The sequence below is a fragment of the Companilactobacillus metriopterae genome, from assembly GCF_004117915.1.
In the GTDB taxonomy this organism is placed as follows: Bacteria; Bacillota; Bacilli; order Lactobacillales; family Lactobacillaceae; genus Companilactobacillus; species Companilactobacillus metriopterae.
Genome location: NZ_RSTD01000001.1, coordinates 1 through 56,067 on the forward strand (window position 1 = coordinate 1; position 56,067 = coordinate 56,067).

The following is a 56,067-nucleotide window of genomic DNA, read 5'->3' on the forward strand; positions in this document are numbered from 1 at the left end:
AATTAATTATTGTGACTGTGTAAATCTTTCTGAAGAAGAGGATAGAGCAGATCTTGATAACTGTAATTGTTATGATTCATTAACAGACGATCAAGTATGTGGATACAAAGATAACAATGGAAACTTTGTAGAATGTATCTGCAATGCGGCACAAAGAGCTGTATGGAATCAAACGAGATTTAATAAGAACACTTATGCTTTCAATTAATTGTTGAAAAGAAAAGGGACTATCCATTTTGGATAGTCTCTTTTTTTGTTTTATTTAAGTTCAGAGAAAGGATATAAAAAAAAGACCACCCTAAACGGATAGTCTTTTTTATTTGGGTTAATTACTTTTGATCATCATCATTAATATCTTTATTAGAGAATCTATCTAAAGATGTTTCGTAGTTAGCTTTCATTATTTGAATAGTAGACTTAATATTTTCATTGTTAAAATCATTCTCAGATATCAAATCGATACTAAATTTCAAAGCGTTTAAGTAGTCACAGTATCATAGTAGGTCGATAGATATAGTTTGAATTTTATGTAATAGAAAGAGATAGACATTTATGCAAGTTCATAGTTTATTCATATAAATTTATTAATTACTTCTAATTGTCATAAAAATTTGGTCACAGGTCTAAGTTATTATAAATACATAGTCAAATAACAAAGAGGTGAAACGAATAAGCAATCGAAGCCGTATAGTAAATTTTTTTCAATAATATTCCCCCTATAAAACATTAATTCCCTTAATATATAAATATATTCTCCCCCCTAAAAGAATATACAAATAAAAAACTCCTATCATCAGTCGATAGGAGTTTTTTTATTTGATGTTAGCAGCTTCTTCTTCAGTACAGTAAAGGAAATGACCTGGTAATACTTCTCTGAATGAATGTTGATCTGTAAATGCTTGACTATGATCAAAATCAATTCTAGTACGTTTCTTTTCTGTTTCTGGATCTGGAATAGGTATAGCAGATAGAAGACTCTTTGTGTATGAGTGCAGAGGATTGTCATATATTTCATCAGCACTAGCTAGTTCGACGATCTTTCCATGGTACATAACAGCAATACGATCACTAATATATTTGACCATTGAAAGATCGTGAGCAATGAATAGGTAGGTAAGGCCACGTTCTTTTTGGATATCTTGAAGTAGATTTACTACTTGAGCTTGAATAGATACATCAAGGGCTGATATTGGTTCATCAGCAATAATAAATTGTGGGTCAACTGCTAAAGCACGAGCAATACCAATTCTTTGACGTTGTCCACCGGAAAACTCGTAGGGATAACGTGACATATGTTCAGGATTTAAGTTAACCATATCTAATAATTCAGCAATTTTTTCTTCACGTTCCTCTTTACCTGTGGCAATACCATGAATATCTAATCCTTCTGAAATAATATCTTTAACTTTCATTCTAGGGTTTAATGAAGCATACGGATCTTGAAAGATCATCTGCATTTCTTTACGAAATTTTTTCATATTTTTAGAATGATTTTTAATTTTAGATATATCTTGACCTTCAAACAAAATTTCACCGTCAGTTGGACTGTATAGACGGATTATAGATCTTCCTGTTGTACTTTTACCAGAACCTGATTCACCAACAAGACCTAAAGTTTCACCTTTATAAATGTAAAAAGAAACATCATCAATAGCTTTGACTTCATTCTTTTTGCCAATATTAAAATATTGTTTTAAATGTTTAACTTCAACAATTTTTTCTTTTTGATCAGCCATTATTTGTTTCTCCTAACTTTTTATATTCATCAAAACGTCTTTGGACAGAAGCAGGTGGGGTTACTTTTGGTGCATCAGGATGTAATAGCCAAGTTGCGGCATAATGATTTTTTGATACTTTAAAGAACGGTGGTTGTTCTTCAAGATCAATCTCTAGTGCATACTTGTTTCTAGGTGCAAAAGCGTCTCCTTTTGGAGGGTTGAGCAAGTTAGGTGGTGTACCAGGAATAGAATTTAGATGTTGATTTTCGTCAACATCTAAAGTAGGCATAGAGTCCAATAATCCCCATGTGTAAGGATGTTGAGGATTGTAGAAAATGTCATCTACATTTCCGTATTCGACTAATCTTCCTGCGTACATAACAGCAACACGATCAGCAATACCCGCAACTACACCTAAATCGTGAGTTATAAATATGATAGATGTACCAATTTTTTCTTGTAGTTCTTTAAGCAAATCAATGATTTGTGCTTGAACAGTTACATCAAGAGCCGTTGTAGGTTCATCAGCAATTAGAATTTCTGGATAATCTACGATAGCTATTGCAATAACAATTCTTTGACGTTGTCCACCAGAAAATTGGTGAGGGTAGTCATTCAATCTACCCTTAGCGTTAGGAATACCCACAAGATTTAGAACCTCTTCCGCACGCTTTAATGCAGCTTTTTTAGAAATGTTTTTATGAATACGTAGAGGCTCAGCGACTTGTTTACCAATTGTCATAGTAGGATCCAATGATGTCATAGGATCTTGGAAAATCATAGAAATTTTATTTCCACGAATCTTATCCATTTCCTTATCTGATTTTTTCAATAAATCATCGCCATGATATTTGATGCTACCATTAGTAATGTCAGAATTTGAGGCAAGTAATTGCATTATTGAACGAACAGTTATGGATTTACCAGAACCTGACTCACCAACTATAGCTAAAGTTTCACCTGCATTTAAATCAAAACTAACACCACGGATAGCATGGACAGTACCATTATAGGTATTAAAATTTACTTCTAAATCATTAACTTCTAAAATTTTATCCATTATTTTTCTCCTTAGTGGTCAGATTGAGGGTCAAATGCATCACGTAAACCATCACCTAGAAGGTTTGTACAAATCATGATGATACTCAAGATAATAGCAGGTGCCCACATTTGATATGGTAGGAATCTAAATGACAGTTGACCGTTTGATAGTAAAGTACCTAATGAAGCATTTGGAGCAGGAACACCGATACCGATATAACTTAAGAAGGCTTCAAAGAATATAGCGGTAGGAATTGTAAACATTGTTTGAATAATAATAGTTGAAGAAAGGTTAGGTATTAGATGTTTCATTGCAATTTTGAATGAAGATTCACCTAAAGTTCTGGCAGCTAATATATATTCTTGTTCTTTTAGTTGGAAAGTTTGGGCTCTGACAAGACGCGCCATAGTTACCCATTCTGTAACGGCAATGGCCAGGATAATTGAAGTGATGCCGGGTTGTAAAACAGAAATCATAAGTATAACAACAATTAAGTTAGGAACAGATGAAATTATTTCGATGAAACGTTGCATGAACGCATCCACACGTCCACCTCTCCATCCTGAGATAATTCCATAAGGTACACCGATAATTAAATCAACTAGTGTAGCAACGAAAGCAACAAATAATGAAAGTCTTGTACCATAGATAATTCTTGAAAGTAAATCTCTACCTAGGTAATCAGTACCTAAGATGTAATATTGACCTTTTGGTACATTTAATTGTTTATAAGCATCAACCATATGACCATTTTGATTTTGAAAACCATTAAATCCAGGTATATTTAGTTGGGCCAGTTTTGGTGGCAAATTAGCATATGTAACTTGCTGTGCATTTGGGTCGTGTGGAGCAATAAGGGGAGCTAAAATTGAGATTAAGATAATAATAACTAGAATAGTCAAGGTAACCATTGAAACTTTGTTAGAGAATAGTCGACGACGTACGTCTTGCATATAAGTTAGGGAAGGAGTATCAAGTTTTTCTTTATCTTGATCATTAGTTTTTGTAACTAATTTTAATTTATCTTTCGATATGTTAGGTAAATTTTCCATTACTCTTTTCCTCCGTTTCCTAATCTGATTCTTGGATCAACTATTCCGTAAAGAATATCCACTACTAAGTAAATTATGATTAATAAGAATGAGTAGAATATTGTAAGTCCCATGATTGTTGGATAATCATTAGTAATGATTGAAGAAACAAATTGATCACCAATACCTGGTATTGAGAATATATTCTCAACAACCATTGAACCGGTCATAATACCAACTGCCATAGGTCCAATAATAGTAATAATAGGAATTAATGAATTTCTTAAAGCGTGTTTAGCAACAACTTGCCAGCTACTGTTTCCTTTTGCTTTAGCTAGTTCAATGTAGTCACTACTTAAGACATCAACCATTTCAGTTCTCATAAATCTGGCAATATTACCAAGAGGTAAGGCTGCCAGAGCTAGTGTTGGCAAGATACTGGATTGGAAATTCTTCCATAGCGCAACAGGGAAAATACCCCATTTTAGTGCTAGATAGAACTGTAGAACAATAGCTAGAACGAATGAAGGTATTGAAAGTCCCAAAATTGAAAAGAATGTAGCTGTTGTATCAACCCATGTATCCTTCTTAAAGGCAGAAACAGCACCTAGTAGAATACCAAGGATAGTTCCTAAAATCATAGCTTGAGCACCAATTTGCATTGAAGGAGCTAGTCGGCTGGTGATTAATTCTGTAACAGGTTCATTATTGAACTGGAATGAAGTACCAAGATTACCATGTAGCAAACTATCTAAATATTTTAAATATTGAATCCAGATAGGTTGATCTAAACCGTATTGTTTCTTAACTAATGCAAGTTGTTCAGGTGCTAATCTATTTTGATTAGAGAAGGGTGTACCTGGAAGTAACTTCATTAGGAAGAAAGTAATAGTGGCAACGATGAACAAAGTAATGAATAAATATAGTATTCTTTTGAGAATATATTTTGTCATATTTTTTCCCCTAATTTTTATTTTTTGTAAGTAGTATCTAGGTTATAAAGACTAACTGGAGATATCTTATAATTCTTTAAGTTAGGACGAGTTAAGTTAGCTTGGACACTTTGGAACATTGGTATAACACCTTGTTCTTCAGTAATAATCTTAGTTGCTTTTATTAGATCGTTGTTTCTAGCAACTGGATCATTAGCATGTATTGTCTCACTATCGTTTATCAACTTGTCATATTCTTTATTACTATATTTACCATTATTTTGTGGATTTCCAGTAGTAAATAGGTTTAAGAATGTTATAGGATCAGGATAATCACCATTCCATAGCGATACAACCATATCAAAGTCACCAGAAGTTGAACGTTGTAATCTATTTTTAAATGGTACATTTTCAATTTTTACATTAATTCCAGGAAGATTTTTTTCCATCTGACTTTGTAAGAATTCACTTTGCTTAACAGAAATGTTGTCACCTAGAAGAGTGAATGTAAGATTCTTTTCACCTGTTTCTTTTAATCCTTCTTTCCACAATTTTGCAGCTTTTTTAGGATTATACTCAGAGTATTGCTTCAAACTATTAAGTTCAGGATTTTCTGTGAAGTCTTTACCAGTAGTAGGGTCTTTAGAAATTCCAGAAGGAACTACAGTAGAATCTAAGATGGCTGTTTTTCCTAAAACATTTTCAGTAAGTTCTTTTCTATCAAATGAAAGAGAAATAGCTTGTCTTATTTTTTGATTTCTTAAAACAGGATCTTTTGCTTGATTCAGTTCAATGTATGCAGTAGAAGGTTGTTTATCAATAGAAAAATCCTTGCTTGTGGCAACTTGTCTTGCGGTATCACCACCGATTTTCTCGAAACGATCTACCATGTGTGTATCATAGAGATTAATACCAGTGTTACTGTCTTTAATTACATCGTATGTAACTGTATCAAGTTTTACATTGTTTTTATTCCAATACTTATCATTCTTTACTTCGGTCCAAGTCATGTTACCAACCTTCCAATTGACTAGCTTAAATGGTCCGTTGAAAACCATTTTGCTACTATCTAGACCGTATTGTTTACCAGCTGCAACTACAGTTGGTTTATACAATGGATAGAACTGAGAACTAGTCATTAAAGCATTGAAGTAAGGAATGGGTTGATCCAAGTCTACTTGAAGTTTATATTTTCCTAATGCTTTTATACCCAATGAATCTACAGGCTTTTTACCTATCATAATGTCATCGGCGTTTTTTACACCACTATAGATATAGGCATATTGTGAAGCAGTTTGAGGATCAACGATTCTTCTCCATGCGTAAACAAAGTCGTCAGCTGTAACATACTTACCGTTTGACCACTTGGATTTACGTAATTCAAATGTATATGTTTTTCCCCCATTAGTTGGTTTGACAACTGATTTTGCCAAATCAGGTTCTAACTTATCACCATCGTATCTATACAAACCAGACATGGTGTTAGTTAAGTTTTGTGCACCATACATATCTGTATTTAGGGATGAGTCCATAGTATTAATTTGTGTAGATGAAGTAAGTTCAAGTGTTTTTTTATCGCTGGTTTCATTATTATTGCCACAACCGACTAATAATGTAGTGAGTAAAAAAACTGGTAATAAAGCCAGAAATATTTTCTTTTTATTCATTATTAAACCCCCTTAAGGCTTATCATATTATTAGATTACTATAAATATTATTAAATTCAAGAAATTAATATTAAAAAAACTCTAATTTAATAAAAACTAAGTATTTTCAAAATAAAAAGACCTAACTTCAATTAGTTAGGCCTTTTTTAGGTATTTATCATATTGTTTAATTTCATTTGGAGAAAATTTAACTTTAATATAAGTTCCTTCATTTTGGAATTCTTTTTCAACAACTTGCGATTTTCTAAGAATTTGTTCAGCAATTTTTTGATCAGTATAGGGAACAATTAACTCCACAGTTTCAAAGTTAGAAAAAATTCTTTCTTTGATCAAATTTAGTAGTTCCTTAATTGAGTTTTCATCTCTTGCAGAATAATAAAGGTTATCACCTTCAATAGTAGGGAATGTCATACCTTCTTTTAGATCCGCCTTGTTGTAAGCATAAATCATTGGTTTATCCGTTACACCAATTTCTTTAAGTGTTTGTTCAGTAACTTCAATCATTTTTTTAGAATTTTCATCACTAACATCGATCACTTGAACTAAAAGATCAGCGTTCTGTGCTTCTTTAAGTGTAGTTTTAAATGATTCAACTAATTTATGGGGTAACTTACTAACAAATCCCACTGTATCAGATAGTAAAAAAATAGTATTATCCTCTAATTCAATGTTACGTACACTGGTATCTAGTGTTGCAAACAACATATCTTTTTCGAAAACTTTTCGATCTTGTGAGTCTTCCTTATTAAAATTCAAAAGTCCATTCATAGTTGTAGACTTGCCGGCATTAGTATAACCCACTAGAGATACTAGTGGAGTTGAGTTACTAGTTCTTTTGCGACTCTGTATATCTAATGTTTTATCGACATCGGCTAATTGTGATTTTAAATATGTAATTCTTTTTCTAATAACACGACGATCTAATTCTAATTTTGTTTCACCAGCACCACGGTTAGCTACTGCTCCAGATCCACCGGCACTAGATTGTTGATCTAATGGATTACCTGACGGGTGAATGCGTGGCAATTGATATTCTAATTTTGCAATTTCAACTTGTAGCTTAGCCTGTTTTGTTTGAGCTCGATTTGAGAAAACTTGCAGTATTAGTTCAGTTCTATCCATGAAGCTTAACTTCGTAGCTTTTTCTAAATTTCTAATTTGAGATGGGGTTAATTCGTCATTTAAAACAATAGTTGTGACATCATTGTTTTCTGCAATCTGGGCAATCTCTTCTACTTTACCCTTACCAAAGTAGGTAGAACCACTAACATGGTCAAGATTTTGTTTTATAACTTCAGCTACTTCCATGTTATTTGCATTTACCAACGATTCTAATTCTTCCATAGTATAATCAAAATCTGATTGTAAATGACTAACTCCAGCAATAATTACTCTTTGTTTTTCAATATTTGTGTTGTCCATATAATCCTCCTGGATTAGTTAGAAATATCCTAGAGGTATTTCTAAAATTATTTTAACTTTTTAACTTTTAACATTTTATTTCTCATGATAATCAGTCCCTTCGATTCCTAATATCATAACATTTTTTAATTTAAAATAAAAAAGCTATCAAAATTAAGATAGCTTTTTTTAGTTTCTTCTTTCATATTTGGCAATTATTGGCAAAATAGCTCCGATGGCAACCATAATCAAAGGCTCAGAAATATTCAGTATAAGTGTATGGTACCAAGTTGTAGTGCCAAATTTGGCATCAGCAGGGATGATTCCAAGCGTTGCAGCGGAAAAGGTTAAAGTTAAGCACCATATACCAGCTATTATTGCTAAATTTCTGTTATTTATAAACCTGAATTCCGAGTTAAATTTATCATCTTTAAATCTCAGTATTATGAAAGAACTAAAAACAAAACATGAGGCATATGGTGAAATAATTCCATTTAGGCTAAGTAGTTGATTAAAAATGTCGTTCATATTTGGAAGGGTAGCACTTAAAACCATTATAAATGTGCAAATTCCTGCAGTCAGCCAATATCCATTAATGGGCAATCCTCTTTTATCTAGCTTAGTTAAGGCTTTTGGTAAATAATCTTTTGCAGTATCAGATAGAAACATTCGAGTTCCAGCATCTAGTAAGACAGCTAATTGTGCCATCATATAGATAGCTTGTGTAATCGAGAATGTATATAGAAATAGTTTTCCTAATCCAAAATGATTGCCCATAGCTTCAAAAGCGTAGTATGAACCATTCATTTTTAAATCATGCGGTAAGCTATGTGCATTGAAAAATACACCTAGAGAAAATGATCCTAAAACTGTAAGGAATCCTGTCATTATTGCCAAAAGCCACATTGCTTTAGGAAAATCTCTTTTGCCATCTTTCATTTGGCTAATGTAAGGACCGACATATTCTGAACCGCTCATTGCAAAGATAACCAAACTAAATGTAGAAATATAATGAAGATCTAATTTAGGAATAAATGATTTCAAGTTGAATGGTTGTGTACTAGGAGCATTGCCGGTTCCAAGATAAACGAACGTCAACATTACATAAAGAACTGTAATTATAAACATTGCACTTCCACCAATTATTGCCAACCACTTGATAGAGTTTTTCAATCGGTGCTGTATGAAAATAAAAGTAATAAATATGGCAGCGGTTAGCAAAGCAAAAGTGCTGTTACTCATTGATTTAGAAATTGAATTGTTACCAGTTAAAATCCAACCAAATGAAATTAAAGTAGAGTTTGCAACATCAACTATATATGGAAGACAAGAAATCCAGTATACCCAGGCGCAAATATATCCCCAAGTATTTCCACTAGTTTCTCTTACCCATGAAGTTAGCCCACCTGAGTCCCCAGAAAAAGCAGAACCTAGATTACCGACCATCATTTCATATGGTACGACAAATAAAACTAGCATTAAAATCCAGGTAGTAACGACACCTAGTCCTTGATTCTTAAAATTGTAAATAAGATCGTCAAAGCTAATAACTGTGACAAAATCTAGTAAGGCAATAACCGGCCAAGAAATATAGGATTTTTTGGAAGTAATTTCAGTGAGTTTATTATCCAAAATAATCCACCTCCATTTTTAACATAGAATTAATATTATAAGTAAAAATAAAAGCTAAAGCTATAATTTTTTGATCAACACATTAGATAAGTTTCGAAAATTAGAATAATATTTGAATTAGATCTATGATTATTGTAATCGGAAGTATTTAATCGCTGTTATTAAAAGACTTGCTTAAGAAGTCTTTTAATATTAGAATATTTTTAATGAGTCTTTAACGATTAACTAATAAATGAAGGGAGTCAGGGAATATGTCAATGATTGAATTTCGTGACGTTCAAAAATATTATGGGAAGTTTCACGCATTAAAAGATATTAATTTGGAAATTGATAAGGGAGAAACTGTAGTTTTAATAGGACCGTCAGGTTCTGGTAAGAGTACTCTTGCTAGAACTGTAAATGGTCTGGAAACTATTCAAGAAGGTCAGCTTATTGTAAATGGTCATGATATTGCTGATAGAAAAACAGATATAAATCGTATTAGAACAGATGTAGGTATGGTATTCCAACATTTTAATTTATATCAAAACAAAAACGTTTTAGAGAATGTCATGTTAGCACCTAGGATAGTTTTGAAATTAGATGAAACTGAAAATAAAAAAAGAGCTATGGACATTTTGGATCAGGTTGGTTTAGCTGATAAAGCTGAGAATATGCCATCTCAAATCTCAGGTGGTCAAGCTCAACGTGTGGCAATTGCACGTTCACTAGCAATGCGACCTAAGTGTATGTTATTTGATGAACCAACGAGTGCTTTGGATCCTGAAATGATTGATGATGTTTTAAGAGTTATAAAATATGTTACAAGTCAAAGTGATATGACAAGCTTGATCGTTACCCATGAAATGGGATTTGCTCAAGAAGTTGCAAACAGAGTTATTTTTATGGATCAAGGACAAATATTGGCTGACGATGAAACAAGTAAATTCTTTGAAAATCCATCTAATCCGAGAGCTAAACAATTCTTAAGTAAGATAATTAAACATTGATATAGGGGAGGAATAATATATGAAATTTAAAAAATATTTACTATTAATTTCAACCCTATTTCTAGCTTTAATATTGTTGAGTGGTTGTGGTCAAAAGCCATTATCAAAACAAAATATTTTAGACAATGATAAAGAATCAAAAACAATTACTTGGGGTGTTAAGGCCGATACAAAATTAATAGGATTGATTGATGTTAAAGATGGTGAAGACAAGGGATTTGAGATTGATTTAGCCAAAGCAATTACTAAAAAAATGCTTGGTAAAGATGCTAAAGCAAAATTTGTAACCGTTACATCTCAATCAAGAATTCCTCTTTTGAAAAATGGTAATATAGATGCAATTATTGCTACTATGACAATTACACCAGATAGAGAAAAGGTTCTTGATTTCTCAGATTCATATTTTGATGCTGGTCAATCTATTCTTGTAAAAGACGGATCTGATGTTAAAAAAGTTAGTGATCTTAATGGTAAAACGGTAATCGGCGTTGTGGGATCAAACTCAGTTCAGAATGTTCAAAAATACGCGCCAGATGCTAAAGTTCTACAGTTACCAGATTATGCACAAGCTATGACAGCATTGAAATCTGGACAGGGTGATGCTCTAACAACAGATAATGTTATTTTGGCAGGTATGGCTGTTCAAAATCCTGGTTATGTTGTTCAAGGAAAACCATTTACTGTGGAACCATATGGGATTGGAATTAATAAAGGTCAAGATGATTTCAAACAAGCTATCAATAAAGCTTTGGAAGAAGTTATTAAAGATGGAGAATATAATAAGCTAATTAAAAAATGGTTTGGGGATGTTCCCGGTTTTAACTATAAGGAGGTGCTAAGATATGATTAAACTTTTTGTAGATAATTGGTCTCAATTTCTTACAGGATTCGGTTGGACTTTGTTATCAAGTGTCTTGGCATTATTCTTTAGTTTAATTTTAGGATCATTCTTCGCTATTCTGGAAGTTATACCTAATAAGTTTGCTAGAATTGTTGGTAATGTTTATGTAGAAATTTTTAGAAATATTCCATTATTAGTTATCACAATGTTCTTTTATCTAGTAATACCAATGTATGTTGTGAAAATTAATGGCTTTGCTGCTGGTACAATTGGATTAACAATCTATACATCAGCTTTTATCGCTGAAACAGTTCGTGCTGGTATTAATTCAGTGGATGTCGGACAAATGGAAGCATCTCGTTCAAACGGTATGACATATGTGCAAGCAATGCGCTATATTGTTTTGCCACAAGCATTTAAATATGTAATTCCACCGCTAGGAAATCAATTCGTAAACCTAGTTAAAAATTCAAGTGTGTTAGCCTTTGTGGCTGGATTTGATTTGATGTATCAAGGTAATTCAATTGCATCCACTACATTTGAAACAGTTAATACATATTTTGTAGTAGCCATTTTCTACCTTATTATTACTTTACCAATCAGTTACTACATGCAGCACTTAGAGAGAAAGATCGTCTAGAAGGAGGAAAATATTATGCAAACATTTATCGACGCTTATTCACCAGTTAATATATTATTCCTTCTAAAGGGTCTATTAGTTACTATTGAAATTTCTGTAATTTCTCTGGTTATCAGCTTCATATTAGGATCTGTTTTAGGAATAATTAGATATTCTAAAATTCCATATTTTTCAAAATTTATTGGATTGATAATTGATATTGTACGTAATCTACCACTATTGTTGATTATCTTCTTTACATATTTTGGCTTGCCAGCGTTTGGATTCAAACCGGATACTATTCCAGCCGCAATATTAGCAATTTCGGTATTTGAATCAATGATGATTGCTGAAATTATTAGATCTGGTATTAACGCCGTTGATATTGGACAAATGGAGGCTTCAAGGGCGAACGGTATGACGTTTATTCAAGCAATGTGGCATGTTGTATTGCCTCAAGCATACAAGAAAATGATACCTGCACTAGTTAGTCAGTTCATTTCTTTAATTAAGGATACATCGTTAGCTACAATCATTGTTGTTCCTGAATTAATGCAACATGGTCAAGTAGTCTATGGTCAAGATCCCAACTTTATCGTTCCTATCTTTGTAGCGATGGCTGTAATGTATTTCGTTGTGTGTTATGCACTGTCATTATTGTCAAAAGTTATTGATAGAAGAATGGCATAAAAAAACACCTTACAATGTAAAGGTGTTTTTTATTATATTTTCTTCCCCAGAATAAAACCGGCATCGATAGGTATGTTAGCTCCATAAATATATTTGGAACTATCACTAGCTAAAAATAATGTTAATTCTGCAACTTCACTAGGATCAGCATAACGTTTAATAAGGGTTTCAGAGGCAACTCTTTTAGCAACTTCAGCGTTATTATTAAAATCTTCTTTTGTCATATAAGTTTTAACAGCGCCGGGTGATATACAATTTGCTCTTATTCCTTTTTTTCCATAGTCGAAGTTCAGTTGCTTTGTGTAACCAACGATAGCATGCTTTGAAGCAGTATAAGCAGCTCCACCTCCACTTGCAATCATTCCGGCAATTGAAGCCATATTTACTACCACTAAAGGTGATTTGGTCGAGATGCTTTTTTCTACCATTACGTTTGTAACGGTAAACATACTGGTTAAATTAGTATTTATGACCTTATCCCATTTATATCTTGAGGTTTCCAGACTGGGAGAAAAATCATCCAAAATACCAGCAGTATTACAAACTATATCAATGTTATTTAATGTATTTAAGTGATCTATAATGTTATTAGAATCGTTGATATCAATTAATTTAAAATTAAAGTTATTCTGTTTAATGTTACATTTAGATTTATCTACAGCAAAAACAATTGCGCCTTGATCAAGAAAAGCTAAGCACTGTGCTTTTCCAATTCCACTACTAGCACCAGTTATAAAAATCTTTTTTCCTTTTAAATCAGGGTAGATAGCAGTCATTCTACAATTTCCCAATCATTTGCTAGAATTTCACAGGTATTGGGTTGAAATATTGAAAGACTAGGATTTTCGTCAGTTTTAATGAGTAGAAAAGGATTTACATTGTCTCCTGAGATTTTTAAATCAGTCACTTCAAATATATATTCCTCACCAACAGACCAACTTTTGCGACGAGCTTTTTTACCGTTTTCAATCTCTTTTAATACATCTGAGAATTTCATTTGATTATTTTTCCTTCACTAAAGTTTATTTTTCTAGAAACAAGATCGACAATGATTGCACCGATGAACATGGAAATAAATTCACCAATTGTAACGGTTAACCATGTCAATAATAGCGGTAACTTCATGTATATGTTTAATTCTAATGCAACTATAAATGTACCAGGTAGCTGGCAAAATGTTGCAATAATGTATTTGTAGTATTTATTCTTGATGTTTTTTGCAAATAACCAGGTTAATGTTGTGCAAATAAGTGAAGCTATAGTTCCAAAAATCATATCTATCAAACCTAATGGCGAAAATATATTTGCGATAAAGCAACCTAAGGTTATCGCAAAAATATATTTTTTATTGAATGCTGCAAGGTGATTGAACAACTCAGAAATTCTTAGTTGAATTGCTCCGTAACTAAACGGTGCAATAGCAAGTGTCACAGCAACATATAAGGCTGCTACTATACCTACTGAAATTATGTTATTTTCGGTACTTCGCTTCATGGATAAATACTTCCTTAACTGTGTGATTTTTTAAGACAGGGTGCCACAAACTGTCATTGTTACAATAAATATTATACTCTAAAATTTTTTTGAATTTTTGTTTTATTATCGTATCTAGGATATAAAAAAACACCTCTAAGGGTGTTTTTATCCTAAAATTTCGTTGTAAGTTTCCATAACATTTACGCCATTGTCTCTGACCATACGACTTAATGAAGCATTTCTAGGACCAGTAAATGTATTGAAGGCCTCTTTTTTATATTTATCAGCAAGAGATTGAATAGTTGTACCGTGAGAAACTAGTAAAATCTTGTCACCATCTTTGGCAATTTTATCTAATTTTTCAAATCCCTTGTCAATTCTTGCCCAGTATTCTTCTGCGTTTTCAGCCATGTGAGAAGGATCTGCTTCTTTCATAAAGTTTTTAGAAGCATCTAGGCCATATTTTTCGTTAATTTCAGGGAATGAGAATACACCATGTGGTTGTCCAGCCATTAGCCAGGCTTCATCAGAGTTCATTCCTTCAAAGTATCCATAGAATTCTTCTCTAAATTCCTTGATAGTATCTTGTTTTAACTTATCTTTGTTTACATTTTGTTGAAGGATAATACGACAAGTGGACATTGCACGAGTTGTATCAGAAGAAAGAGCAATATCAAACTTAATATCCTTAAGTGCTAATGCGGCTTTTTCTGCAACCAAAACTCCTGCTTCTGTAAGAGGTGTATCAGACCAACCTTGCATTTTTTTAAATGTATTGAAAACAGTTTTACCGTGCCTAATAAAGTAAATTTCGTATTTTGACATTTAATCACTCCTAGTCTTAATAGTACTATTCTACTATAATTAGACTAACGTTTAAATTAAAAGGGCGGATAAGATTGAAATTAGACAGTTCTAAAAAATATATTTATTTAACATCGTTATTAGCTGTTATTATTATTCTAATAATAATTTTAAGGGAGTGGGGAAATCTGCAACCTGTTTTTTCTATGTTAAATTTAGAAAAGTTTCTGACTAGTATTAAGCAATATAGATTTTTAGACATATTTCTATTTTTACTTTTATTAGCTTGTTGCTCCATCGTGCCAGGATTACCTGTATCAGTTATAGGAATTTTGTCAGGTATAATTTTTGGTAAAATCATAGGTTCGTTTATTAATGTTGCGGGAATGGTAGCTGGAAATTTGATTGCTCAGCGCATATTTATTAACTTTAATGAACACATAGATAAACGAAAAAAGAAAACGAAATTTGGTCAAAAAATTAGATCTATGAATCATCCCAGTATGGGAATTGTGATAGGTTATGCGATACCTTTTATTCCAACATCAATTATCAGTTTAACCTCTGTAAGTACCAATTTATCTAGAAAAAAAGTTATCACAGCTACAATTATTGGTAGCTTACCCATGGCAATAATTTATGCACTGGGAGGCAATGCAATCATCCAGAGCCATTTTAAGGAGCTAGTTGTATTGTCTGTAATTATATTGTTGCTAGTTTTACTAATATTTTTAATAGATAAGGATAGAAAAAAGACCTCAATTTGAGGTCTTTTTTTATTAAACAGTTTGTCTTACTTTTTTAAACCAAGGAGTAGCCGTTTCTTTAAGAACGTTGTTTAACTCTTCTATGTTCTTTTTACCTTCAGTATCCATCCATTCAATACCTGCTTCTTCACCATCTTTTGCATAAGGTTCTATTGCACCTTTCCAAGTTGCACGTCCACACAGAACACCATTAAAATCAGCACCAGCTTCTTTGGCTAAAATTAGCTCTGTTCTGAATGTTTCAGCACTAACACCAGCACTTAAAAAGATATATGGCAAATCAGTTGCCTCACTTTGTTCTTTGAAATAATTTAAAGCTTCATCTTTTGTGTAAACACTTAGATTTGAACCGTTGTATCCATCAACATAGTCTAAATTAATAGGAACTTCGACTTTTAGTACATCAATGTTATAGCGAGGTTTTGAAAATTCACGCATTGCTTCGATAACTTTATGTGGTTTAACTTTTGCATATTCTGAACTTTTGGCATCAGTAATATTTGCATCATATGAAACTAGTTCAACAAATAGTGGGATGTCTTCTGCAACACATTCAGAACCAATACGTTCCACAAAAGCTTCTTTTTGTTCGTTTATTTTTTTATCTTCATCAATATCGATATAGAGTAGGAATTTAATTGAATCAGCACCAGCTTCTTTTAGGTTTTTTACAGACCATTCCGGAATTAAATCGGGCATTCTTCCTGGTTCTGTAGTATCATATCCGGTTTTTTCGTATGCAACTAATAAACCTGTATTATCAGCACGAACCTTAGCTGCAGGTAATCCATATTCAGGGTCTAAAAGAATAGAAGATGCATAAGGTGTCAGTTCACTAGAAATTGCTTTTTTGAATTCAACAATATCATTTTCATTTGGTGTATCGGAATAACTAGCTAGCATTTTTTTCAGAGATCCTCGTTGATCAATAGCTAAAGCAGCTATTATTCCATCGTTGTTTGACATTTTTTCAAGTTGTTTATATTTATTAGGAGTCATCATAATTAATTTCCTCTTTATTTAAATTATTTTAAAAGCGTTTTCTTTTAACGCAAATGTTAGTCATGATAATGACCCTGATCCCATAATACCAATTCATGACTGAAAAAATTGGGGTTATCGTGTTGCTCGGGATTATCAGGCTCTAGATCATCTATTTTTTTAATTATTTCATCATCTTCACCCAAATAATTTGCCTTCAAGAACGTTTTAACTATTTCTTCAGCTAGATGTTCTCCAACAACTGCGCCTCCAAAGCTAATAACATTTGCATTAAGGTGTTCTTTTGCATATTTTGCTGCAGTTGTATCAGCTACCAGTGCAGAACGAATCCCTTTGTTTTTATCGGCGGCTGTAGAAATACCAACACCTGTTCCGCAAAGAACAACACCATAATCCGCATCTTTATCTCGAACCAAGTCAGCAACTTTTAAACCATAAATAGGGTAGTGAGTTCTAGTATTATCGTAAGTTCCTACGTCAATCACTTCATGTCCAAGTGATTTTAACATATCAGAAATTTGTATCTTTACTTCAGTGACAATATGGTCATTACCAATAGCAATTTTCATTATTTTATTTCCTCCTAAACCAGTTTTTCTAACATATCTAGTCTTATTTGATGTCTTCCGCCGGCATAGTTAACACCTAGATATTCATCTACGATTGACTCAGCACGTTTTTTTCCCACAATTCCTGAACCAATTGCAATCGCCTTTGCACCGTTATGTTCTGTTGTCATATGAGCTGTGTTTTCCTCAGTTACATTAGCGGTAACCATTCCATGAATTTTATTACTTGCCATTGCTGATCCAACGCCATATTCATCAAATATAATTCCTCGATCGGCTTTTTTATTTAGTATATAGTTAGAAAGTTCAACTGAAGAATCAACAAAATCATCAAATGGTTCTTCTGCAAGATCAACTACTTTGTAGTCTTTATTTTTATTTTTTAAATATTCTTTAATATAGTTTTTCAATTCCATCCCATATTTATCTGAAGCTAATGCAATTATCATTTTATTTCCTCCTAATTTCTGTCAATAGTGAAACATATTGCTGATAATAATCTATGGTTTCATAAGAATTATTCTTATTTGTAATCAAGTAATCCGCATCTGTAAGATTATAGAATACATAAAAATCATTTTTGTTAAGTTTATGTTTATCAGCTGTTATATATTTTGTCGTCGAATTATTTAAAGCAATATTTTGTAGTTCACCTTCTTCTGTGTTTGCTGTCATTAAATCGGCATTTTTAATTCCATTCACTCCGATAAAAGCTTTGTCGAATTTTAATGATTCTATAGTATTGTTTGCAACAGTACCTATTAATGTACCCGAACGTTTCCGGTATGTTCCCCCAGTTAGTATAAGTTCACAATCAACATTTTCATTGATAAAACTCTGAAAAACATCAACGCTTATTGTTATGACTCTTATGGAATGAACGTCTTTAATATATTGGGCTATAAGTTCTAAAGTAGTTCCCGGACCGATAAAAATCGTCTCGAAGTCCTTAATCTCATTTGCAGCTATTTTTGCAATTTCTTGTTTTTCCTTTAGATTAATAGAACGTTTATCCCTGATAGAAGCTTCTTCACCGGTTGTAGAATTTATTTTTTGTGCGCCCCCATGAATTCTTATGAGTTTGCCAGAGCTTGCTAGCTCGTCTAAATCTCTTCTTATAGTCATATCAGAAACATTCAATTTCTCAGTAAGGTCATTTACTGTAATGACATTTTTCTCGTCTAAGTTGGATAGTATTTTGATAAATCTCTCTTTTTTTAACAAGAAATCGCCTCTTTTTTGTTTGGTTTTGTTAACTTCAAACATAATTTAACATTACCTTTCGCTTCTGTCAACACCTGGAAATGCTGATTTAACAGCGTTGAAAAACATTTCAGGAAAATATTGACATATTTTGTGAAAGCGTTAACATATAGTTGCAAACAAAAACAAACAAAAGGGCAGGCGATGTATATGACTGTGGAAACGACAGATAAATTGTTCTATTCAGAAGAGGTTTTTATATCAAACGCTAACAGCCAAGTTGAAGTTTTCGAGGAAATATATAAGAAATTGTATAAGGAAGATTTAGTTACGAAAGAATTTTTAGCCAATTTAGAAGAACGAGAAAAAAATTATCCTACAGGAATAGATATGTCAGTAGTTTCAACTCAAATTCCTAATATTGCGATTCCGCATACAGAAAGTGAATTTGTAAAAACAACTATGGTTGTACCCGTGAAATTAAAAAATGAAATTACTTTTAACAATATGATTGACCCTTCGAAGAATTTTAAAGTTAAATTTCTATTTATGATTTTGAATGATAATCCAGAAGGCCAATCAAATATTTTAGCAAGAATAATGGATTTTATGTCAAGAACTTCTGAGAATGAATTAATTACCTTTTTTAAATTAGAAGATACTGAGAGTATCTACAAATTTCTAACCAGAAAATTTGCGCAGTATGCACAAGATTAAATTAAAAGGAGAAAAATTATGTTTAAAATTTTAGCAGCTTGTGGAGCAGGAGTAAATTCATCACATCAAATTAAGGATGCACTTGAAACGGAAATGAAAAATCGTGGTTATGATGTTCAGTGCGATGCAGTAATGGTAAAAGATATTACAGAAGATATGATTGGAAATTATGATTTATTTACCCCAATTTCAAAAACAGATTTAGGATTTAACATTAGTATTCCTGAGGTTGATGCAGGACCTATTTTGTATCGCATGCCTGCTATGGCAAAACCTGTATATGATCAAGTAGAAGAAGCAATAAAAAATAGCTAATAAAAAAGATTTTTTGAGGTGAGAATTATGACTCAGATAGTTGACTTTGCCAATTCTATTTTTAAACCATTGATAGATCTTGGCGCAGCACCATTAATGATGATTGTTTTAACGCTAATCGCTCTAATTTTTAGAGTTAAATTTTCAAAAGCTTTGGAGGGTGGTATTAAGTTAGCTATCGCTCTAACTGCAATTGGATCAGTTATTGGTATTTTAACAACAACATTCCAAAGTGCCTTAACTGCATTTGTTAAATCAACAGGAATAAGTTTATCGGTCACTGATGTAGGTTGGGCTCCACTTGCTACAATAACTTGGGGCTCACCTTATACATTGTTTTTCTTAATGATTATGTTGATTGTAAATTTAATCATGTTAGTTTGGAATAAAACAAATACATTGGATGTTGATATTTTCGATATCTGGCATTTATCATTTATTGGTTTGTTAACAATGTTTTTTGGAGCGAATATATTTATTGCAACAATTTTGGTTGTTTTTGTTGGAATCTTAAAAATTATTAATTCTGATTTAATGAAACCTACATTTAATGATTTGATGGGAGCTCCTGAATCAAACCCTATGACCACTACACACATGAATTATATGATGAATCCATTTATCATGATATTTGATAAAATATTCGATGTGCTCTTCCCATGGTTAGATAGATTTGATTTTGATGCAGCAACCTTGAATAGAAAAATCGGATTTTGGGGTAGTAAGTTTGCAATTGGTATTTATTTAGGTATCTTTATAGGATTACTATCTCATCAAGGAATGAAGGAAATATTTGTATTATCATTCACTGCAGCATTTACACTAGAGTTGTTCTCAATTATTGGATCATGGTTTATTGCGGCCGTAGAACCACTGTCACAAGGAATTACTGATTTTGCTAATTCCAAACTTGAAGGTCGTGAGTTAAATGTTGGTTTGGACTGGCCATTTCTTGCCGGTCGTGCAGAAATTTGGGCAGCTGCAAATGTTTTGGCACCTATTATGCTGTTAGAAGCACTGGTCTTACCAGGAAATAAAATTCTACCTCTAGGTGGAATAATTGCTATGGGTGTTACACCGGCATTATTAGTAGTTACAAGAGGTAAAATAATAAGAATGATTGTTATTGGTACAATAGAATTACCATTATTCTTATGGGCAGGAACTTTGTCTGCACCTTTCATTACTCAAACAGCTAAAGCTGTAGGTGCTTTCCCAAAGGGATTGTCAGCATCAACATTGATTTCACATTCGACAATGGAAGGACCTATTGAAAAATTCTTGGCTTACTTAGTTGGTAATGCATCTAAGGGTCAGATTGAATTTATTATTTATGCAATATTAGCTCTTGCTGCATATCTACTAGTATTTATGTGGTATGCACATGAAATGAAAAAAAGAAATATTGCTTATAAAGAAGCTGCAGAAGCTAAATAAAATAAAAAAGACCTCAATTTGAGGTCTTTTTTTAATCGTTAAAATTATCAGATTCTACATCTCGAATGAATTTCTTCAAATGATCAAAGTATACTGGAGGGTTATCAATCATGTGATGATGACCTCCGTTTGGTGTTGTTTCTAGTCTTGCATGTGGAATTTCTTTTTGCATAATTTTTGCAGTAGAAATTGGCATACTTTCGTGTTCTCCAAAGGTTAGAAGGGTAGGCACTGTTATATTTTTAAGATGATTTCTAAAATGCCAATCTTTAAGCTTACCTGTAATAACAAACTCATTATCACCTTGGAATACATTGTATACATCTGTTGCCATTGTGCTTATTACGTGTGAGATAGCTGCAGGTTGCTTACGGTCAATATATTCAGCATTTAAAACATCAACGTATTCTTGATAAGTTTTGTCTTCAAGATCGTTCTCTGCTTCTTTTTCTTCCATATACTTAACTTTCTCTGGACCTAAAGCATCCATACGACATTGGTTAATACTTGTAACATATTCATCAATTTCGTCCACCATACTTGAAATGATAGCGCCCTTTAAATGATCGCCGTATTTTTCAGCGTACATTTGTACAAGAGCTCCACCCCATGATTGTCCAATTAAGTAAAAATTATCCAATCCTAATTTTTGACGAACTTCTTCTACTTCGTCCAAAAAATAATCGTATGTTAGGTATTTTTCAGCAATTTCAGGGTCAGAATAATCAGGTTGATCTGAATACCATGATCCAAGTTGATCATACATTGATACTTGAACGCCTAAATCAGCAAGTTCTTTACCAAAGTTTTCCCAATATTCATGTGTTCCACCAGGTCCGCCGTGAAGACAAAGTAATTGAATATCTCCTTCACCTTGTGTATTAGTCCATAGATGGTATCCGTTATCTAATGTAATAATCGTTGTTCCTTGTTTCATATATAGTCATCTCCTTATGCTTAACAGTATATGACTATATATAAAATAATCAAAAGTAATTTTAGAGTCTAACTGTTGGAACTTCAATTCACCTTATCGTATAATATTTGGCAACTTATTTGAGTGTCAAAAGAAGTTTTTATAAATTTTGAAAATTGAGTTTTATAAATTTTTTATATAATTTTGATATATTAAGTCATAAATGTTAACATATTATGACTTTAATTAAGGGGACAACATGACAAATCAAACTGAGATGAATCAACTAGATGAATTGCAATTAGAGAAAGATCATCTAGATTTCGTTGTAGATAATATCAGAGTTGCCAAGGATTCTTTGCAAGAAAAGATAGAATTAGCTGAAGGTGACCTTAAAGAAATCAATAACGCATTTGGCGATATACATGTTGGTATGGATGGCGATGGCATATCAATGGATGCGGCACTTTCAATTCATCAACAACAACAGATGTTGAACGAAAGAAATAATAGTTGGCGTCAATCTAAACAAAGGTTGGATATCTTAAGCCGACTAGAAAAAACACCATTTTTTGCACGATTGGATTTTCAGGAAAAAGGTGAACCTAAAAAAGAACAAGTTTACATTGGTTTGAGTTCTTTTACAGATGCAAATGATAAATTTTTAGTTTACGATTGGCGCGCACCCATTTCATCGATATACTACGATGGTAATTTGGGAAATGTTACCTATCAAACTCCAGATGGTGAGCAAACTGTTGATTTATTCTTAAAACGACAATTTTTAGTTGAAGATGGCCAAATCTCAACTTATTTTGATACCCAAGAAACTATTGGCGATCAAATGTTGTTAGAAGTTTTAGATGGACGTTCATCTACTAAGATGAAAGGGATAGTTAAAACTATTCAAAAGGAACAAAATAAGATAATTAGAGATACAGACTCTAAATTGTTATTTGTTCAAGGAGCTGCCGGATCTGGAAAGACTTCAGCAATTCTACAAAGAATTGCCTTTCTTCTATATAGATATCGTGGGAATTTAACATCTAGTCAGGTTGTAATGTTCTCACCTAATATGTTATTCAACGACTATATCCAAAATGTCTTACCTGAAATGGGTGAGCAAAATATGGTTCAGATGACATACAATCAATTCTTAGCACGAAGACTTCCTAATTTGACTGTTGAGAATTTGGCAGATCAATTTGAAAAAACAATTGATCCAGAGAAGAAGAAAATTTCAAAATATATTACTGATATAGACTTCTTTAAACTATTAACTAATTATTCCAATTTATTAAATCAAAGTGGTGTCAGTTTCAAAGACATTAAATTCCAAGGAAAAGTATTTATATCTAAAGAAAAAATAGCTGAAATTTATTATAGTTATGGTTCACAATACAACCTTGGTAATAGATTAGATGCTACAGTTACAAGACTTGTAAAATTGTTGAATCGTAAAATCAATTCTGAAATGAGAGCAAAATGGGTTTCAGAAAGAATCGAAAATCTCAGCTCTGAAGAATTACAAGCAATGTATCGAACCTCAGATCAGGAATTTAAGAATGGGGATGAGGAACAGAAATACCTTGCACGTAAAATTGTTACTGCGTCTCTTCAAAAAGTTTACAAACGAATAATTCATTTCCAATTTTTAAATGTTTCAACAAATTATTTGAATTTCTTAAGGTCAGTTCCTCAAATTGCTGAATTAGATAAGTATGGAATTACAGAACAAAATTGGGATGATTATGTTCAGAATTTCATTGATACTTTTAATAATAAGCAAATCTCAATGGATAATTTGACGCCATATTTGTATCTATACGATTTGGTAACAGGTAGTAAACCGGAATTAGATATGAAGTTTGTTTTTATAGATGAGATACAAGACTACACACCATTCCAATTGGCGTATATGAAATACAGATTCCCAAGAGCTCGCTATACGATGCTTGGTGATTTGAATCAGTCAATTTTCACAAAGAAAAATTCTCAAACATTGCTGTCAGAAGTTCAAGGACTATTTGATATTGATGATACAAAAGTTGTTCAACTAACACATTCGTACCGTTCAACAAAGCAGATTACTAATTATACAAAAGCAATTTTGACTAACGGTCAAAAAATTGAACCGTTCAATCGAGAAGGCGATTTGCCAAATGTTGTTATCGATAAAGATGTTTCAACAGGTATAAAAACTGTAGTAAAACAACTCAATGAAAATATTCAAAATGAATATACAACGGCTATTATTGCGAAGACGCTAGATGATGCCAAAAAAGTCCATGATCTTCTAAAAAAAGAAAATGTTAGATCAACATTGATTAGCTCTGAAAATCAACGGTTGGCATCAGGAACAATAGTTGTTCCATCGTATCTTGCAAAAGGGTTGGAATTTGATGCTGTCATTTTCTGGGATGCTTCAAAAGATGTCTTTACAGATGATGAGCAACAATTAGTTTATACAATTTGTTCTCGTGCTATGCATAAACTTACAGTTATAGCGATAAACGAACTGTCATCATTATTGTCTAAAATACCAACGGAATATTATTCAAAATAAAAGCTCACACTTAATTGTGCGAGCTTTTTTTGACCGTTTAGTAATCAAAAAATACCACTTATACAAATACGGTATACTAAGAATAAATGATGTGGTCTAATAATATTAAGCGAAAGGGGGATTGAATTTTGAAAGTTAAATTAGATATTTCAGATGAATATTCTGAGAAGACAATTGTAATTCAATCTCCTAAAGATGATCAAGAAGTTGTAGATTTAGTTCAAAAGTTAGAGTCAATGATTCAAGAATTACAAAAAATTTCTGGTTATCATGATGATACGGTATACCAACTAGATCTTACAGAAGTTTTGTTTTTTGAAACTAATGACCGTGATGTCTATGCTCATACAAGTGATAATTCTTATCGAGTTAATCAAAGATTGTATGAGTTAGAAGAGATATTACCAGCAAACTTTATCAGAGTATCAAAATCTACAATTTTAAATTTAGATCAAGTTCGTTCGCTAACTCGATCAGTTACAGGAAATTTGATTGAGTTTAAGAATTCTTATAAACAAGTTTATGTATCACGAAGATTTTATAAGGATGTAAAAATAAAACTAGGGAAGAAGGATTATTAATTATGAGACAAAGATGGTTTTGGGGCGTTTTCTTCGTTCTAGGCGCAGCCATTTTGGCAGCAAGTCAAATGAATCTAATCACTTATAATATTGGATTTTGGTCTATTTTAGCTTCAGTATTTTTAGTAGCTGCTTTTGTACAGAGTTTGGTACATATGCAAGTAACAGGTGCAGTTTTTTCACTAGCATTTCTGGCAATGATATTCTCAAAACCTTTGGGCATATCTAGCCTAGTTCCGTGGACTGTTATTGGAATTGCAGTATTATTGTCAATTGGATTATCATTAATATTTAGACCTCTGATTATTAGAGAACATCAGAGAAGATATGTTAATTATTACAAAAAAAAAATAATGTCTTATGGACAAAATTTTGGCAATAGTGATGTAAAAACTGTTGATAATCCTGACGTAAATGTTCAGGTTAGAATGTCACAGGGAATCAGATATATAGAATCAGACGATTTTAGAAGTGCTAATATCACAGTTTCAATGGGTGATGCTAAAGTCTATTTTGAAAATGTCACAGTAGAAGATGAAGCAAGTATTTATGTTGACTGTTCACTAGGTAATGTAGATTTATTTATTCCAAGAGAATGGAATATCAATAATAGAATCAATAACACTTTGAGTGGCTTGTCTGAGAGTGGTCGTCCTGTAAAAGGTGACGGTCCTAAAGTGAATATCGAAGGTAATCTATACCTATCAGGAATGAAAATTACATATATTTAAAAAAGAAGACATCAGCTGATGTCTTCTTTTTTAAATTATTGTGGAAATAGTTCTGTTTAGTCTCTTGGAAATAGTTATAATCTTTTCGCAATCCGGGTCTTTTTCCATATCTTTGAATTTAGATTTTAACTCATCCATCTGAGATTTAGTAATATTGTCTTTAAATATGTGACCATTATATAAAACAGATAATATAGCAATAGTTTCAGGATCTAATTTTTCATTACTAAATGCTTCTTCTGTTAATTCATTTTTTAGCTTATTTTGTAAGGTAGTGTCAGCAAAATAATTATTATATTTGTTGAAAATAGTTCCCTTAACTTCTTTTCGAACAACGTCTCGAACAGATAATGAATCACCAATTTGATTGTAGATAGGTTTAGTTACTTTTTCACTATTCATAGATCGAAGAACGTGAACAACACTCTTACCTTGATTTTTATTAATAAGTTGAAAAAACTGATTTAAGTATTCTTTTTCAGGAGGAAGAACCTTCTTGATAATAACGCTCTTCTCCGTTAAATCAATAATGTCATTTATAACAAGATCAAAGAAAGAACTGGCAGCTAAAAAAGCTCTCTTGCGACTATTTGTGTATATCTTTGTACTACCTTTTTCATCGCAGGCCAGTATAAAATATTTTTGTGGAATATTATAATTCATATGAACTCCTTCATTGTGCTAATAAAAAGTCTATTTCTGGAGCAATACTGGACTCTACAAAGTTAAGTCCCTTATCTGCCAAATGAATTCCATCATTCTTCAAAAATTCATCTTTATTACCATAAGACATTTTGTGCAAAATGTCCAAATATCTAAGGTTATGCTTTTTAGAAATATTTTCTGTTATGAGCTCAAACTGCACCTGTCGAGTCCAAGGATAATCAGGGTTTTTAGTCCAATCAATATATTGTGGCGACAATAAAATTAATTTTTCTGTACCGAAATTTTCGATTAGTTTAGTTATGTTGTAAGCATATTTGCCCGGTTTTATATCATCAACTACACAGATATCATTGATTCCAAATCCTACGACAATAACATCAGGATTTTGATTACTAATGGTGTCTAATTTACCTGAGATAGAATTTGAATTATCTTGATCTTTAGATAGATTAATGAATTTATTATCAACAGAATTTTCTAAATGCTCACTTTGAAAATTTGTTAGAAGTGAGTCCCCAATTAATACTATTTTCTTCATAGTATGCCCCTAAAATGTAAAATGTTCTATAATATTAGAATACCAGAAAAATAATAAATGTTAATGAATATAATCAACAATGAGTGGGTATTTTTTATATGAACAAATTAAATAACTATGATTCATTTACGCGTGAAGAATGGCGTGATTTTCATGGAGAATATGACAAAAAACCAATTACAGATGAAGAGCTAGAAAATATAAAATCTTTAGACGATGAAATTTCTATTGACGATGTAAGAGATATTTATGCTCCAATTAGGCATCTATTACACATTTATTTGAAGAACCATCGCAAATTAGTAAAATTGAGAAATGAATTTTTAGGTCAGAAGAATGTGCAAGTCCCTTTTATAATTGGTATTTCTGGTTCAGTTGCTGTAGGAAAAAGTACTACAGCTAGACTTCTAAAAGTATTAATTCAACGAGCTTATCCTCAATATAGTGTGGAACAAATGACTACCGATGGATTTTTGTATCCAAATAGTATCTTAGAAGAACGAGGAATTTCCGAGAAAAAAGGATTTCCAGAAACATATGATATGGATAAATTGTTGAAGTTTTTAAGTGATGTCAAAACTAAGGGTGGGGAAATCAAGTATCCGCTATATTCACATAATATCTATGACATAATTCCAGATCAATATAATTCTGTTAAAAATCCTGATATATTGATTGTTGAAGGTATAAATGTTCTACAATTATCCGCTAATCAACAAATATACATGAGTGATTATTTCGATTTTTCTATTTACATAGATGCAGAATTTGAAAATATCAAATCCTGGTTTATGAACCGATTTGAATCATTATTGGATATTTCTAAAAATGATACTGAAAGTTATTATCATCAATTCACAAAAATTCCTCGTCAAGAAGCTATTGATATGGCTGAAGAAGTATGGAATGAGATAAATTATCCAAATTTAAAGAATTATATAGCACCAACAAAAAATCGTGCCAATTTAATTTTACATAAGTCCAATAATCATCTTGTAGATCAAGTTAGTTTAAGAAAATACTAGATTTTAATTTTGCATTATTATCTTTATTTATTATAAAATAACTTATCAAAGTAAAGATTTAAATAAACCATATATTCTATGTGAGTGGTAAAATTAATCTTAATTAAATAATGAATTGAATAGGGAGAATTATAAATTATGAAAGCAGTAGTAATTAACGAGTATGGTAGTAGAGACCAACTAAAAATGACTGATATTGAAATACCGGATATTGCAAATGATGAAGTATTAGTTGAAGTTAAGGCTACATCAATTAATCCAATTGACTGGAAATTACGTGAGGGTTACTTATCTGAGATGATTCCACTTGATTTTCCAATTATTCTAGGATGGGATGTTTCAGGGGTCATTACTAGAATTGGATCAGATGTAACTAACTTCAAAGTTGGGGATAAGATCTTAGCTCGTCCAGATCTAACAAATCGTGGTACTTATGCTCAATATACAGCAGTTAAGGAAGATAAGTTAGCACTACTTCCAGATAATGTATCTTTCGAAGAAGGCGCAGCTCTTCCACTAGCTGGACTTACAGCTTGGCAAGGAATCTATGATGAATTAGATGTTCAACCAGGTCAAAAAGTTCTTATTCAAGGTGGTGCTGGTGGTGTAGGAATTATTGCTATCCAAGTTTTAAAACACATTGGTGCAACTGTGGTTACTACTGCCAGTGCCAAGAATGCCGACTTCTTAAAAGAATTAGGTGCTGATCAAGTGATTGATTACAATACTGAAGATTTTAGTGATGTTTTATCAGATATGGACGCGGTATTTGATACTATCGGTGGAGATACTCTTGATAAAAGTTATAAGATTTTAAAACCAGGTGGAAAACTAACTACTATTGCCGGTGCAGTAAATGAAGATTTAGCTAAAGAAAATCAAGTAACTGCTACTTCGTTGTGGTTATCACCAAATGGTGCTCAACTAACTGAATTAGTTAATCTAGTTAGTCAGGGAAAAGTTAAAGTTATTATTGATTCAGTTCAAGAGTTTAGCGAAGATGGTTTAGAGAAAGCTCATGAAATTAGTGAATCACATCATGCAAAAGGTAAAATAGTTGTAAAAATGTAATAAAGATTGCCGAAAGGCAATCTTTTTTTGTTAAATAAAAGATAAAAAATAAATTATTAGCTATAATGATTGGTAATTAATATAAAGAAGGTTATAAAATATGAAATTTGACACAAAACTTATTCATGGTGGCATTAGTGAAGATAAAACAACAGGTGCTGTTTCTATACCAGTTTATCGATCTTCAACATTTCATCAACATAAATTAGGTGGAAATCCCGACTGGGAATACTCACGTTCAGGTAATCCTACCAGAGCAGCTTTGGAATCACTGATAGCTGATATTGAAGGAGGAACACATGGTTTTGCATATGCTTCTGGATTAGCAGCAATTCATTCAGTATTTTCTCTATTCAAATCAGGTGACCATATAATTGTTGGAAATGATGTCTATGGTGGAACATTCCGTTTGATTGACAATGTATTAAAAGAAAATGGATTGGAATTTACTTTTGTAGATACATCCAAAATAGAAGAAATCCAATCAGCCATTCAAGAAAATACCAGAGCTGTATATTTAGAAACACCAACAAATCCTTTGTTAACAATTTCAGATATTGAATTAATAGCTAATTTAAGTCAGGAAAATGGACTACTTACAATTGTTGATAATACTTTTGCAACACCTTTCAATCAAAATCCATTAAAATTAGGTGCCAATATAGTGCTTCACAGTGCTACGAAATATTTAGGTGGCCACAGTGATGTTGTTGGGGGATTAGTCGCAACTAATGATGAAAAATTAGCAGAAAGATTGGCTTTCCTACAAAATTCTATAGGTAGTGTATTAGGACCAGATGACTCTTGGTTAATTATGCGTGGAATTAAGACACTAGGCGTTAGAATGAAAGCACATCATCATAACGCTAAAGTTATCTATGACTTCTTAAAAGAAAGTTCAGATGTCGGTAATGTCTTTTATCCTGGTGACCCTGATTCTAAGGGCTACGAAGTAGCTAGACGTCAAATGAAGGGCTTTGGAGCTATAATCTCATTTGAATTAGCTGAAAATGTTGATTTAACGAAATTTATCGAATCATTACAATTAATTACTCTAGCTGAAAGTTTGGGTGGAATCGAAAGTTTAATTGAAGTTCCTTCAGTTATGACACACAGCTCTATTCCACGAGAAATTAGATTAGAAAATGGTATTACAGATCAACTTATCCGTATTTCTGTTGGTGTTGAAGATGAAGCAGATTTACTAGACGATTTGCAACAAGCTATAAAAAAGGCAAAATAAAAAGCTATCACACATATTGTGATAGCTTTTTTATTTAATCTAGAGCAGCTAGTTTGTTAACAATTCCTTTGTAGAAGTTCATAACTGGCTCTTCAAGTTCAGGTGCTTGTTTAGCATCTAATAATGCAAAGTCTTTGTGATCCCAACCATTGATAGGATCGTTGTATTGCCATACACCAGTTTGAGAATCAGGTGTTTGATCATCACGAGCAGCTGCTTGTCCAAATGGATATTTAGCTGATATAACTGGAACTTCACCATCGTTAGGCCACCATTGTGGATCGTTGCCATAGTGTCCAATCAACCATGATCCAGCAGGATCAACAACGTTCATAGTATCTATAGGGTTGTAACGTCCTGTTTTTGTTGGATATGAAGCTAATCCAGAATAAGTAAAGTAGTGAACGTTGCTACCTAAATTAGTTCTAGCATTTATAGCGTTAGCTCCATCAAATGTTAGATCGTATATTGAATTATCATTTGAGTTCCAGATTTTACTCTTAAGAACTTGTTTTTGGTAACTAACAAGAGATTGACCCGGTTTGCGCACTAGGCCCCATTGATCTAATTTATAATCATTTGAGATTACAACGTTTGGAACTTTAGCAGAAACAATTGCTCCTGTGTAAAGTAAATTTCTTACAGCTTGTAGATTACCAACTGTTTCAGCTGTTGGTGTACCATTATTTGGTGTTGCTACTGTAACTACAGAATCAACCCAGTTGTGTCCACCTCTGAATAATGGACTAGTACCATCTTCACCAGACATTTGTAATTCTTTTTGATCACCATTTCTAAGTAGGGAATCAAGATCTCTAATTGTTTGACCACCCATAGAGTGTCCTACTAAATGAATAGGGTGATTTTCATCCCAATCAGGATATAGACCAGGATATGTTCTACCATATCTTTCATGGCCATTAACAGTAGAGTGGGCAGCACCATAGTCTACAGTACCACCTTTGATGTATGCGTAAAGTTCACAGGCACGATCCCAATCGCTACCAAATGGACTTACAACACCTTCATAGACTGTATGTCCTGTTTCGTTATTTAGGCGAGTGATGATATCTGTGGTTTTGCCACCCCAGTATAGATTGTCACCATCTTCACCACGACCCCAACCAGTTAATCCGTGGACGAAAACAATAGGATCATTATTATCGGCATATGTAGTCTGTTGGATTGTGAAAAGACCAGTTATCCCAATAAGAAGTGAAAAAATAAAAGCGTATATAAAATTCCGTTTCTTCATAATTAATTAACCCCCTGATTAATTTATATTTTAATTATTACACTTGTAAGCGGTTACTGCAAGTGCTATCAAGGGTTTTAGAATTTTGAATATGATAAGTAAATCACAATAAAATACATAATTTTAAAATAAATCTCACTTTAAATAAAATATCTAAGTAAAATAATCAGAAAATTAGAATAAGATTTTTCACAAATGAAATTAATTGAATTTGTGATATGTGAATAAATATTCAAAGTTTTTATTTTTCTACAAAAAAAGCTTGTTGAAATTAAAAATATTTCAACAAGTCTTTTTCTTTTAACTGAGCTTTTTCTTCAGAATTGAAATCTGAAATAATTTGTCCATGTTGCAAAATGATCAGACGATTTCCATACTTCATTGCATCTTCTAGATTATGTGTAACCATCATACAGGTAAGTTTTTCTTTTTTGATAACTTCATCTGTTTTTTCCATTAGTTCATGACTGGTCTGTGGATCTAGCGCCGCAGTATGCTCATCTAGCATCAATAGGTCTGGTTTTTGAATTATCGACATTAAGAAGCTAAGAGTTTGGCGTTGACCACCAGATAATTTATTAGTAAATGTGTTTAAACGATTATCTAGTGTTTTAAATTCACTTAAACGCTCATCAAACTCTGGTAAATGTTTCTTTAGATTTCTAAATATTAATCGACGCTTTAGACCACGTCTTTTTGCTAGCAGAAGATTTTCTGCAACTGTCATTCTTGGTGAAGTACCAAATTTTGGATCTTGATATACGCGAGAGATGTATTTACTTCTAGTATTTAAATTTTTTGAAGTAATATCTACATTATTCAACAAAATTTTTCCGCTAGTAATATTTAGAGCACCAGTTATGGAATCGAATAATGTAGATTTACCAGCACCATTAGTTCCAAGTATTACAATAAAATCTTCAGGATAAATTTTTAGAGATACACCATTTAGGATGTTAATATCTTCATTTTGATTATAGATTGTTTTAGTTACATTATTTAGCTCTAGTAGAGGTTGCATTTGATTTTACTCCTCTCTTTAATGTGTGAATAAACTGTTCGCGAATTGTTGGTAGAGCAAGGCATAGTGAAAGGATAATTGCAGAAATAAGTTTCAAATCATTAGGGTTAAATCCAAGTTGAAGAACAACCATTAAGATTAATCGGTAAACGATACTACCAATAACAATTGTAATAATACGAATATTTAGAGGTACATCTGAATAGATAACTTCTCCAATGATAATAGCTGATAGTCCGATAACAATGACCCCTATACCCATATTCACATCAGCAAATCCATTTTGTTGAGCTATTAATCCACCAGTTAGGGCAACAATGCCGTTAGAAGACATCAATCCGATAAACTTCATACGAGTAGTATTAATACCAATTGATGATGCCATAATTTCATTATCACCAGTTACAATAAGTGCTTGTCCTTTTTCAGTATTTAGGAAAAGCATTAGTAATCCAATGATAATTGTTATTAAAATGATTCCCAATATAATTCCGTTAAAGTTCACAGGTAGTTTATCCATACCATATTTATTAAAGATATTTTGTGGTTTAGTTAAAGACATATTGGCTTTGCCCAAAATTCTTAAATTTACTGAATATAGACCTGTCATTGTAAGTATTCCAGATAGAAGTACTGGAATTTTGAGTTTGGTATATAAGAAAGCAGTAACAAAACCTGCTAATGCACCATAGATAAATGCAATTAGTAATGAGAACTCAGAAGAATATCCCTGTTGAATAAGCATTATGCTGGTCACAGCACCCAGAGGAAAAGAACCTTCAACTGTCATATCGGGAAAATCTAAAATTCTGAAAGTGATGAACAAACCCACAGCTAGAAGTGACCAGATTAATCCCTGATCAATAGTAGAAATAATTAAATTCATTTGATAACCTGACCTTTCTTCTCAGCTTTATTAACTAGTGAATCGGGGAACTGAATGTTTAATTTTTTAGCTTGTTTTTCATTTAAAATAAGATGACCATTTTTAATAAAGGTTACAGGCATATCTCCTGGTTTTTTACCCTTTAAAATTTTTATAACATCTTCACCTGTTTTTTGACCTAGTTCATATTGACTTATACCAACAGTTGCTAGGCCACCATCTTTTACCATTGTTGTAGCGGCAGGGAAGACGGGAACATTATTTTGACTAGCTATTTTTGACAATAGTTGCATACCGCTGGCAATAGTATTGTCAGTAGGAACATAGATTGCATCAACATTTTGTGATAGATCTGTAGCAATTTGATCGAGATCATTTATACTGTTAATCGTTTTGACATTAACTTTCAAATTTTGTTTTTCAGCTAATTTTTGCATACGTTTAGCTTCTGTGGTGGCAGACATATCACTTGAGGTATATATGATTCCAATTGTTTTTGTATTTGGCATAATTTGCTTAATTAAACTAAGTTGTTGATCAATTGGTGCTTGATCAGATACTCCAGTAATATTTCCACCAGGTTTAGTATTACTAGGTATAATTCCAAAACCTTTGGGGTCAGTGACAGCACCCATTACTATAGGTATATTTGAAGTAGCACTTTTGAGTGATTGAACAGATGGAGTAGCTATTCCAACGGCAACATCTACGTTGTCCTCAACAAATTGCTTGCTGATAGTACGCAAGTTACTTTGATCACCCTGCGCATTTTGAAATTCTATTTTTATGTTTTTACCGTCAATGTAGCCATTCTTTTTCAATGTGTCGTCTAAACCACGATTTATCTCATCAAGAGCAGGATGGGACATCAGTTGTAGCACACCTATTTTAGGCATATCGTTTTTAGCTTTTTCGGTATCATTTTTAACGTAGAAAAACGCAAATACTAAAAAGCAAAATAGTACTATGAGTGTTTCGTACACTCTTTTTGTGTGTTTATTCATGAATGTCGATTCCCCTGATATGTATTAAGCATTTTATACAGAATATTTTAAGGTTTAACAATTGTCAATTAAGTTAGATAATATGGTAGTAAATAAAGAGGACATTATATGAAAAACTGGGTAAAGATAATAATTATTTGTCTAATTGGAATAGCAATTACAGCTCTCACTCGAATAGATTCTGCAATCTATAGTGATCCTATTGTACAGGTGACAAGTGTAAAAACAAATTATCAAAGTACCGAAACGGATGAGTACAAAAATGTGGCTAAAATATATAATCAAACAATCACTGGTAAATTTTTAAATACTAAAGATAAAGGTAAAACAATAAATTTAACCAATCAGTATGATAGTTCTTTGCTGATGACTCAAAAATATCGAGTTGGTCAACAATTAGTGGTTAAAAAGAATTCATCAGAGTACTCAATCTATTCACAGAAAAGAGATACCGTTGTTGTAGGTTTAATTTCTTTAGTTGTATTAATTCTATTTTTGATGAAATACGATAGAATTCGACTATTTTTAAGTATTGTACTAAATTTAATTGTGTTTGTTATTTTTATGTACATTATCATTAATGTTCCAAAGAGTATTTTATTAATATCTGCAATAATTACAGCATTGCTGGTAACGATAATCTCTTTGGTGGTAATATTGGGACCGAGTTTTAATGCGTTAGTGGCTTTTTTGAGTACCACAATATCGACTACTTTAGCGATTCTACTAAGTGTATTTCTGATGTATTTATCCAATAATCAAAATATTCATTTGGAATATTCTGATTACGGTTTGCAGCCATATTTTATGGTTTTCATTTCCGGAGTCATCTTTAGCGTTTTAGGTGTAATTATGGACGAGACAATGGACATTACAGCGTCTTTAATTGAAATTAAACAAGAAGTTCCAGATGTGCAAGACGGGAAGTTGTTTAAATCTGGTATGAATATTGGTAGAGAATTAGTCGGACCATTAATTAATATATTATTGTTTATTGTGGTGGCAGAACATTTAAATATTGTTTTCCTATATCTAAGCAATGGGAATTCTATCAATTATACTATTGATATGACATTGACTTTAGGAATCGCACAATTACTAATAAGTAGTATCGGTATATTAATCACAGTTCCGATAACTAGTTTTATTGCTACAAAAATTATCAATAGGGGGATTGCAAAATGAGTTATTTATTTATTGCGTTTATCCTCTTAAGCATAGTTGTGATGGGAAAGAGAAGTTTAACGTTCCTTTTTGGATTAGGAATTAATGTTGTTTTAATATTAGTTTTAGTAATTATGATTGCTGATGGTTTTGATCCGATTATTACGACTGTTGTAATCTCCATTTTTGTTTTAGTAATAGCTATCTATTTAAATGTAGAAAATTATGATACTGCTAATACCGCGTTTAAAACTTCTCTAATTATTATGTTATTGATACTTGGTATTACATTTTTAGTTCAACACTATGCTAATTTTCAGGGGATGTGGATTGAGAATCAGGAAGAGTTAGAGGGATTTTCCCTACAGTTAGGTATATCATTTCCCGAAATTGCGATAGCAATTATAGTTATTAATAGTTTAGGAGTTATTTCGGAGACTAGTGTTGCAATTTCTAGTGGATTAAATGAAATCATTGATAATAAGCCGGATTTAACTGATAGCGAAATCTTTAATGATGGTTTTTCAGTAGGAAATAAGATTTTAATAACACAAATTAATACAATGTTACTTAATTTTTTTGCTTCAACATTTACTTTGATCTACTTGATGCATAGTTTAAAATTTACTAATTCAGAGTTTATCAATGATAAATTACTTGTTGCAGAGATATTAACAACGCTAGTTTGTATTATAGGAGTCATATTCACAGTCCCTATAACGTCATATTTTACAGTAAATAATCACAAGAAAAGAGCATAACCAATTTGGTTATGCTCTTTTTATGATATGTCACTAAAAATACTTTGAATTAAACTAGATACTTTTTCTTTTGAAGCCAGTTTATTTAATTTATCAAGATAATATGAACTTTTTTCGTTAATGGCAAAGTGCTCATTATTTTCTAATGCTTTTAAGTCGTTTAGTAATTTTTTTATTATTATGTTAGCAGAAGATTCATTATTTTCTATTTTAACGGAGGCATCTTCAATCAAATTTTTAAAAACAACATTATTGTCAGAATTATCAGCGATAGAATCGTAGAGTTGATCTAAAAGTTTTAAAGCCGTGTCCTTATGTTCAATAAATTTTCTAGTCATCATCAATCACACTTTCCTATTCCTTCATCAATTATGTTAACACGTCATCAAGAAAATGATAAAAATAATGTTTTATTAAAATAACTCCTTGACTTAAAGTTAACTCTAAGTTGTAGGATTGTAATTATAAATTTGGAGGTTTTATCTATGAATGAAGATATAAAAACAAATAATATTTTTGGTTTAGGTGAAAAGAATGATGCTTATGCGCAATACTTCATCGGTCAAAGTTATTTAAAAATGCTTGTAGCTGATCCGGAAGTTGATGTTAATGTGGCAAATGTAACATTTGAGCCGGGATGTCGTAATAATTGGCATATTCATCATGATGGATACCAATTATTGTTAGTGACAGGTGGAGAAGGCTGGTATCAAGAAGAAGGTAAGCCTGCTCAATTATTAAAAGAAGGTGACGTTGTAACGATACATGATGGTGTTAAACATTGGCATGGAGCAACAAAAGATAGCTGGTTCTCACATATTGCCATAACAAAGGGTTCTAGTGAATGGTTAAATAAAGTAACTGACGAAGATTATAATAAATTATCAAAATAAGGAGATTAATTATGGCTAAAAAACAAACTGCAGGACATGATATTTTGGGTGAATTTGCACCCAAATTTGCTGAATTAAATGATGATGTACTTTTTGGAGAGGTATGGAGTAGAGAAGACAAACTTTCTGAACATGATCGTTCAATGATAACAATATCAGCACTTATTTCTGGAGGAAATTTGGAGCAATTAGATGCTCACTTAACTATTGGTAAGCAAAATGGTATAACTAAAGAAGAAATATCAGAAATGATTACGCACTTATCATTCTATGTAGGATGGCCAAAGGCTTGGTCAGCTTTTAACAGAGCAAAAGAAATTTATAAGGACTAGATATATGGATGCAATTGATGAACAAAAGAATTTAAAAATTGGTGAATTAGCTGACATAGTTGGTGTTAGTAGTTATACCATTCGTTTTTATGAAAAAGAAGAGTTGGTCAAGGCACACAGAACCTCTAGTGGAATAAGATACTACACATTGTCTGATGTGAATTGGTTGAAGTTTATTCTATATTTGAAAAAAACCGGTATGACAATATCAGAATTAAAAACTTATGTAAAACTAAGATCGCAGGGTGATTCAACAATTTCGGCTAGATTAGATTTGTTACACTCTGTTCAGTTGCGTTCTGAAAAAGAAATTCAAGCACTATTGAAGTCGAAAGAGATTCTCGATGACAAAGTTCAGTGGTATGAAGATATTATGGAAAATGGCACTGATAAGGATTTTGAAGAATTTCTGGTTGATAAAGGTCACTCTTATGACTAAACAAAAAGCTCACTTGATAATCAAGTAAGCTTTTTTATTTATTATTAATACCTAAGCTATCTCTTGAACCTAAGTTTTTATCATGTGATAAATTGACTACTAAGTCTGCAATACCAGCTAATGTGACATCGTGACCACCAAAAGTCTCACCTTTTTTTGTAATTTCATAATCAACATTGGAACTATTTTGGAACCAACCAGGTCTAATAATTGTATAGTTTAAGTTTGTAGATTCAATGATATCTGCAGCTTTTCGATAACTAGATAAGATAGGGTTAAATTCTAAATTTCCATTAGATCCAATAGAATTAGTGATTTCATTATATATACCCATTGATGTTATAAATAATAATCTATCTATATTTTTTCTTTCCATAGCATTAATCACAGCAGTAGCTACAGTTGGTAGATTGCCACTAACTGCAACAAACACAACATCCTGATTATTTAAAGCATTTTCTATATCAGACTCTTTAGTGGCATCTCCTTTAATCGCGGTTTCTCGATTTTGATCTATATTTCCTAATCTGGAAGTATTTCTGACCATTAATGTTAAATTGTCATTTGTATGATTCAAAAAAAATCTCTAGTAGTTGATCCTACGGATCCTGTTGCTCCTATAATAAGTATATTGGTCATTTTTATTTATTACTCCTTATAATTTTAAACATTGTAATACTTAGAGTTAACTATAAGTAAAGTTTGTTTTTGAAAAAAGTAAATACTTTTAGTTTATGTTTTAATAGATATAAGACTAAGATAAGTGAGAAATTAAATGTACAAAAATAGATCAAGATTCATGCTACTATTTTACTTTTTATCACTAGCAATATATGATTTTATTCTCATTAGAGATGATACTTCTAGAGGTCTGGTTATACATCTAGAAAATCAACTGCATATGAGTCAAACTGGGGCAGAAGCTGCAGCAATGATTGGTACTCTGTTGATGAGTTATCTAGTTCTTTTGATAATTTTTGTGATTGTTAGGTTATTGATTGAGTGGATAACGGAAGAACGCAGTAGCGAGGTGAACGGTAGAATATTCAATACTTTAATACTATCTGTCACAGTGGCTAATGCTGTAGCAATTGTTTTGTCAGGGTCATTTGACTTGGATATTATTGCAATTGTCCATCCAGCAGTAGTTTTGATAACATTTGATATTTTATTTTATTCCGAGAAAAATAGTAATAAGGTTAATCTGTACACAATTATGATTGTTAGCATAATTTATTTTATTAACTTTTTGTCTTCATTGATTACTGTTATAAATTAAAAAAGAACACCTTAGAGGTGTTCTTTTTTAATAATATTTCATATTTTCTGCGTCAACTGGATCGCCATAGTTTTTAACTGATTTTTTAATTATTTTTTTGAATTGTAAGCTAGCATCAGATTTAGACATACCGGTTTTTACTAGTGTATCCATCATATCTTCACTAAGATCATTTGATACAGCCAGATAGTCGTCTTGTCCATCACTCAAGGATGAGCTAACAGTAGAAACATTTGATAAGTTTAATGACTCTAAATCTTGAATCCATCCGTTGTAGTATGTAAATAATTGATCATATTCACTAATAACATTTTCAACATCTTTTTTATTGGCTTTAGTTGCTCTTAGTTCATTTTTATATTCAGTAGCGTTATTAGCAATTTTATCTTTTTTGCTTGTTAGATTTTCTTGAGTAGAACTTTGAACAGATTCGACAACTTGTTGATCAATACCATCTTGAACCATATAACCAATGTTTCCAATTTGACTGTCATAATAGGCTATTGTAGTTTCCATTTTGTAAAAAATATCTAATATTTCTTTTTGTTCTTTTTTGCTTAGTTTCTTTTTATTTGTAACTTTTTTACTGGTAGTGTTTTCTTCTTTAGCAGTACTTTTGCTTGCTGTATTTGCACACGCAGAAACAAAAATACTTAGTAATAATATCAATGTAAATACTTTAAATGATTTTTTCATAAATCCCCCTAATCATAATAAGAATTATATCATTGGAATTTTTAAAGTGTACTAGTTCCTTTTATTTATTTAAATTAGTATAATTAAACTGAGATGGAAAATTTGAGAGGTACTATATTGTTTAATCGTAGTAAAAAAAGAAGACTTTTAAATAAAGAAGCACAGCGTATTGTTGCTCAAATGCTTAGGGAAGTAAATGATGGTAAGTACGTTGATGTTAAGCAAGAACTTTTGGAAGCATATAATTATCTAGTTAAAGAGCACGCTGATCCAGAAGATATTATTAAGGGTTTAGCAAAAGATTTATATTCTAATGCTGTAAAAGATCAGTATACATTTTCAAGACCCTTTGAAATAAATTTACAGAGATTAACAGAATTAGTTAAATAAAAAGAAGAATGCCTTAGGCATTCTTCTTTTTTGTTTTTTGGACATCAGAAACAAGTAATTTTATAAGCTCACTATCTCTATCTGAAGTAACTTTTTGCCCTTTATCTTTGGACCAAGTATAGAAACCTTGACCAGATTTTAACCCAGTTTTATTTGCATCTACTAATTTTTTTAGTGTGGGATCTTCGCCCTTATTATCTTCTAAATCTGAATATAGGTATTTACTTATTTTATCAAAAACATCTAATCCACCTAAGTCTAAGCTTTCAAGAGGTCCTACGAGGCTCCAACGTCTTCCTAGACTATACTTCATTAGTTCATCAATATCTTGCGGAGTTGCAACTCCTTCTTCAACTAAGCTAAGTGCTTCACGTATAAGTGCCATTTGAAGTCTATTTCCAACAAAGCCAAGAGTTTCTTTTTTGAGAGCAACTGGTTTTTTATCTATATTGTGCATTAGTTTTATAGTTGTATCTAAGACGTCTTGCGATGTGCTTTCACTTGGAACAACTTCAACAAGAGGCATAAGTTGTGCAGGATTATAAAAATGAGCGACAACGAAACGTTCTTTGTGTTCAAGATTTTCACTAATTTCTGTGGGGCTTAACCCTGATGTATTTGTTGCAAAAATAGCATCTTTTGGAGCTAAACTTTCAATATGTTCCCAAAGATCTTGTTTTATTTTCAAATCTTCCACAACGGATTCAATAACAAAATCTGCATTTTCTAAACATGCTTCTATATCCATTGTTGGGTGAATCCTATCCTGGATAGAAAGAAGGTCATCTGAATTGATTAAACCAGCATTAACAAATGAATCTAGATCATTATTGATATTTTCGACACCTCGATTAAGACCTGCCTCAGAGTGACCTATCAGGTTTACGTCATAACCAGCCATTGCAAACTGTAACGTTATGCCATGACCCATGGTACCAGTACCAAAATTAGCAATTAATTTAATATCTTTCATAATTAATAACCTCCACTTGTATATTCAATAATAAATCAAATAGGGTATATTTAGCTAGAAATAAATATTTTAAATAAAGTGACTTATGGTTCCAGATTCAAATAAAATATAAGAACCTATTATTATATAAATTGATGATGTTATATATTTTTGCCATCTATCAAGGATACTAGAGATACCAGGTGCCTTTGAAATGAGGTAACCAATGTAACAAAAAATAGACATCATAATAAAGAAGGTAATTAACATAATAGGAATCTCAGAAATATTTATTTGGGAGAAAACAGGTATATAAATACCGAGATTATCTGCGCCACACGAAGTGACTGTTATAATAGCCACATTCATGACTATATGATTATTTTTTGAAAATTGAGCACTTACCTCAGAATCATCATCATTTGAAATTAAAATTTTAATACCGAATATAATCGGAATAATACCAAGTAATCCTAATATCCACTCATCTGGTACAAAATTTAAAACGAGTCCAAATAAAAGAGATACCCCGATAAGAACGCTTGTACCTAAAAAATCACCCCAATAGATTACCCATCTCTGATTTTTAGTTTTAATACCGCTAAAGAGAATAGTTAAAATAATTAAGTAATCGATACTAGTCGAGCAATACGCAGCAATAGTTAATAAAATGGTTTTCATATAGTTCTCCCTTTAATACCTATATGTTATCTTAATTTTTTGAAAAAAGATGAGATGTTGATTTTATTTACGGAAGAATGTAATTTTAAGGTAAGATTAATCTGTTTTATTAATTTAAAAACTGGAGGGAATATGCTTTACCTAGAAAATTTTACTTTTCCGACGGAAGATCAAGAATGGAGATTTTTTATAAATCAAGAATTGAAAGTGTACAACAGCTACTATCCTTTTCAAACGATAGTAAACAAAGGAGTTCAAACCATAAATTTTGAACCAATAACAATACTCAGTGGTAGCAATGGATCTGGTAAGACAACAATTCTTAATGTTATTTCTGAAAAACTAAAGCTTAGTCGAGAAACTCCATATAATCGAACTAACTTTTATGAAGAATATTTGGAAATGTCAGATTTCAATCTTTCTCATGAAATAACACCTAGTAGCTGCATTATCACCAGTGATGATGTTTTTGATTACATGCTCAATATTAGAGAAGTCAATGAAGGTATTGATAAAAGAAAAAGTGAAGTGTATGAGGAATATTTAGATGCTAAGCATGCAAATTTTCATTATCATGGACCAGAAGACTATAATAAATTAAAAGAAATAACAACGGCACGTAGACAGACTCAATCCAAATTTACACGCGAACATGTAATGGATAATATTCGGGAGCAGTCCAACGGAGAGAGTGCGTTCAATTATTTTACAAAATTAGTTAAAGATGATGGGTTGTACATTTTGGATGAACCAGAAAATTCGTTGTCTCCCAAATTACAAATTGAATTGGTGAGATTTATTGAAGATTCTGCTAGATTTTATAATTGCCAATTTATTATTGCTACTCATTCACCGTTTTTACTTTCTATAAAGTATGCCAAGATATTTGATATGGATTCTAGTCCAGTCACTACAAAAAAATGGACTGAGTTAGATAACGTAAAGATATATCACGATTTCTTTGATAAACACAATAAAGAATTTTAAATAAAAAAGCTAACTAATTAATAGTTAGCTTTTTTATTATAGTTTAATAACAACTTTACCTTGTAGATGTCCGTTACGTACTTTATCTATTGCATCATTTATCTCAGATAAAGAAAATACTTCAGGATCAATTGCGGGAACTATTTTATTATCGTCAATTATTTTTGAAAGTTGCTTTAGTTGAGAACCGTCATTTTTAACAAAAATAAAATTATAACTAACACCATGTTCAGCCGCTTTACGATCTAATTTTTTGCCTGCTAAACTGAATAGCATTTTTTTCAAACCTGTGAAGTTATAATATTCAGCAAAATTTTTGTTTGGTCCACTAATTAGAGAGAGAATTTTGCCACCTTTTTTCATAACAGATAATTCATGATCGTATTCTTTGGTTCCAAGTGTATCAATAAGATAGTCTATCTCAGAAAGCTTTTCCCAGTAGTTATCGATCTTGTAGTCTAAATATACATCTGCACCTAGAGCGGTAATTCTTTCTCTAGAGTCAGCATTTCCTGTGACGATAACTTTTAAACCTAAACTTTTAGCAATAGGGACCGCTAATTGACCAAAAGAACCAGATCCACCAGGGATCAAAATAGTTTTTCCAGACTCAACTTTCATTATATCTTTTAATGCTTGAATTGCTGTCAGACCTGTTAAAGGGGCTGCTACAGCTGTTTTTAAATCTAATGAATTGGGAATTTTAGCTATAGTTGAGCTATCTAGAGCAATATATTCAGCAAATCCTCCGATATGTTCAGTAGGTAATCGAGTATATATTTCATCACCAACTTTAAAATCATGAACGTTAGAACCAACTTCTTCGATAACTCCTGAAATTTCATTTCCTTGAGTTTGTGGTAGTTTGTAGTTTTTTATTAATTTGATTTTTCCAGTGCCAACAAGTATATCAAGTGGATTTACTGCGGCATAACTAATTTTTATTAAAACTTCATTTGATTTTATTTGTGGTTTGTCGATGTTATTAATTACTAGTTTGAAATCGTCTTGGTATTTAGTTAATTGAGCTGCTTTCATTTTTAATAATCTCCAGTAACGTTTTTCTTTTTTTGTAACTGATGATAATATAACATCTTTAGTTTCAAAATTCAAAAAATGTAACTAAAAATGTTATAATATTTTCAATTGGAGGCGGATATGGCAAATTTATCACGACATATAATCATCGATACCGCATTAAAATTGGTAATCGACGAGAAAAAAACAAATATAAAAATTGAACAAATTGCAGATCAATTGGACGTAACACATGCCGCAATTTATAAATATTTTAAAAATAAAAACGAGTTATGGCAATGTGCTTCGATATGTTGGTTTGAAGAAAACATTGTCGCATCTATACAACTAAAATCTAGTTATAAAAGTAACACTGATGAATTATATGATTGGTTGTGGCAATTTGCCAATGCTAAGAAAAGAGCTGCAAACGAACATCTAGAGATATTCAACTTGATTTCTATTTATTTGGATGATCATCCCACTGAGCTAAGGGATGTATTAATACCAAGCTATCGCTACATCAATGAACTCATGAATTATAAAGATGAAGATTTTAGAAAATCCGAAGCAATATTATCTTGTTTTGCGATATTTACTTTGCCAAGTTTTAAAGAAACTTGGAATCGTTCAGATTATAAGCAACGATTTGACGATATTTGGAATATGATATTACTCGGATTATGAAATATATATTAACTTTCAAACCGTTTAAAAAAGCTAACCCATATGGTTAGTTTTTTTATTTTATAGCATTTCAAAATATTTATCTAAGTAGATTTTATTAGCGATGGCGGTTATTACATTTTGTAACATTATCTTTTCTTCAGGTTCATTAGAGCTATCAAATTCGCTTAATTTTTGTCGTGAAAATACTTTATTTAATATATCAATTAGCTCTGAACAAAAATATTCATATGATTCTTGAACATTATGAGTATCTGCCTGAACAGATAACAACTTATTGATGTCTTCTAGAGAAAGAACTACCTTTGAAATCGCAATAAAGAATAAAATTACGATTTGATCTCTGGAGTACTGCTTTTTAATAGGACTATCTATTAATTTTTTCTTTACGTAGTTACTGATCATTGAATTAGTAATAGTAACATCACCCAGTGGTTCCAGATATTCATTTAAATACTTAACAGTTTGTTCGAGATATAGGCCAACATTAGGAATCTCTTTATAACTTGGTAATGTAAAGTTTTTGATAGAATCAGCGATAGTTTTTTGCGACTTTTCGTCCATGTATTTACACCTTCTTGAGTATAAATTATATAAGATACGTTCATAAAGTTCAAATTAGTTTCTTAAAAGTATTTATGAAACTTTTGACAGGTTTTTGAAAAACCGATAGAATATAGAAAAACGGTGAAGGTGTTTACTATGACATTTAGAATTATTTCAGATTCCTCATCAGATGTTAGAAATTTAGATAATAAATTATATAAACAGGTCCCTTTAACAATTATTGCAGATGATGTTGAGTATAAAGATAATCAAGAATTAGATATTAAAAAAATGCAGATGAGTCTTTCAAATGCAAAAAACTCAGGAACTTCGTGTCCTAATATTGACGAGTGGATGACAACTTTTGAGGGTGCAGATAGTATATTTGTGGTGACTATCACCAGTCAACTATCTGGGAGCTATTCATCAGCTGTACAAGCAGCTGAAATCTTCAAAGAAAAAAATCCTAACATTAATATTAAGGTGATAGATTCAAAATCGACAGGACCGGAAATGGGTCTAATCATTGAAAAGTTAGATCAAATGATTGAAGAAGGACTATCATTTCAAGAAATTGCAGATAATATCACTGAATACCAGAAAAAAACAAGATTGCTCGCAGCTTTGAGTTCTTTGGATAATATGGCAAAGAATGGTCGTGTTAATTCTGCGATCGCTAAGTGTGCTAAACTTTTAAATATTAAGATTATAATTACCGCTAGTTCAGAAGGAAAGTTAGAACTTATTACTAAAGTAAGAAGCCAAAAGAAATTTTTAAATACATTGCTAGAACAAATGAACTCCAATGGCTACTCAGGTGGAAAAGTAAAAGTTAACCATGTAAATAATCCAATTTTAGCTGAAAGTATACAATCATTGATTAATCAAAATTATCCGCAAGCGATTGTTGAAATAACTCCTTGCCAAGGATTGTGTAGCTATTATGCTGAAGATGGTGGAATTTTAATTGGATACGAATTGAAATAATTGTAAAAAAAGTTTACCCTAAGCTTAATAATTTGGGGGTGTTTTTTATGGAGTATTACAAAGTATCCGAAGATATAACTCTAAAGAGTCTTGATATTTCTCAGGCGGAAGAAATATATAATGCAGTAGATGAAAGCAGAGATACTCTTGATGAATGGTTAAGTTGGGTAGAAAAAACTAAATCTATTGAAGATGAAAAAAATTCAATTAATATGTTATCTGAAAAATTATCCAACAGGGAATTATGGTTAATGGTTATTTATTATCAAGATAAATTAGTTGGAATGATTGATATACATAATATTCTTGATGAACATCATCGAGGTGAAATTGGTTATTGGCTTAGTGATAAGTATTCCCATAGGGGCATTATGCATAATTCTCTCAAAAAAACGATAGATGTAGCATTTAATAATTTGGGAATCCATCGTTTGGATTTGCTTGCTGATATCGATAACCACCCCAGTCGAGCTGTGGCAAAAAGTGCTGGATTCACAGAAGAAACAGTACTCAAAGATTACTTGTTTAACAAAGGAACATATCGTGATGTGGTGCTGTACTATCTAATAAATCCCGAAAATTAACAACTATATCTTTATCGGTGTAGTTGTTTTTTATTTGCCTTGTATTATTATATTTATAACATTGCAATTAAATTTACATTGGGGAGAATTTGATTACATGATAGATTTCATAAAAAAAGAAGCATCCTGTTGCTTGTTTCCGGTATTGTTATTTGGTGCAATGTTCGTAACTAAGTATGTTCATATTCCACATTTATATAGATATGACTTGTTGCTAATTTTAGCAATTATATTCCAAATTGCCTTAATAGTAACAGGTTACGAAACCTGGCAAGAAGTGAAAGTGATTTTAATATTTCATGTGGTGGGTTTGATACTAGAGATATTTAAAACGTCTATTGGAATGTGGGCATATCCAGAACCTGCCTATACTAAAATATTAGGAGTGCCTTTGTATAGCGGATTTATGTACTCTAGTGTTGGTAGTTATATTTTTCGTGCATGGAAGGTATTTGATTTACAATTTGAAAGTTGGCCAAAAAAATTATCTGTAGTTGTGTTGTGTATGTGTTGTGTATTGCAATTTACTTAAACTTTTTTACCCATCACTTTATATGGGATTTAAGGTACATAATTATAGCAGCTACGGTAATTATTTTTTGGAAAACCAAAGTATTTTTTGAACTTAAAGATAGAGTTCATTATATGTACATGAATATGGCATTCTTATTTATTGGGATAGCTTTGTGGGTAGCTGAAAATATTTCAACATTTTTTTCTGCTTGGAAGTATCCAAATCAGAGAATGGGTTGGCACTTGGTAGGTTTGGGTAAAATATCCAGCTGGGGATTGCTAGTTATTCTTAGTATCGCATTAGTTTATTATAGTATTGAAAAACACGGGGATTGGGGTATTAAAAATGTCAGAAAATTATGATGAACAAAAATATTTAGCGTTTCAATTAATAGGGATGCTAACTGAAAAGAATGAAGAACCATTACGTGAACTGTTAGGAGAATTCTATACTGGCAACATCAACGGAGCAACATTTCTCTTACAAGTTGGCAAATGTATGAAAGAAAATAAAATATCTTTAAGTGATGAAAAATCTGCAGAGTTATCTAAATTAGTTAAATTAATTGGAAAAGATAATCAAGATGCCGCTACCCAAAGAGGATTAGCGGGATTAGGGTTATTTTTATAGTGATTATATTTTGCTTTTAAAAAACTAGCCTACGTAATTAAACGTAGGCTAGTTTTTATTTAGAATTGTATTCATCATGATATTCTTTCAATAGCTTAAGAATACTATCTCCAATAATTTTATAGTCTTTGGTTGGCAAGTTAGCTTGAGATACTCTTAGATTTCCATCACTTGTACCAAATCCAACTCCATCCATTAATACTACACCGTTTTTACTAGCAAGATTAATAAGAAAATCTGCTTCTTCAAAGTTATCCTCTAAATATATGGCAAAGTCATTACCATATATATTTTGAGCTATTTTGTAGATATCAATTAATGAATAGTATCTAGAATTATCACTACAACTGTCTTTTTTTATATTTAAAGAGTCGTGTAAATCATTGTATCTTTGCTTTACTATTTTCTTGGATTCTTCAATATAAATATCATTATTCTCTTCTAACAGATGAGTCATACTAAATAGTACTTCCATAATTTGTTGAGGGGTCGACAGACCTGCTGTATGGGATAAACTTACAGATCTAGAATCTGCAACAATACGATAGATAAAACTAAATTTTTCTGGAGTTAAACTTATTTTTGAGTATCTTTCGGTTAATTCATTTTTATCAGTATTGGGCAAATCATTTATTAGTTTGTCAAAAACATTATTTTGGTTAGCAGCTATTAATCCAACACGCCAACCTGTCGCCCCATATAGTTTAGAGTATGAATATACTAGTAAGGTGTTATAAGGAGCTACACTATATATGGATTGAAAATCATTAACAAATGTTCCGTACACATCATCAGTAATAATCATTAAATCTGGACGTTTTTTAATAACTTCTTGAATCTCGGCAAGTGAATCAGGACTTAGAGATTTTGAACCAGGATTACTTGGATTTACTACTATAAAAGCTTTAATATCAGGATTTAAAAGTTTATCTATCTCATCTTTTGAAATTGCCCAATTATCTTCTTCTGAAGAGTTCAAATCTACTTCTACCATTTGATAATCATGTAGAGTGGGAATTTCTATATACGGTGTAAAAATAGGTGTATTAATAGCAATTTTGTCACCAGCTTTAATTAATTTATTTTCTTTTAAAGATGCAAAAATATATACAATAGCAGCAGTTCCACCCTCTGTTGGGAATATCTCGGTACTTTCAGCTAATTCTTCACTGTTATACAGAGCGCTCTGTAGGAACTGATTCAAAATTACTTTAGTATTTTTTAAAATAATATTTGGTTCAGGATAGTTATTTCCAATAACACCATCTGCAAGTTCTTTGACGAATTCGTCAGTATTTAAGTGTAATCTATTTTTTGCGTAATTTAGTGTTTGAATAAGAAAAGAGTCAATGTTGTTTTTTGAATTTAAAAACTTTAAAAAACGACTAGTAATATCTTTTTTTTCAATGTATCCAGCTAGATCGCCAACATTCATTGTTCTTTCGGATTCTAAAATTCCAAATTCAACTAATCTATTAAAAGCCAAGCGAGCCTTCTTGTTTATCCAATTAGGGTTTCCTCTTCCTGCATTTAGGAAAATATTACCTTTGGAATTATTTTTTGCTAAATCATTCATTTTGCTACTTAAAATAAACGATTCTAATTTCTCTAGTCTCTTTTCTTCAGAAATATCCATAGTAATCCTCCAGAAGTTATAAACTTAGATTCATTATAGTTTAATTAAATTTATATAGTGAAATAAAAATAAACAAATAATATAAAGAATTGTGAAAAAGGGTAGACCATCATAATTATTCTGAGTAAAATACCATGTTAGTTCAAACTTATTATTTAATTATTTAAGGAAATAAATATGACAGTTTTTTATACAGTGGCATTTTTATTAGTTGGGGTTATTGGGGCAAATATTATTCGAAGATTTGTTACCCAAATTCCCGAAGTTTTTATACTTATAGCAACAGGGGCATTTTTATCGATTTTTCCTATTTTTCATAATTTTGAAATAGAGCCTGAGTATTTTATGTTGCTATTTATTGCTCCGTTGATGTTCTATGACGGACAAAAGCAATCATTTGAAAAAGTGAGATCCAAATTTTGGGGAATATTTATAATGTCCGTCGTTTTAGCTTGTGTGACTGTCTTGATTGTAGGTTTCACAGCTAATACATTTGAAGTGAAGTGGACGCTTCCATTAGCTATTGCTTTGGCAGCTATCGTTACACCAACGGATGCAATGGCTGTAAAAACAATGACTTCTAATAGATCAGTTCCTACAGGTGTTAATGATGCTCTAGAATTGGAATCTCTTTTTAATGATGCAACAGGATTAGTGCTATTAGATCTAGCCTTATCCGTTTTATATAAAGGTAATTTCTCAGTTGTCGGTGGGATAGGACACTTCCTATTTGTTTCAATAGGTGGAATCATTGTAGGACTGATAGGTGGAATTATTCTTGTGATGGTTAGGTATAATATCAATATTCATGGGGATAATCCTGAGTTAATTACGATCCCTATTAGTTTATTAACACCATTTTTTATATATTTATTAGCTGAATATTTCGGCGTATCAGGTATCTTAGCTGTAGTTGCTACAGGTATAGAGCACAATTGGGAGTCAGATAGGTTGAAACTTACTTCTACAAATGTTCAATTAACAACAAAAACAATCTGGTCTGTTATAACAGATATCCTGAATGATATGGTCTTCTTGATATTAGGATTGGCACTACCTAGTATATGGAAAAACTTTGAAAAAATAGGTTTTAGAGAGATTTTAAGTATGCTATTGGTAAGTTTGATAATTTATCTGGTAATGATAACCATTAGATACTTTGGAACTTATAGAAATGATGGTATTAAGAAAACCTTTTGGAGAAACGTTTCCAGAGAAGAGGATAGAAAGTATTCTCAAATTTTTGCAATAGGCGGAATTCACGGAACTGTTACGCTTGCTATGGCATTTTCTTTACCTAAAACCATTGGTGGACAACCATTTCCCTACAGAGAAGAACTAATTACGATTACAACATTTGTGATTATTATTAGTATGATATTTAGTGCCATAATCTTTCCAATTATTCTTAAGAGTAAATCAGAGGACTATGATATCGAAGATTTAAATGATACTAGAAATAAAATGGTCGATTACGCTATTTTACAAATGAGATCAACAATAGAAGATCACGATATTAGAGAAAAATTGACGTATCAATTGGAAACACAGAAGAGAAATCGTACCACTCTGAATAGAAAAGATTTCAATGACAACTTTTATTTACTCTTCAACGAAACAAAGAGTTTAACGGATAGTTTTATTCATAGTGATGAGATAAATAAAAAATATAGCCCACAAACCATTGATATTTACGATCATATTATGTATCGGTCACTAATTGAAAATAAAAGAATTCCTTTAAGAGATAGAATTCAACATATGTCTAAAGAGATAATTTGGCATACTAAACATCGGGTTATTACTAGAAGACAGCGGGAAGTCTTTAGAAATAGAAGAATTGAAAATGACCAGGAGTATGCTCAAAAAGTTTCTGAATGGACTAAAACTAGGGAAGAGCTATTATCATTAAATAATGAAGTAATTGAAGAAGTGGACAACTACTTGGATAGTGTTATGCAGGCAAGACTTGAGCAAAATAAGACTGAAAATACTCATATATTCATGGTTAGAAAAGTTATGGATCGATTCTTTAATAATGTTAAGCATGAATATCAAGCAAATAAACAGCCAATTGATAATTCCTATTACATGGAAGCTTTCCAACATGAATACAGTTTTATACAGGAGTGCTTTAATAACGGAGAAATAAATCAAGAAATATCCAGTACCTTATTTACAGAGATAAATCAAGCACAGCTTTTACAATTACAGACAACATATTAAAAAAAAGTAACGACATCAGTCGTTACTTCTTTTTATTTACTTTGATAAAATAATCCACCTTTATTTGCAAGGTTATTGGGTTTTAATTCATAAAGTTGTTTTTCTAAGACAATATTTTTAGTTCCAGAAATATATTTTTTAAAGTGATCAGTCTCTAAATGTTTCAGATATGCTTCGTTGTCTTGGTAAATTTCAAAGAATATCCATTTTGATGGATCATCCTTAAGAGAGCCAGCGTACATAAGAAAAACGCCAGATTCTACTTCTACCGCAGTTTTCATTTCTTCGAAAACGATATTTTTGAATATATCAGCATTAGCAGTGTCAATTTTTATTTTAGCTAATCTTACTGAAGTTTGCGCATTGTAAAGTTCTTGAATAGGAGCTTTCTTTTCTGTCAGAAGTTCGGGATCAAGTTCGAATATCTCATGTCGATCAATATTTGAATTTTTGGAAAATTCAGCAAACTTTTTAAAGTATTCAGAATTGGCATGCTTAATGTATGAATCGTTATCTTCATAAATTTCTAAAACAAAATTATCAGTAACGTCATTTGTATCGTGTGCAGATAGTAGAGTTTTGGTGCCTGACTCTAGTTTGATTGCTGATTCTATATTAATTTTGCCTAGATTGTTAAATTCATCAATGTTATTTAAGTCTGTTCTCAAATTAAATATTCTAAATATCATTACTACTCTCCAAAGATTTTTTCAAAATTGCCTTGATAAATTAGTTCTTTATCTGAGTCACTGATTTTCATCTCATTAATTGCAGAGATTATCTCCTCAGTATCTCCTTCATCAGGAATTCCAAATGGTGCGTCGGTACCAAATAACATGTGATCCGCACCAAAGTAACTTACTGCCAATTCCAGAGCCTTTGTATTACCAAGTATTGCAGTATCAACATAGAATTTCTTGAAATCTTCTGCTTGATCTGGCGGTAAGATATTATCAATTCTGCCTGCAAAGAAAGGAATCATTGCACCCGCATGATGAACAATTATTTTTAAATTAGGAAACTTTTGGAATATGCCAGCTTGAACAATTTGAAGCATTGCCTGTGATAGTTCATATTCCCAGCTGAAAACGATATTATTGTCGGGTTTTCTAGAATCAAAAACTGGATGTAGAAGAATAGGGATGTCTAATTTACTAGCAGTTTCAAAGATAGGTAGAAAATCTGTGTCAGCGATACTTTTACCTAAAGCACGAGTGAATAATTGAATACCAATTAATTCAGATGATTTGGCAATGTCATCTTTCATGATATCAAGAGAAGCATCGATATTATTCATCGGTAGCATAGCTATACCGGCAGTAAATAAATCACCGTTTTCAGATACTAAATTGGAAATTTCTTTATTTGCTTCAATACATAATTTGGCAGATTTATCAGCATCTACGTAATCTTCAGGATTTACGTTAACTGCAGAAATAACTTGTTTAACATCTATAGGAAAGTTAGTACGACGATTTTTAATATCAGATAACAATTCTTTTTGTTTGATAAAAGGATATTGTTTTGGAATTGTGCTATCAATTTCTAACATCTCTTTATAAAATTTTTCTGGTAATACATGAGCGAATACGTCTATTTTAGTCATGATATCTCCTTTTGTTATGAGTTAATATTAACATTTTTAAAATTTAAATTTGATCTATCAATTGAATATTTTTTTGTAGTATTTGAAGATTTTCTTTTTTCTTTAAAGCAATTAATAACAGATTAAAAAAGTGAGTACTGTTAGTAGAATAAGAAAGATACATAGATTTTATGTAGGATTTTTCAGCGAGTGGATACCTTCTCTGAATATAATATATTTCACCTAGTTCAAAAAGAATTTCTGCGGATCTATAAATTGTTTTTTGTTCAGACTCAAATTCAAGACCTTTTATTGCTATATCGATGGCATTAGAATATTTTTTTAACTCTTTAGAATTTTTACAGTAATTATAGTAAATTGTGCCTAAAATGTCGGATGACAATTGCAGTTTTATATTTTCTATATTTTCACATGCAATTTTGAAAAGTATTTCTGCTGATTTGTAATTTTTTAATAAGTAATAGCAACTGGCTGCACCAGCCAAAAGGATAGTTTCTATTTTAGAGTAATAATTTTTGTGTTTAGGAAGATCTAGTAAATTAGAAAAGGAAGTTGGGTTAGTTTCTTGAAGAGCAATTCTGTATATTTCCAGAGCCTTTTCAAAATTTTTCTGGTAATAGTTAGTATAGATACCTTTGTAGCTTAAAAAGTTTTGCTTATTCATAGAATTTGTACAACATTTTTGAAAAATATCATCGGTCAAATACTGAGACATATCTTTGTAATTTCGGTTGTTAACTAAAAACTCCAATTTAGTAAAAACAGAATCTAAAAATAGTTCTTTGTTTTCATAAAATTTTTCTTCTTTAAAAGATTCAATGGAAACTCCCAGACGTGAGCTGAGTTTATTTATCATCTCAACAGATGGAACTCTCTGCCCTTTTTCTATTAAACTTATTTCCCCTTGTGAACATATTCCTTGTGCAAGGTCAGATTGTGTTAGTGCCAGTTTTTTTCTATAAAAAACAATTCTAGATCCAATATCCATGGTAATCCCTTCTAAATATAACAATAGTAATATGATAGATTGTAACACCGCAATTATAATAATGATTACATACTCATAATATTTATTGTTTGGAGAGTAATATGAAGACTATTTTAGTAGCTGGTGGAGCAGGATATATAGGCTCACATATGGTTTATTGTTTAATTGAAAAAGGATATGACGTGGTTGTTGCTGATAATTTATCAACAGGATTTCACGATGCTATCCATAAAGATGCAAGATTTTACAAGGGAGATACAAGGGATAGATCATTTTTAGAAAATATGTTCACTCAAGAGTCTATAGATGCTGTTATTCATATGGATGCTTTTTCTATTGTTCCTGAATCTATGAAAGATCCTTTAAAATATTTTGATAATAATTTAATTGGGGTCATCGTTTTACTTGAAGAAATGGAAAAATTTAATATCCATAAAATTGTTTTTTCGACTACAGCCGCAGTTTATGGCAATCCTAAAAATATACCAATTAGTGAGGATGATGAGAAAAATCCTATTAATCCTTATGGTGAAAGTAAGCTAATGATGGAAAGTATAATGAAATGGGTAGATGAAGCTTTTGGCATCAAATATGTGGCATTACGATATTTTAATGCAGCAGGAGCTCATCCCTCAGGATTGATAGGGGAAGCTCATGCAAATGAAACACATCTAATTCCTAATATTATGAAGGTAGCCCTGGATCCTACAAAGGAATTTCAAATTTTTGGTGACGACTACGGTACTCCCGATGGAACTAATATTCGTGATTACGTCCATATATTAGACTTAGCGGAAGCTCATGTTTTGGCACTACAGTATATAGAAAATGGCGGGAAGAGTGATTCGTTTAATTTGGGATCAAATCAAGGATTTTCTGTTAAAGAAATTTTTGATGAGACTTCCAATATAGTAGGAAAGGCAATTCCTTATAAAATTTCAAATCGTCGGGATGGGGATCCAGATATCTTGATTGCAGATAGTTCTAAAGCACGTAGTGTTTTGGGATGGCATCCTGATTATGAAAACGTACATGATATTATTCAAACTGCTTGGAATTGGCATAGCAAACATCCGCATGGTTATGGAAAATAAAAACAACGGCGTATAAGCGTCGTTGTTTTTTGTATATAAGAATGCTAAACAGCTTGATTTAAGTACTGGTAAAGATATCAAAAATCATGAATTTTAAGACGAAAAAAAACAGTAACCACGGCTATTAAGCTGCGTGATTACTGTTTAGTGTTGATTTTATTGGTATGGGAGGTCAGGGGATCGAACCCTGGACCCACGGATTAAGAGTCCGTTGCTCTGCCAGCTGAGCTAACCGCCCATTAAATGTTTGTAACTGATCAACGAGATATATATTATCACAAAAAAACACCATATAGCAACAGTTTTTTACTGATTTTTAAGGTTAATTTATTAGAATTTTGTTTTAATTATCGATACCTAGTATAATGTAATCATTGAGGAGTGAAACTATGTCAAAGAAAATACTAGTAGTAGATGATGAAAAGCCAATTTCCGATATTGTAAAATATAATCTTGAAAATGAAGGTTATGAAGTACTAACTGCATTTGACGGACAAGAGGCACTAGACTTAGTAGAAGAAGAAAATCCAGATCTTATTCTACTTGATCTTATGTTGCCTGTAATTGATGGCTTAGAAGTAGCCCGTACCGTTCGTAAAACAAAAGATACACCTATTATTATG

At 31.6% G+C, this 56,067-nt stretch carries 65 protein-coding genes, 1 tRNA gene and 1 pseudogene (1 of these 67 only partly in view); 32 read left to right on the forward strand and 35 right to left on the reverse strand.

The features are described from left to right. The coding region (locus EKN01_RS07850; protein WP_206731609.1) for a hypothetical protein at positions 1 to 208 on the forward strand (208 nt) is incomplete at its 5' end. Positions 209 to 329: 121 nt separating this feature from the next. Here the strand turns inward: EKN01_RS07850 and EKN01_RS07785 are convergent. The 8 genes from EKN01_RS07785 to EKN01_RS00035 all read right to left on the reverse strand — a co-directional run bounded on the left by EKN01_RS07785 (position 330) and on the right by EKN01_RS00035 (position 9,423). Beyond that, on the reverse strand, positions 330 to 473 hold the full coding sequence (locus EKN01_RS07785) for a hypothetical protein (protein WP_164966335.1): 144 nt from the start codon (positions 471 to 473) through the stop codon (positions 330 to 332). 339 nt (positions 474 to 812) lie between these two features. After that, the gene (locus EKN01_RS00005) at positions 813 to 1,736 is read right to left on the reverse strand and encodes an ABC transporter ATP-binding protein (protein ID WP_129044447.1); all 924 of its coding nucleotides are present in this window, start codon (positions 1,734 to 1,736) and stop codon (positions 813 to 815) included. Then, complete coding sequence (locus EKN01_RS00010; RefSeq protein WP_099974138.1) at positions 1,729 to 2,778, reverse strand: ABC transporter ATP-binding protein; 1,050 nt, start codon at positions 2,776 to 2,778, stop codon at positions 1,729 to 1,731. Before EKN01_RS00010 ends, EKN01_RS00005 begins: the two co-directional genes overlap by 8 nt. A gap of 11 nt (positions 2,779 to 2,789) precedes the next feature. Next, positions 2,790 to 3,812, reverse strand: coding sequence for an ABC transporter permease (locus EKN01_RS00015; protein ID WP_099974139.1), 1,023 nt, complete (start codon positions 3,810 to 3,812; stop codon positions 2,790 to 2,792). Next, positions 3,812 to 4,744, reverse strand: coding sequence for an oligopeptide ABC transporter permease (opp3b, locus tag EKN01_RS00020; RefSeq protein ID WP_099974140.1), 933 nt, complete (start codon positions 4,742 to 4,744; stop codon positions 3,812 to 3,814). The genes EKN01_RS00015 and opp3b overlap by 1 nt, the downstream gene beginning before the upstream one ends. Before the next feature lie 17 nt (positions 4,745 to 4,761). After that, entirely contained in the window at positions 4,762 to 6,390 is a 1,629-nt protein-coding gene (locus tag EKN01_RS00025; RefSeq protein ID WP_129044448.1) for a peptide ABC transporter substrate-binding protein, read from the reverse strand. 135 nt (positions 6,391 to 6,525) lie between these two features. Beyond that, positions 6,526 to 7,812 carry a GTPase HflX gene (hflX, locus tag EKN01_RS00030; RefSeq protein WP_129044449.1) on the reverse strand — a complete coding sequence of 429 codons (1,287 nt, stop codon included), beginning with the start codon at positions 7,810 to 7,812 and terminating at the stop codon, positions 6,526 to 6,528. A 168-nt stretch (positions 7,813 to 7,980) separates the two neighbouring features. Next, positions 7,981 to 9,423, reverse strand: a complete 1,443-nt coding sequence (locus EKN01_RS00035) for an APC family permease (protein ID WP_129044450.1) — start codon at positions 9,421 to 9,423, stop codon at positions 7,981 to 7,983. 251 nt (positions 9,424 to 9,674) lie between these two features. Between EKN01_RS00035 and EKN01_RS00040 the strand changes: the two genes are divergently transcribed. Genes EKN01_RS00040 through EKN01_RS00055 form a run of 4 tightly spaced genes read left to right on the forward strand, consistent with a single transcriptional unit; the run spans position 9,675 to position 12,562 of the window. Beyond that, positions 9,675 to 10,412 carry an amino acid ABC transporter ATP-binding protein gene (locus EKN01_RS00040; RefSeq protein WP_099974144.1) on the forward strand — a complete coding sequence of 246 codons (738 nt, stop codon included), beginning with the start codon at positions 9,675 to 9,677 and terminating at the stop codon, positions 10,410 to 10,412. Positions 10,413 to 10,431: 19 nt separating this feature from the next. Beyond that, positions 10,432 to 11,262: a glutamate ABC transporter substrate-binding protein gene (locus EKN01_RS00045; protein WP_129044451.1), complete on the forward strand. Its 831-nt coding sequence runs from the start codon at positions 10,432 to 10,434 to the stop codon at positions 11,260 to 11,262. After that, positions 11,255 to 11,893, forward strand: a complete 639-nt coding sequence (locus tag EKN01_RS00050; RefSeq protein WP_129044452.1) for an amino acid ABC transporter permease — start codon at positions 11,255 to 11,257, stop codon at positions 11,891 to 11,893. The genes EKN01_RS00045 and EKN01_RS00050 overlap by 8 nt, the downstream gene beginning before the upstream one ends. 15 nt (positions 11,894 to 11,908) lie before the next feature. After that, positions 11,909 to 12,562 (forward strand): amino acid ABC transporter permease, encoded by a 654-nt coding sequence (locus tag EKN01_RS00055; protein ID WP_099974147.1) that lies wholly within the window; start codon positions 11,909 to 11,911, stop codon positions 12,560 to 12,562. Between the two features lie 32 nt (positions 12,563 to 12,594). Here EKN01_RS00055 and EKN01_RS00060 read toward each other — a convergent pair whose 3' ends face one another. The 4 genes from EKN01_RS00060 to EKN01_RS00075 form a co-directional block, all read right to left on the reverse strand. After that, positions 12,595 to 13,338: a 3-oxoacyl-ACP reductase gene (locus EKN01_RS00060; RefSeq protein WP_129044453.1), complete on the reverse strand. Its 744-nt coding sequence runs from the start codon at positions 13,336 to 13,338 to the stop codon at positions 12,595 to 12,597. Continuing rightward, on the reverse strand, positions 13,335 to 13,559 hold the full coding sequence (locus EKN01_RS00065; RefSeq protein ID WP_129044454.1) for a DUF2829 domain-containing protein: 225 nt from the start codon (positions 13,557 to 13,559) through the stop codon (positions 13,335 to 13,337). The genes EKN01_RS00060 and EKN01_RS00065 overlap by 4 nt, the downstream gene beginning before the upstream one ends. Beyond that, positions 13,556 to 14,056, reverse strand: a complete 501-nt coding sequence (locus tag EKN01_RS00070; RefSeq protein WP_129044455.1) for a QueT transporter family protein — start codon at positions 14,054 to 14,056, stop codon at positions 13,556 to 13,558. Before EKN01_RS00070 ends, EKN01_RS00065 begins: the two co-directional genes overlap by 4 nt. A 147-nt stretch (positions 14,057 to 14,203) precedes the next feature. Beyond that, positions 14,204 to 14,863 carry a histidine phosphatase family protein gene (locus EKN01_RS00075; RefSeq protein WP_129044456.1) on the reverse strand — a complete coding sequence of 220 codons (660 nt, stop codon included), beginning with the start codon at positions 14,861 to 14,863 and terminating at the stop codon, positions 14,204 to 14,206. A 74-nt stretch (positions 14,864 to 14,937) separates the two neighbouring features. On the opposite strand from EKN01_RS00075, the gene EKN01_RS00080 reads away from it, so the two are divergent. Continuing rightward, a complete protein-coding gene (locus EKN01_RS00080) occupies positions 14,938 to 15,609 on the forward strand; it encodes a TVP38/TMEM64 family protein (protein ID WP_129044457.1) in 672 nt (223 codons plus the stop codon). Between the two features lie 12 nt (positions 15,610 to 15,621). Here the strand turns inward: EKN01_RS00080 and lacD are convergent, their stop codons facing one another. From lacD to EKN01_RS00100, 4 genes are read right to left on the reverse strand one after another with little or no spacing between them, the layout of a single operon-like run. Further along, on the reverse strand, positions 15,622 to 16,608 hold the full coding sequence (lacD, locus tag EKN01_RS00085) for a tagatose-bisphosphate aldolase (protein WP_129045231.1): 987 nt from the start codon (positions 16,606 to 16,608) through the stop codon (positions 15,622 to 15,624). A 59-nt stretch (positions 16,609 to 16,667) separates the two neighbouring features. Continuing rightward, a complete protein-coding gene (gene lacB, locus EKN01_RS00090; protein WP_129044458.1) occupies positions 16,668 to 17,180 on the reverse strand; it encodes a galactose-6-phosphate isomerase subunit LacB in 513 nt (170 codons plus the stop codon). Between the two features lie 14 nt (positions 17,181 to 17,194). After that, on the reverse strand, positions 17,195 to 17,629 hold the full coding sequence (lacA, locus tag EKN01_RS00095) for a galactose-6-phosphate isomerase subunit LacA (protein WP_129044459.1): 435 nt from the start codon (positions 17,627 to 17,629) through the stop codon (positions 17,195 to 17,197). A gap of 1 nt (position 17,630) precedes the next feature. Then, a complete protein-coding gene (locus tag EKN01_RS00100) occupies positions 17,631 to 18,446 on the reverse strand; it encodes a DeoR/GlpR family DNA-binding transcription regulator (protein WP_241685218.1) in 816 nt (271 codons plus the stop codon). Between the two features lie 147 nt (positions 18,447 to 18,593). Here EKN01_RS00100 and EKN01_RS00105 point away from each other — a divergent pair, with 147 nt between their 5' ends. Genes EKN01_RS00105 through EKN01_RS00115 form a run of 3 tightly spaced genes read left to right on the forward strand, consistent with a single transcriptional unit; the run spans position 18,594 to position 20,852 of the window. Beyond that, positions 18,594 to 19,100 (forward strand): PTS sugar transporter subunit IIA, encoded by a 507-nt coding sequence (locus tag EKN01_RS00105; RefSeq protein WP_129044460.1) that lies wholly within the window; start codon positions 18,594 to 18,596, stop codon positions 19,098 to 19,100. 15 nt (positions 19,101 to 19,115) lie between these two features. After that, a complete protein-coding gene (locus EKN01_RS00110; protein WP_129044461.1) occupies positions 19,116 to 19,415 on the forward strand; it encodes a PTS sugar transporter subunit IIB in 300 nt (99 codons plus the stop codon). Between the two features lie 27 nt (positions 19,416 to 19,442). Continuing rightward, a complete protein-coding gene (locus tag EKN01_RS00115) occupies positions 19,443 to 20,852 on the forward strand; it encodes a PTS galactitol transporter subunit IIC (protein WP_129044462.1) in 1,410 nt (469 codons plus the stop codon). A gap of 31 nt (positions 20,853 to 20,883) precedes the next feature. Here EKN01_RS00115 and EKN01_RS00120 read toward each other — a convergent pair whose 3' ends face one another. Continuing rightward, a complete protein-coding gene (locus EKN01_RS00120) occupies positions 20,884 to 21,789 on the reverse strand; it encodes a proline-specific peptidase family protein (RefSeq protein ID WP_129044463.1) in 906 nt (301 codons plus the stop codon). A 238-nt stretch (positions 21,790 to 22,027) separates the two neighbouring features. Here EKN01_RS00120 and helD point away from each other — a divergent pair, with 238 nt between their 5' ends. The 3 genes from helD to EKN01_RS00135 all read left to right on the forward strand — a co-directional run bounded on the left by helD (position 22,028) and on the right by EKN01_RS00135 (position 25,646). Continuing rightward, on the forward strand, positions 22,028 to 24,334 hold the full coding sequence (gene helD / locus EKN01_RS00125) for an RNA polymerase recycling motor HelD (RefSeq protein WP_129044464.1): 2,307 nt from the start codon (positions 22,028 to 22,030) through the stop codon (positions 24,332 to 24,334). A gap of 128 nt (positions 24,335 to 24,462) precedes the next feature. Continuing rightward, positions 24,463 to 24,915, forward strand: a complete 453-nt coding sequence (locus tag EKN01_RS00130; RefSeq protein WP_129044465.1) for a LytTR family DNA-binding domain-containing protein — start codon at positions 24,463 to 24,465, stop codon at positions 24,913 to 24,915. Between the two features lie 2 nt (positions 24,916 to 24,917). Next, positions 24,918 to 25,646: a LiaF transmembrane domain-containing protein gene (locus EKN01_RS00135; protein WP_099974155.1), complete on the forward strand. Its 729-nt coding sequence runs from the start codon at positions 24,918 to 24,920 to the stop codon at positions 25,644 to 25,646. Positions 25,647 to 25,676: 30 nt separating this feature from the next. Here the strand turns inward: EKN01_RS00135 and EKN01_RS00140 are convergent, their stop codons facing one another. Both EKN01_RS00140 and EKN01_RS00145 read right to left on the reverse strand, forming a co-directional pair. Continuing rightward, positions 25,677 to 26,309, reverse strand: coding sequence for a GPP34 family phosphoprotein (locus EKN01_RS00140; protein ID WP_129044466.1), 633 nt, complete (start codon positions 26,307 to 26,309; stop codon positions 25,677 to 25,679). A 10-nt stretch (positions 26,310 to 26,319) separates the two neighbouring features. Then, positions 26,320 to 26,850 carry an SGNH/GDSL hydrolase family protein gene (locus EKN01_RS00145; protein ID WP_129044467.1) on the reverse strand — a complete coding sequence of 177 codons (531 nt, stop codon included), beginning with the start codon at positions 26,848 to 26,850 and terminating at the stop codon, positions 26,320 to 26,322. A gap of 98 nt (positions 26,851 to 26,948) precedes the next feature. Here EKN01_RS00145 and coaA point away from each other — a divergent pair, with 98 nt between their 5' ends. The 3 genes from coaA (at position 26,949) to EKN01_RS00160 (ending at position 30,189) form a co-directional block, all read left to right on the forward strand. Continuing rightward, a complete protein-coding gene (gene coaA / locus EKN01_RS00150) occupies positions 26,949 to 27,875 on the forward strand; it encodes a type I pantothenate kinase (RefSeq protein ID WP_129044468.1) in 927 nt (308 codons plus the stop codon). Between the two features lie 138 nt (positions 27,876 to 28,013). Then, a complete protein-coding gene (locus EKN01_RS00155) occupies positions 28,014 to 28,946 on the forward strand; it encodes an NADP-dependent oxidoreductase (RefSeq protein ID WP_129044469.1) in 933 nt (310 codons plus the stop codon). A 100-nt stretch (positions 28,947 to 29,046) separates the two neighbouring features. Further along, the gene (locus tag EKN01_RS00160; RefSeq protein ID WP_129044470.1) at positions 29,047 to 30,189 is read left to right on the forward strand and encodes a trans-sulfuration enzyme family protein; all 1,143 of its coding nucleotides are present in this window, start codon (positions 29,047 to 29,049) and stop codon (positions 30,187 to 30,189) included. A gap of 34 nt (positions 30,190 to 30,223) precedes the next feature. Here EKN01_RS00160 and EKN01_RS00165 read toward each other — a convergent pair whose 3' ends face one another. The 4 genes from EKN01_RS00165 to trpX all read right to left on the reverse strand — a co-directional run bounded on the left by EKN01_RS00165 (position 30,224) and on the right by trpX (position 34,355). Next, entirely contained in the window at positions 30,224 to 31,444 is a 1,221-nt protein-coding gene (locus EKN01_RS00165; RefSeq protein ID WP_129044471.1) for an esterase/lipase family protein, read from the reverse strand. A gap of 271 nt (positions 31,445 to 31,715) precedes the next feature. After that, positions 31,716 to 32,465, reverse strand: coding sequence for an ABC transporter ATP-binding protein (locus EKN01_RS00170; RefSeq protein ID WP_129044472.1), 750 nt, complete (start codon positions 32,463 to 32,465; stop codon positions 31,716 to 31,718). Further along, positions 32,440 to 33,351: an ABC transporter permease gene (locus EKN01_RS00175; RefSeq protein WP_129044473.1), complete on the reverse strand. Its 912-nt coding sequence runs from the start codon at positions 33,349 to 33,351 to the stop codon at positions 32,440 to 32,442. Before EKN01_RS00175 ends, EKN01_RS00170 begins: the two co-directional genes overlap by 26 nt. Continuing rightward, entirely contained in the window at positions 33,348 to 34,355 is a 1,008-nt protein-coding gene (trpX, locus tag EKN01_RS00180) for a tryptophan ABC transporter substrate-binding protein (protein ID WP_129044474.1), read from the reverse strand. The genes EKN01_RS00175 and trpX overlap by 4 nt, the downstream gene beginning before the upstream one ends. Before the next feature lie 108 nt (positions 34,356 to 34,463). On the opposite strand from trpX, the gene EKN01_RS00185 reads away from it, so the two are divergent. Further along, positions 34,464 to 35,540 (forward strand): YibE/F family protein, encoded by a 1,077-nt coding sequence (locus EKN01_RS00185; RefSeq protein WP_129044475.1) that lies wholly within the window; start codon positions 34,464 to 34,466, stop codon positions 35,538 to 35,540. Continuing rightward, positions 35,537 to 36,280 (forward strand): YibE/F family protein, encoded by a 744-nt coding sequence (locus tag EKN01_RS00190; protein ID WP_129044476.1) that lies wholly within the window; start codon positions 35,537 to 35,539, stop codon positions 36,278 to 36,280. The genes EKN01_RS00185 and EKN01_RS00190 overlap by 4 nt, the downstream gene beginning before the upstream one ends. A gap of 20 nt (positions 36,281 to 36,300) precedes the next feature. Here EKN01_RS00190 and EKN01_RS00195 read toward each other — a convergent pair whose 3' ends face one another. Then, complete coding sequence (locus EKN01_RS00195) at positions 36,301 to 36,621, reverse strand: hypothetical protein (protein ID WP_129044477.1); 321 nt, start codon at positions 36,619 to 36,621, stop codon at positions 36,301 to 36,303. Between the two features lie 144 nt (positions 36,622 to 36,765). On the opposite strand from EKN01_RS00195, the gene EKN01_RS00200 reads away from it, so the two are divergent. The 3 genes from EKN01_RS00200 to EKN01_RS00210 are packed head-to-tail and all read left to right on the forward strand — an operon-like array spanning position 36,766 to position 37,944. Beyond that, complete coding sequence (locus EKN01_RS00200) at positions 36,766 to 37,173, forward strand: cupin domain-containing protein (RefSeq protein ID WP_129044478.1); 408 nt, start codon at positions 36,766 to 36,768, stop codon at positions 37,171 to 37,173. An 11-nt stretch (positions 37,174 to 37,184) separates the two neighbouring features. Then, positions 37,185 to 37,505 (forward strand): carboxymuconolactone decarboxylase family protein, encoded by a 321-nt coding sequence (locus EKN01_RS00205; protein WP_129044479.1) that lies wholly within the window; start codon positions 37,185 to 37,187, stop codon positions 37,503 to 37,505. A gap of 4 nt (positions 37,506 to 37,509) precedes the next feature. Next, positions 37,510 to 37,944 (forward strand): MerR family transcriptional regulator, encoded by a 435-nt coding sequence (locus EKN01_RS00210; RefSeq protein WP_129044480.1) that lies wholly within the window; start codon positions 37,510 to 37,512, stop codon positions 37,942 to 37,944. Between the two features lie 34 nt (positions 37,945 to 37,978). Here EKN01_RS00210 and EKN01_RS00215 read toward each other — a convergent pair. Further along, positions 37,979 to 38,583 (reverse strand): annotated as a pseudogene (locus tag EKN01_RS00215) (NAD(P)H-binding protein). Positions 38,584 to 38,719: 136 nt separating this feature from the next. Between EKN01_RS00215 and EKN01_RS00220 the strand changes: the two are divergent. Beyond that, positions 38,720 to 39,223 (forward strand): hypothetical protein, encoded by a 504-nt coding sequence (locus EKN01_RS00220; protein ID WP_129044481.1) that lies wholly within the window; start codon positions 38,720 to 38,722, stop codon positions 39,221 to 39,223. A gap of 27 nt (positions 39,224 to 39,250) precedes the next feature. On the opposite strand, the gene EKN01_RS00225 is transcribed toward EKN01_RS00220, so the two are convergent. Then, positions 39,251 to 39,919, reverse strand: a complete 669-nt coding sequence (locus EKN01_RS00225) for a hypothetical protein (protein WP_129044482.1) — start codon at positions 39,917 to 39,919, stop codon at positions 39,251 to 39,253. 117 nt (positions 39,920 to 40,036) lie between these two features. On the opposite strand from EKN01_RS00225, the gene EKN01_RS00230 reads away from it, so the two are divergent. Beyond that, positions 40,037 to 40,309 (forward strand): hypothetical protein, encoded by a 273-nt coding sequence (locus tag EKN01_RS00230; protein ID WP_129044483.1) that lies wholly within the window; start codon positions 40,037 to 40,039, stop codon positions 40,307 to 40,309. A 13-nt stretch (positions 40,310 to 40,322) separates the two neighbouring features. Here EKN01_RS00230 and EKN01_RS00235 read toward each other — a convergent pair whose 3' ends face one another. Then, positions 40,323 to 41,282 carry a 3-hydroxyacyl-CoA dehydrogenase family protein gene (locus EKN01_RS00235; RefSeq protein ID WP_129044484.1) on the reverse strand — a complete coding sequence of 320 codons (960 nt, stop codon included), beginning with the start codon at positions 41,280 to 41,282 and terminating at the stop codon, positions 40,323 to 40,325. Between the two features lie 69 nt (positions 41,283 to 41,351). Next, positions 41,352 to 41,942 carry a cadmium resistance transporter gene (locus EKN01_RS00240; RefSeq protein WP_129044485.1) on the reverse strand — a complete coding sequence of 197 codons (591 nt, stop codon included), beginning with the start codon at positions 41,940 to 41,942 and terminating at the stop codon, positions 41,352 to 41,354. A 132-nt stretch (positions 41,943 to 42,074) separates the two neighbouring features. Between EKN01_RS00240 and EKN01_RS00245 the strand changes: the two genes are divergently transcribed. Beyond that, positions 42,075 to 42,929, forward strand: a complete 855-nt coding sequence (locus EKN01_RS00245) for an AAA family ATPase (protein ID WP_129044486.1) — start codon at positions 42,075 to 42,077, stop codon at positions 42,927 to 42,929. A 36-nt stretch (positions 42,930 to 42,965) separates the two neighbouring features. On the opposite strand, the gene EKN01_RS00250 is transcribed toward EKN01_RS00245, so the two are convergent. Beyond that, the gene (locus EKN01_RS00250) at positions 42,966 to 43,967 is read right to left on the reverse strand and encodes an NADP-dependent oxidoreductase (RefSeq protein ID WP_099974177.1); all 1,002 of its coding nucleotides are present in this window, start codon (positions 43,965 to 43,967) and stop codon (positions 42,966 to 42,968) included. A 120-nt stretch (positions 43,968 to 44,087) separates the two neighbouring features. On the opposite strand from EKN01_RS00250, the gene EKN01_RS00255 reads away from it, so the two are divergent. Beyond that, on the forward strand, positions 44,088 to 44,633 hold the full coding sequence (locus EKN01_RS00255; RefSeq protein ID WP_129044487.1) for a TetR/AcrR family transcriptional regulator: 546 nt from the start codon (positions 44,088 to 44,090) through the stop codon (positions 44,631 to 44,633). Between the two features lie 60 nt (positions 44,634 to 44,693). Here the strand turns inward: EKN01_RS00255 and EKN01_RS00260 are convergent, their stop codons facing one another. Next, a complete protein-coding gene (locus tag EKN01_RS00260) occupies positions 44,694 to 45,197 on the reverse strand; it encodes a DUF1836 domain-containing protein (protein WP_099974179.1) in 504 nt (167 codons plus the stop codon). Between the two features lie 138 nt (positions 45,198 to 45,335). Between EKN01_RS00260 and EKN01_RS00265 the strand changes: the two genes are divergently transcribed. The 5 genes from EKN01_RS00265 (at position 45,336) to EKN01_RS00280 (ending at position 47,894) form a co-directional block, all read left to right on the forward strand. Then, positions 45,336 to 46,166, forward strand: coding sequence for a DegV family protein (locus EKN01_RS00265; protein WP_129044488.1), 831 nt, complete (start codon positions 45,336 to 45,338; stop codon positions 46,164 to 46,166). A gap of 47 nt (positions 46,167 to 46,213) precedes the next feature. Further along, the gene (locus EKN01_RS00270; protein WP_129044489.1) at positions 46,214 to 46,750 is read left to right on the forward strand and encodes a GNAT family N-acetyltransferase; all 537 of its coding nucleotides are present in this window, start codon (positions 46,214 to 46,216) and stop codon (positions 46,748 to 46,750) included. Between the two features lie 97 nt (positions 46,751 to 46,847). Next, on the forward strand, positions 46,848 to 47,282 hold the full coding sequence (locus EKN01_RS07940) for a DUF817 family protein (protein ID WP_206731610.1): 435 nt from the start codon (positions 46,848 to 46,850) through the stop codon (positions 47,280 to 47,282). Continuing rightward, the gene (locus EKN01_RS07945) at positions 47,258 to 47,626 is read left to right on the forward strand and encodes a DUF817 family protein (RefSeq protein ID WP_206731611.1); all 369 of its coding nucleotides are present in this window, start codon (positions 47,258 to 47,260) and stop codon (positions 47,624 to 47,626) included. Before EKN01_RS07940 ends, EKN01_RS07945 begins: the two co-directional genes overlap by 25 nt. Beyond that, entirely contained in the window at positions 47,610 to 47,894 is a 285-nt protein-coding gene (locus EKN01_RS00280) for a hypothetical protein (protein WP_129044490.1), read from the forward strand. The genes EKN01_RS07945 and EKN01_RS00280 overlap by 17 nt, the downstream gene beginning before the upstream one ends. Before the next feature lie 55 nt (positions 47,895 to 47,949). Here EKN01_RS00280 and EKN01_RS00285 read toward each other — a convergent pair whose 3' ends face one another. Continuing rightward, positions 47,950 to 49,530, reverse strand: coding sequence for a bifunctional aspartate transaminase/aspartate 4-decarboxylase (locus tag EKN01_RS00285; RefSeq protein WP_129044491.1), 1,581 nt, complete (start codon positions 49,528 to 49,530; stop codon positions 47,950 to 47,952). Positions 49,531 to 49,707: 177 nt separating this feature from the next. On the opposite strand from EKN01_RS00285, the gene EKN01_RS00290 reads away from it, so the two are divergent. Beyond that, positions 49,708 to 51,756 (forward strand): cation:proton antiporter, encoded by a 2,049-nt coding sequence (locus EKN01_RS00290; RefSeq protein WP_129044492.1) that lies wholly within the window; start codon positions 49,708 to 49,710, stop codon positions 51,754 to 51,756. A 32-nt stretch (positions 51,757 to 51,788) separates the two neighbouring features. On the opposite strand, the gene EKN01_RS00295 is transcribed toward EKN01_RS00290, so the two are convergent. From EKN01_RS00295 to EKN01_RS00305, 3 genes are read right to left on the reverse strand one after another with little or no spacing between them, the layout of a single operon-like run. Beyond that, entirely contained in the window at positions 51,789 to 52,445 is a 657-nt protein-coding gene (locus tag EKN01_RS00295; RefSeq protein ID WP_129044493.1) for a putative quinol monooxygenase, read from the reverse strand. Positions 52,446 to 52,447: 2 nt separating this feature from the next. Next, on the reverse strand, positions 52,448 to 53,362 hold the full coding sequence (locus EKN01_RS00300) for an amidohydrolase family protein (protein ID WP_129044494.1): 915 nt from the start codon (positions 53,360 to 53,362) through the stop codon (positions 52,448 to 52,450). Positions 53,363 to 53,405: 43 nt separating this feature from the next. Beyond that, a complete protein-coding gene (locus EKN01_RS00305; RefSeq protein ID WP_129044495.1) occupies positions 53,406 to 54,350 on the reverse strand; it encodes a helix-turn-helix domain-containing protein in 945 nt (314 codons plus the stop codon). Positions 54,351 to 54,451: 101 nt separating this feature from the next. On the opposite strand from EKN01_RS00305, the gene galE reads away from it, so the two are divergent. After that, the gene (gene galE, locus EKN01_RS00310; RefSeq protein WP_129044496.1) at positions 54,452 to 55,444 is read left to right on the forward strand and encodes a UDP-glucose 4-epimerase GalE; all 993 of its coding nucleotides are present in this window, start codon (positions 54,452 to 54,454) and stop codon (positions 55,442 to 55,444) included. Between the two features lie 164 nt (positions 55,445 to 55,608). Here galE and EKN01_RS00315 read toward each other — a convergent pair. Then, a tRNA-Lys gene (locus tag EKN01_RS00315) sits at positions 55,609 to 55,683 on the reverse strand. 150 nt (positions 55,684 to 55,833) lie between these two features. Between EKN01_RS00315 and yycF the strand changes: the two genes are divergently transcribed. Beyond that, positions 55,834 to 56,067 carry the 5' portion of a response regulator YycF gene (gene yycF / locus EKN01_RS00320; protein ID WP_099974192.1) on the forward strand. 474 nt of this gene lie beyond the right edge of the window, so 234 of the gene's 708 nt are visible here — the first part of the coding sequence; it begins with the start codon at positions 55,834 to 55,836; the stop codon falls past the right edge of the window.

What these genes read in the sequence shown, in the direction of transcription:
- EKN01_RS00005 (WP_129044447.1), bottom strand. Translation starts at nt 1,736, where the DNA reads ATGGCTGATCAAAAAGAAAAAATTGTTGAAGTTAAACATTTAAAACAA.
- EKN01_RS00010 (WP_099974138.1), bottom strand. Translation starts at nt 2,778, where the DNA reads ATGGATAAAATTTTAGAAGTTAATGATTTAGAAGTAAATTTTAATACC.
- EKN01_RS00015 (WP_099974139.1), bottom strand. Translation starts at nt 3,812, where the DNA reads ATGGAAAATTTACCTAACATATCGAAAGATAAATTAAAATTAGTTACA.
- opp3b (WP_099974140.1), bottom strand. Translation starts at nt 4,744, where the DNA reads ATGACAAAATATATTCTCAAAAGAATACTATATTTATTCATTACTTTG.
- EKN01_RS00025 (WP_129044448.1), bottom strand. Translation starts at nt 6,390, where the DNA reads ATGAATAAAAAGAAAATATTTCTGGCTTTATTACCAGTTTTTTTACTC.
- hflX (WP_129044449.1), bottom strand. Translation starts at nt 7,812, where the DNA reads ATGGACAACACAAATATTGAAAAACAAAGAGTAATTATTGCTGGAGTT.
- EKN01_RS00040 (WP_099974144.1), top strand. Translation starts at nt 9,675, where the DNA reads ATGTCAATGATTGAATTTCGTGACGTTCAAAAATATTATGGGAAGTTT.
- EKN01_RS00045 (WP_129044451.1), top strand. Translation starts at nt 10,432, where the DNA reads ATGAAATTTAAAAAATATTTACTATTAATTTCAACCCTATTTCTAGCT.
- EKN01_RS00050 (WP_129044452.1), top strand. Translation starts at nt 11,255, where the DNA reads ATGATTAAACTTTTTGTAGATAATTGGTCTCAATTTCTTACAGGATTC.
- EKN01_RS00055 (WP_099974147.1), top strand. Translation starts at nt 11,909, where the DNA reads ATGCAAACATTTATCGACGCTTATTCACCAGTTAATATATTATTCCTT.
- EKN01_RS00060 (WP_129044453.1), bottom strand. Translation starts at nt 13,338, where the DNA reads ATGACTGCTATCTACCCTGATTTAAAAGGAAAAAAGATTTTTATAACT.
- EKN01_RS00065 (WP_129044454.1), bottom strand. Translation starts at nt 13,559, where the DNA reads ATGAAATTCTCAGATGTATTAAAAGAGATTGAAAACGGTAAAAAAGCT.
- EKN01_RS00070 (WP_129044455.1), bottom strand. Translation starts at nt 14,056, where the DNA reads ATGAAGCGAAGTACCGAAAATAACATAATTTCAGTAGGTATAGTAGCA.
- EKN01_RS00075 (WP_129044456.1), bottom strand. Translation starts at nt 14,863, where the DNA reads ATGTCAAAATACGAAATTTACTTTATTAGGCACGGTAAAACTGTTTTC.
- lacD (WP_129045231.1), bottom strand. Translation starts at nt 16,608, where the DNA reads ATGACTCCTAATAAATATAAACAACTTGAAAAAATGTCAAACAACGAT.
- lacB (WP_129044458.1), bottom strand. Translation starts at nt 17,180, where the DNA reads ATGAAAATTGCTATTGGTAATGACCATATTGTCACTGAAGTAAAGATA.
- lacA (WP_129044459.1), bottom strand. Translation starts at nt 17,629, where the DNA reads ATGATAATTGCATTAGCTTCAGATAAATATGGGATGGAATTGAAAAAC.
- EKN01_RS00100 (WP_241685218.1), bottom strand. Translation starts at nt 18,446, where the DNA reads ATGTTTGAAGTTAACAAAACCAAACAAAAAAGAGGCGATTTCTTGTTA.
- EKN01_RS00105 (WP_129044460.1), top strand. Translation starts at nt 18,594, where the DNA reads ATGACTGTGGAAACGACAGATAAATTGTTCTATTCAGAAGAGGTTTTT.
- EKN01_RS00115 (WP_129044462.1), top strand. Translation starts at nt 19,443, where the DNA reads ATGACTCAGATAGTTGACTTTGCCAATTCTATTTTTAAACCATTGATA.
- EKN01_RS00120 (WP_129044463.1), bottom strand. Translation starts at nt 21,789, where the DNA reads ATGAAACAAGGAACAACGATTATTACATTAGATAACGGATACCATCTA.
- helD (WP_129044464.1), top strand. Translation starts at nt 22,028, where the DNA reads ATGACAAATCAAACTGAGATGAATCAACTAGATGAATTGCAATTAGAG.
- EKN01_RS00135 (WP_099974155.1), top strand. Translation starts at nt 24,918, where the DNA reads ATGAGACAAAGATGGTTTTGGGGCGTTTTCTTCGTTCTAGGCGCAGCC.
- EKN01_RS00140 (WP_129044466.1), bottom strand. Translation starts at nt 26,309, where the DNA reads ATGAATTATAATATTCCACAAAAATATTTTATACTGGCCTGCGATGAA.
- EKN01_RS00145 (WP_129044467.1), bottom strand. Translation starts at nt 26,850, where the DNA reads ATGAAGAAAATAGTATTAATTGGGGACTCACTTCTAACAAATTTTCAA.
- coaA (WP_129044468.1), top strand. Translation starts at nt 26,949, where the DNA reads ATGAACAAATTAAATAACTATGATTCATTTACGCGTGAAGAATGGCGT.
- EKN01_RS00155 (WP_129044469.1), top strand. Translation starts at nt 28,014, where the DNA reads ATGAAAGCAGTAGTAATTAACGAGTATGGTAGTAGAGACCAACTAAAA.
- EKN01_RS00160 (WP_129044470.1), top strand. Translation starts at nt 29,047, where the DNA reads ATGAAATTTGACACAAAACTTATTCATGGTGGCATTAGTGAAGATAAA.
- EKN01_RS00165 (WP_129044471.1), bottom strand. Translation starts at nt 31,444, where the DNA reads ATGAAGAAACGGAATTTTATATACGCTTTTATTTTTTCACTTCTTATT.
- EKN01_RS00170 (WP_129044472.1), bottom strand. Translation starts at nt 32,465, where the DNA reads ATGCAACCTCTACTAGAGCTAAATAATGTAACTAAAACAATCTATAAT.
- EKN01_RS00175 (WP_129044473.1), bottom strand. Translation starts at nt 33,351, where the DNA reads ATGAATTTAATTATTTCTACTATTGATCAGGGATTAATCTGGTCACTT.
- trpX (WP_129044474.1), bottom strand. Translation starts at nt 34,355, where the DNA reads ATGAATAAACACACAAAAAGAGTGTACGAAACACTCATAGTACTATTT.
- EKN01_RS00185 (WP_129044475.1), top strand. Translation starts at nt 34,464, where the DNA reads ATGAAAAACTGGGTAAAGATAATAATTATTTGTCTAATTGGAATAGCA.
- EKN01_RS00190 (WP_129044476.1), top strand. Translation starts at nt 35,537, where the DNA reads ATGAGTTATTTATTTATTGCGTTTATCCTCTTAAGCATAGTTGTGATG.
- EKN01_RS00195 (WP_129044477.1), bottom strand. Translation starts at nt 36,621, where the DNA reads ATGATGACTAGAAAATTTATTGAACATAAGGACACGGCTTTAAAACTT.
- EKN01_RS00200 (WP_129044478.1), top strand. Translation starts at nt 36,766, where the DNA reads ATGAATGAAGATATAAAAACAAATAATATTTTTGGTTTAGGTGAAAAG.
- EKN01_RS00205 (WP_129044479.1), top strand. Translation starts at nt 37,185, where the DNA reads ATGGCTAAAAAACAAACTGCAGGACATGATATTTTGGGTGAATTTGCA.
- EKN01_RS00210 (WP_129044480.1), top strand. Translation starts at nt 37,510, where the DNA reads ATGGATGCAATTGATGAACAAAAGAATTTAAAAATTGGTGAATTAGCT.
- EKN01_RS00220 (WP_129044481.1), top strand. Translation starts at nt 38,720, where the DNA reads ATGTACAAAAATAGATCAAGATTCATGCTACTATTTTACTTTTTATCA.
- EKN01_RS00225 (WP_129044482.1), bottom strand. Translation starts at nt 39,919, where the DNA reads ATGAAAAAATCATTTAAAGTATTTACATTGATATTATTACTAAGTATT.
- EKN01_RS00235 (WP_129044484.1), bottom strand. Translation starts at nt 41,282, where the DNA reads ATGAAAGATATTAAATTAATTGCTAATTTTGGTACTGGTACCATGGGT.
- EKN01_RS00240 (WP_129044485.1), bottom strand. Translation starts at nt 41,942, where the DNA reads ATGAAAACCATTTTATTAACTATTGCTGCGTATTGCTCGACTAGTATC.
- EKN01_RS00245 (WP_129044486.1), top strand. Translation starts at nt 42,075, where the DNA reads ATGCTTTACCTAGAAAATTTTACTTTTCCGACGGAAGATCAAGAATGG.
- EKN01_RS00250 (WP_099974177.1), bottom strand. Translation starts at nt 43,967, where the DNA reads ATGAAAGCAGCTCAATTAACTAAATACCAAGACGATTTCAAACTAGTA.
- EKN01_RS00255 (WP_129044487.1), top strand. Translation starts at nt 44,088, where the DNA reads ATGGCAAATTTATCACGACATATAATCATCGATACCGCATTAAAATTG.
- EKN01_RS00260 (WP_099974179.1), bottom strand. Translation starts at nt 45,197, where the DNA reads ATGGACGAAAAGTCGCAAAAAACTATCGCTGATTCTATCAAAAACTTT.
- EKN01_RS00265 (WP_129044488.1), top strand. Translation starts at nt 45,336, where the DNA reads ATGACATTTAGAATTATTTCAGATTCCTCATCAGATGTTAGAAATTTA.
- EKN01_RS00270 (WP_129044489.1), top strand. Translation starts at nt 46,214, where the DNA reads ATGGAGTATTACAAAGTATCCGAAGATATAACTCTAAAGAGTCTTGAT.
- EKN01_RS07940 (WP_206731610.1), top strand. Translation starts at nt 46,848, where the DNA reads ATGATAGATTTCATAAAAAAAGAAGCATCCTGTTGCTTGTTTCCGGTA.
- EKN01_RS00280 (WP_129044490.1), top strand. Translation starts at nt 47,610, where the DNA reads ATGTCAGAAAATTATGATGAACAAAAATATTTAGCGTTTCAATTAATA.
- EKN01_RS00285 (WP_129044491.1), bottom strand. Translation starts at nt 49,530, where the DNA reads ATGGATATTTCTGAAGAAAAGAGACTAGAGAAATTAGAATCGTTTATT.
- EKN01_RS00290 (WP_129044492.1), top strand. Translation starts at nt 49,708, where the DNA reads ATGACAGTTTTTTATACAGTGGCATTTTTATTAGTTGGGGTTATTGGG.
- EKN01_RS00295 (WP_129044493.1), bottom strand. Translation starts at nt 52,445, where the DNA reads ATGATATTTAGAATATTTAATTTGAGAACAGACTTAAATAACATTGAT.
- EKN01_RS00300 (WP_129044494.1), bottom strand. Translation starts at nt 53,362, where the DNA reads ATGACTAAAATAGACGTATTCGCTCATGTATTACCAGAAAAATTTTAT.
- EKN01_RS00305 (WP_129044495.1), bottom strand. Translation starts at nt 54,350, where the DNA reads ATGGATATTGGATCTAGAATTGTTTTTTATAGAAAAAAACTGGCACTA.
- galE (WP_129044496.1), top strand. Translation starts at nt 54,452, where the DNA reads ATGAAGACTATTTTAGTAGCTGGTGGAGCAGGATATATAGGCTCACAT.